This is a genomic window from Saccharothrix sp. NBAS 001, assembly GCF_056640475.1.
This window is the reverse complement of the sequence record NZ_CM153251.1, coordinates 1,540,704-1,596,155: the sequence shown is the minus strand read 5'-3', so window position 1 is coordinate 1,596,155 and position 55,452 is coordinate 1,540,704. Positions and strand designations below refer to the sequence as shown.

The 55,452-nt window shown below is 71.7% G+C and carries 68 protein-coding genes and 1 tRNA gene (2 of these 69 running past the window's edge); 46 read left to right on the top strand and 23 right to left on the bottom strand.

The features are described from left to right. Both AC0HI0_RS07005 and AC0HI0_RS07000 read left to right on the top strand, forming a co-directional pair. On the top strand, positions 1-124 hold the 3' portion of the coding sequence (locus AC0HI0_RS07005; RefSeq protein ID WP_480931438.1) for a glycine-rich domain-containing protein. 371 nt of this gene lie to the left of the window's left edge; 124 of the gene's 495 nt are visible here — the last part of the coding sequence; the start codon falls outside the window, past its left edge; the stop codon is at positions 122-124. 19 nt (positions 125-143) lie between these two features. After that, positions 144-1,037: a phosphotransferase family protein gene (locus tag AC0HI0_RS07000; RefSeq protein WP_480931437.1), complete on the top strand. Its 894-nt coding sequence runs from the start codon at positions 144-146 to the stop codon at positions 1,035-1,037. Between the two features lie 390 nt (positions 1,038-1,427). Here AC0HI0_RS07000 and AC0HI0_RS06995 read toward each other — a convergent pair whose 3' ends face one another. After that, positions 1,428-2,234: a hypothetical protein gene (locus AC0HI0_RS06995; protein WP_480931436.1), complete on the bottom strand. Its 807-nt coding sequence runs from the start codon at positions 2,232-2,234 to the stop codon at positions 1,428-1,430. Beyond that, entirely contained in the window at positions 2,231-2,485 is a 255-nt protein-coding gene (locus tag AC0HI0_RS06990) for a hypothetical protein (protein WP_480931435.1), read from the bottom strand. Before AC0HI0_RS06990 ends, AC0HI0_RS06995 begins: the two co-directional genes overlap by 4 nt. A 208-nt stretch (positions 2,486-2,693) precedes the next feature. On the opposite strand from AC0HI0_RS06990, the gene AC0HI0_RS06985 reads away from it, so the two are divergent. After that, entirely contained in the window at positions 2,694-3,041 is a 348-nt protein-coding gene (locus AC0HI0_RS06985) for a hypothetical protein (RefSeq protein ID WP_480931434.1), read from the top strand. 8 nt (positions 3,042-3,049) lie between these two features. On the opposite strand, the gene AC0HI0_RS06980 is transcribed toward AC0HI0_RS06985, so the two are convergent. The 3 genes from AC0HI0_RS06980 to AC0HI0_RS06970 all read right to left on the bottom strand — a co-directional run bounded on the left by AC0HI0_RS06980 (position 3,050) and on the right by AC0HI0_RS06970 (position 4,514). After that, positions 3,050-3,565, bottom strand: a complete 516-nt coding sequence (locus AC0HI0_RS06980; protein ID WP_480931433.1) for a hypothetical protein — start codon at positions 3,563-3,565, stop codon at positions 3,050-3,052. A gap of 104 nt (positions 3,566-3,669) precedes the next feature. Further along, the gene (locus AC0HI0_RS06975; RefSeq protein ID WP_480931432.1) at positions 3,670-3,948 is read right to left on the bottom strand and encodes a hypothetical protein; all 279 of its coding nucleotides are present in this window, start codon (positions 3,946-3,948) and stop codon (positions 3,670-3,672) included. A gap of 98 nt (positions 3,949-4,046) precedes the next feature. Then, positions 4,047-4,514 carry a RapZ C-terminal domain-containing protein gene (locus tag AC0HI0_RS06970; RefSeq protein ID WP_480931431.1) on the bottom strand — a complete coding sequence of 156 codons (468 nt, stop codon included), beginning with the start codon at positions 4,512-4,514 and terminating at the stop codon, positions 4,047-4,049. A 104-nt stretch (positions 4,515-4,618) separates the two neighbouring features. Here AC0HI0_RS06970 and AC0HI0_RS06965 point away from each other — a divergent pair, with 104 nt between their 5' ends. The 10 genes from AC0HI0_RS06965 (at position 4,619) to AC0HI0_RS06920 (ending at position 13,644) form a co-directional block, all read left to right on the top strand. Beyond that, positions 4,619-4,975, top strand: coding sequence for a hypothetical protein (locus tag AC0HI0_RS06965; protein ID WP_480931430.1), 357 nt, complete (start codon positions 4,619-4,621; stop codon positions 4,973-4,975). A 103-nt stretch (positions 4,976-5,078) separates the two neighbouring features. Further along, a complete protein-coding gene (locus AC0HI0_RS06960) occupies positions 5,079-5,309 on the top strand; it encodes a hypothetical protein (protein WP_480931429.1) in 231 nt (76 codons plus the stop codon). 193 nt (positions 5,310-5,502) lie between these two features. Continuing rightward, the gene (locus AC0HI0_RS06955) at positions 5,503-6,246 is read left to right on the top strand and encodes a DNA-methyltransferase (protein ID WP_480931428.1); all 744 of its coding nucleotides are present in this window, start codon (positions 5,503-5,505) and stop codon (positions 6,244-6,246) included. 129 nt (positions 6,247-6,375) lie between these two features. After that, the gene (locus tag AC0HI0_RS06950) at positions 6,376-6,912 is read left to right on the top strand and encodes a helix-turn-helix domain-containing protein (RefSeq protein WP_480931427.1); all 537 of its coding nucleotides are present in this window, start codon (positions 6,376-6,378) and stop codon (positions 6,910-6,912) included. Continuing rightward, the gene (locus AC0HI0_RS06945; protein WP_480931426.1) at positions 6,893-8,152 is read left to right on the top strand and encodes a PBSX family phage terminase large subunit; all 1,260 of its coding nucleotides are present in this window, start codon (positions 6,893-6,895) and stop codon (positions 8,150-8,152) included. Before AC0HI0_RS06950 ends, AC0HI0_RS06945 begins: the two co-directional genes overlap by 20 nt. 25 nt (positions 8,153-8,177) lie before the next feature. Further along, complete coding sequence (locus AC0HI0_RS06940; protein WP_480931425.1) at positions 8,178-8,480, top strand: hypothetical protein; 303 nt, start codon at positions 8,178-8,180, stop codon at positions 8,478-8,480. Next, positions 8,480-9,022: a 3'-5' exoribonuclease domain-containing protein gene (locus AC0HI0_RS06935; RefSeq protein ID WP_480931424.1), complete on the top strand. Its 543-nt coding sequence runs from the start codon at positions 8,480-8,482 to the stop codon at positions 9,020-9,022. The genes AC0HI0_RS06940 and AC0HI0_RS06935 overlap by 1 nt, the downstream gene beginning before the upstream one ends. Continuing rightward, positions 9,012-9,278: a hypothetical protein gene (locus AC0HI0_RS06930; protein ID WP_480931423.1), complete on the top strand. Its 267-nt coding sequence runs from the start codon at positions 9,012-9,014 to the stop codon at positions 9,276-9,278. Before AC0HI0_RS06935 ends, AC0HI0_RS06930 begins: the two co-directional genes overlap by 11 nt. A gap of 14 nt (positions 9,279-9,292) precedes the next feature. Further along, positions 9,293-10,906, top strand: coding sequence for a phage portal protein (locus AC0HI0_RS06925; protein WP_480931422.1), 1,614 nt, complete (start codon positions 9,293-9,295; stop codon positions 10,904-10,906). A gap of 23 nt (positions 10,907-10,929) precedes the next feature. After that, positions 10,930-13,644 (top strand): phage minor capsid protein, encoded by a 2,715-nt coding sequence (locus AC0HI0_RS06920; RefSeq protein ID WP_480931421.1) that lies wholly within the window; start codon positions 10,930-10,932, stop codon positions 13,642-13,644. 170 nt (positions 13,645-13,814) lie between these two features. On the opposite strand, the gene AC0HI0_RS06915 is transcribed toward AC0HI0_RS06920, so the two are convergent. Next, positions 13,815-14,219: a hypothetical protein gene (locus tag AC0HI0_RS06915; protein ID WP_480931420.1), complete on the bottom strand. Its 405-nt coding sequence runs from the start codon at positions 14,217-14,219 to the stop codon at positions 13,815-13,817. Positions 14,220-14,375: 156 nt separating this feature from the next. Here AC0HI0_RS06915 and AC0HI0_RS06910 point away from each other — a divergent pair, with 156 nt between their 5' ends. The 19 genes from AC0HI0_RS06910 to AC0HI0_RS06820 all read left to right on the top strand — a co-directional run bounded on the left by AC0HI0_RS06910 (position 14,376) and on the right by AC0HI0_RS06820 (position 29,206). After that, positions 14,376-15,023, top strand: a complete 648-nt coding sequence (locus AC0HI0_RS06910; protein ID WP_480931419.1) for a hypothetical protein — start codon at positions 14,376-14,378, stop codon at positions 15,021-15,023. Between the two features lie 21 nt (positions 15,024-15,044). Continuing rightward, the gene (locus tag AC0HI0_RS06905; protein WP_480931418.1) at positions 15,045-16,103 is read left to right on the top strand and encodes a major capsid protein; all 1,059 of its coding nucleotides are present in this window, start codon (positions 15,045-15,047) and stop codon (positions 16,101-16,103) included. Positions 16,104-16,115: 12 nt separating this feature from the next. Next, positions 16,116-16,532, top strand: coding sequence for a hypothetical protein (locus AC0HI0_RS06900; protein WP_480931417.1), 417 nt, complete (start codon positions 16,116-16,118; stop codon positions 16,530-16,532). Beyond that, a complete protein-coding gene (locus tag AC0HI0_RS06895; protein ID WP_480931416.1) occupies positions 16,529-17,119 on the top strand; it encodes a hypothetical protein in 591 nt (196 codons plus the stop codon). The genes AC0HI0_RS06900 and AC0HI0_RS06895 overlap by 4 nt, the downstream gene beginning before the upstream one ends. A gap of 64 nt (positions 17,120-17,183) precedes the next feature. Then, a complete protein-coding gene (locus AC0HI0_RS06890; RefSeq protein ID WP_480931415.1) occupies positions 17,184-17,474 on the top strand; it encodes a hypothetical protein in 291 nt (96 codons plus the stop codon). Positions 17,475-17,477: 3 nt separating this feature from the next. Further along, complete coding sequence (locus AC0HI0_RS06885; RefSeq protein WP_480931414.1) at positions 17,478-17,981, top strand: hypothetical protein; 504 nt, start codon at positions 17,478-17,480, stop codon at positions 17,979-17,981. Between the two features lie 12 nt (positions 17,982-17,993). Further along, positions 17,994-18,455: a hypothetical protein gene (locus AC0HI0_RS06880; protein WP_480931413.1), complete on the top strand. Its 462-nt coding sequence runs from the start codon at positions 17,994-17,996 to the stop codon at positions 18,453-18,455. A gap of 13 nt (positions 18,456-18,468) precedes the next feature. Next, complete coding sequence (locus AC0HI0_RS06875; protein ID WP_480931412.1) at positions 18,469-19,338, top strand: DUF4082 domain-containing protein; 870 nt, start codon at positions 18,469-18,471, stop codon at positions 19,336-19,338. Continuing rightward, on the top strand, positions 19,335-20,024 hold the full coding sequence (locus AC0HI0_RS06870; RefSeq protein ID WP_480931411.1) for a hypothetical protein: 690 nt from the start codon (positions 19,335-19,337) through the stop codon (positions 20,022-20,024). Before AC0HI0_RS06875 ends, AC0HI0_RS06870 begins: the two co-directional genes overlap by 4 nt. Continuing rightward, the gene (locus tag AC0HI0_RS06865; RefSeq protein ID WP_480931410.1) at positions 20,015-20,329 is read left to right on the top strand and encodes a hypothetical protein; all 315 of its coding nucleotides are present in this window, start codon (positions 20,015-20,017) and stop codon (positions 20,327-20,329) included. The genes AC0HI0_RS06870 and AC0HI0_RS06865 overlap by 10 nt, the downstream gene beginning before the upstream one ends. 15 nt (positions 20,330-20,344) lie before the next feature. Further along, positions 20,345-20,695, top strand: a complete 351-nt coding sequence (locus AC0HI0_RS06860) for a hypothetical protein (RefSeq protein ID WP_480931409.1) — start codon at positions 20,345-20,347, stop codon at positions 20,693-20,695. Beyond that, positions 20,692-21,129 carry a minor capsid protein gene (locus AC0HI0_RS06855; protein ID WP_480931408.1) on the top strand — a complete coding sequence of 146 codons (438 nt, stop codon included), beginning with the start codon at positions 20,692-20,694 and terminating at the stop codon, positions 21,127-21,129. Before AC0HI0_RS06860 ends, AC0HI0_RS06855 begins: the two co-directional genes overlap by 4 nt. A 13-nt stretch (positions 21,130-21,142) precedes the next feature. Further along, positions 21,143-21,595 (top strand): phage tail tube protein, encoded by a 453-nt coding sequence (locus AC0HI0_RS06850; RefSeq protein ID WP_480931407.1) that lies wholly within the window; start codon positions 21,143-21,145, stop codon positions 21,593-21,595. Further along, complete coding sequence (locus AC0HI0_RS06845) at positions 21,595-22,077, top strand: hypothetical protein (RefSeq protein WP_480931406.1); 483 nt, start codon at positions 21,595-21,597, stop codon at positions 22,075-22,077. The genes AC0HI0_RS06850 and AC0HI0_RS06845 overlap by 1 nt, the downstream gene beginning before the upstream one ends. Before the next feature lie 130 nt (positions 22,078-22,207). After that, entirely contained in the window at positions 22,208-25,114 is a 2,907-nt protein-coding gene (locus tag AC0HI0_RS06840) for a phage tail tape measure protein (RefSeq protein ID WP_480931405.1), read from the top strand. 4 nt (positions 25,115-25,118) lie between these two features. Further along, on the top strand, positions 25,119-26,006 hold the full coding sequence (locus AC0HI0_RS06835) for a phage tail family protein (RefSeq protein ID WP_480931404.1): 888 nt from the start codon (positions 25,119-25,121) through the stop codon (positions 26,004-26,006). A gap of 21 nt (positions 26,007-26,027) precedes the next feature. Beyond that, positions 26,028-27,260, top strand: a complete 1,233-nt coding sequence (locus AC0HI0_RS06830; RefSeq protein WP_480931403.1) for a hypothetical protein — start codon at positions 26,028-26,030, stop codon at positions 27,258-27,260. A gap of 10 nt (positions 27,261-27,270) precedes the next feature. Further along, a complete protein-coding gene (locus AC0HI0_RS06825) occupies positions 27,271-28,419 on the top strand; it encodes a hypothetical protein (protein WP_480931402.1) in 1,149 nt (382 codons plus the stop codon). Between the two features lie 13 nt (positions 28,420-28,432). Continuing rightward, positions 28,433-29,206: a hypothetical protein gene (locus tag AC0HI0_RS06820; RefSeq protein ID WP_480931401.1), complete on the top strand. Its 774-nt coding sequence runs from the start codon at positions 28,433-28,435 to the stop codon at positions 29,204-29,206. Here AC0HI0_RS06820 and AC0HI0_RS06815 read toward each other — a convergent pair whose 3' ends face one another. Beyond that, complete coding sequence (locus AC0HI0_RS06815; RefSeq protein WP_480931400.1) at positions 29,207-29,698, bottom strand: hypothetical protein; 492 nt, start codon at positions 29,696-29,698, stop codon at positions 29,207-29,209. It abuts the gene before it with no gap. A 165-nt stretch (positions 29,699-29,863) separates the two neighbouring features. Here AC0HI0_RS06815 and AC0HI0_RS06810 point away from each other — a divergent pair, with 165 nt between their 5' ends. The 6 genes from AC0HI0_RS06810 to AC0HI0_RS06785 all read left to right on the top strand — a co-directional run bounded on the left by AC0HI0_RS06810 (position 29,864) and on the right by AC0HI0_RS06785 (position 34,091). After that, a complete protein-coding gene (locus AC0HI0_RS06810; RefSeq protein WP_480931399.1) occupies positions 29,864-30,091 on the top strand; it encodes a hypothetical protein in 228 nt (75 codons plus the stop codon). Beyond that, entirely contained in the window at positions 30,088-30,723 is a 636-nt protein-coding gene (locus tag AC0HI0_RS06805; RefSeq protein ID WP_480931398.1) for a hypothetical protein, read from the top strand. Before AC0HI0_RS06810 ends, AC0HI0_RS06805 begins: the two co-directional genes overlap by 4 nt. Position 30,724: 1 nt before the next feature. Then, entirely contained in the window at positions 30,725-31,681 is a 957-nt protein-coding gene (locus AC0HI0_RS06800; RefSeq protein WP_480931397.1) for a hypothetical protein, read from the top strand. Beyond that, positions 31,681-31,998 (top strand): hypothetical protein, encoded by a 318-nt coding sequence (locus tag AC0HI0_RS06795; protein ID WP_480931396.1) that lies wholly within the window; start codon positions 31,681-31,683, stop codon positions 31,996-31,998. Before AC0HI0_RS06800 ends, AC0HI0_RS06795 begins: the two co-directional genes overlap by 1 nt. Before the next feature lie 227 nt (positions 31,999-32,225). Next, a tRNA-OTHER gene (locus AC0HI0_RS06790) sits at positions 32,226-32,374 on the top strand. A 106-nt stretch (positions 32,375-32,480) separates the two neighbouring features. After that, positions 32,481-34,091, top strand: a complete 1,611-nt coding sequence (locus AC0HI0_RS06785; RefSeq protein ID WP_480931395.1) for a vWA domain-containing protein — start codon at positions 32,481-32,483, stop codon at positions 34,089-34,091. Positions 34,092-34,159: 68 nt separating this feature from the next. Here AC0HI0_RS06785 and AC0HI0_RS06780 read toward each other — a convergent pair whose 3' ends face one another. From AC0HI0_RS06780 to AC0HI0_RS06765, 4 genes are all read right to left on the bottom strand, one after another. After that, a complete protein-coding gene (locus AC0HI0_RS06780; protein ID WP_480931394.1) occupies positions 34,160-34,303 on the bottom strand; it encodes a hypothetical protein in 144 nt (47 codons plus the stop codon). A 32-nt stretch (positions 34,304-34,335) separates the two neighbouring features. Next, on the bottom strand, positions 34,336-34,716 hold the full coding sequence (locus tag AC0HI0_RS06775; protein WP_480931393.1) for a RapZ C-terminal domain-containing protein: 381 nt from the start codon (positions 34,714-34,716) through the stop codon (positions 34,336-34,338). Next, positions 34,716-35,186: a hypothetical protein gene (locus AC0HI0_RS06770; RefSeq protein ID WP_480931392.1), complete on the bottom strand. Its 471-nt coding sequence runs from the start codon at positions 35,184-35,186 to the stop codon at positions 34,716-34,718. Before AC0HI0_RS06770 ends, AC0HI0_RS06775 begins: the two co-directional genes overlap by 1 nt. A gap of 382 nt (positions 35,187-35,568) precedes the next feature. Further along, positions 35,569-35,826, bottom strand: a complete 258-nt coding sequence (locus AC0HI0_RS06765) for a hypothetical protein (protein ID WP_480931391.1) — start codon at positions 35,824-35,826, stop codon at positions 35,569-35,571. Between the two features lie 83 nt (positions 35,827-35,909). On the opposite strand from AC0HI0_RS06765, the gene AC0HI0_RS06760 reads away from it, so the two are divergent. Together AC0HI0_RS06760 and AC0HI0_RS06755 are read left to right on the top strand one after the other, a co-directional pair. Next, positions 35,910-36,788 (top strand): helix-turn-helix domain-containing protein, encoded by an 879-nt coding sequence (locus AC0HI0_RS06760; protein WP_480931390.1) that lies wholly within the window; start codon positions 35,910-35,912, stop codon positions 36,786-36,788. Next, the gene (locus AC0HI0_RS06755) at positions 36,733-36,915 is read left to right on the top strand and encodes a DUF397 domain-containing protein (protein ID WP_480931389.1); all 183 of its coding nucleotides are present in this window, start codon (positions 36,733-36,735) and stop codon (positions 36,913-36,915) included. Before AC0HI0_RS06760 ends, AC0HI0_RS06755 begins: the two co-directional genes overlap by 56 nt. 214 nt (positions 36,916-37,129) lie before the next feature. Here the strand turns inward: AC0HI0_RS06755 and AC0HI0_RS06750 are convergent, their stop codons facing one another. Beyond that, on the bottom strand, positions 37,130-38,101 hold the full coding sequence (locus AC0HI0_RS06750; protein ID WP_480931388.1) for a helix-turn-helix domain-containing protein: 972 nt from the start codon (positions 38,099-38,101) through the stop codon (positions 37,130-37,132). A gap of 633 nt (positions 38,102-38,734) precedes the next feature. Here AC0HI0_RS06750 and AC0HI0_RS06745 point away from each other — a divergent pair. Together AC0HI0_RS06745 and AC0HI0_RS06740 are read left to right on the top strand one after the other, a co-directional pair. After that, positions 38,735-40,459, top strand: a complete 1,725-nt coding sequence (locus AC0HI0_RS06745) for a serine/threonine-protein kinase (protein ID WP_480931387.1) — start codon at positions 38,735-38,737, stop codon at positions 40,457-40,459. Positions 40,460-40,529: 70 nt separating this feature from the next. Further along, positions 40,530-41,345, top strand: a complete 816-nt coding sequence (locus tag AC0HI0_RS06740) for an SAM-dependent methyltransferase (RefSeq protein WP_480931386.1) — start codon at positions 40,530-40,532, stop codon at positions 41,343-41,345. A gap of 129 nt (positions 41,346-41,474) precedes the next feature. Here AC0HI0_RS06740 and AC0HI0_RS06735 read toward each other — a convergent pair whose 3' ends face one another. Next, the gene (locus tag AC0HI0_RS06735) at positions 41,475-42,224 is read right to left on the bottom strand and encodes a lytic polysaccharide monooxygenase (RefSeq protein ID WP_480931385.1); all 750 of its coding nucleotides are present in this window, start codon (positions 42,222-42,224) and stop codon (positions 41,475-41,477) included. 497 nt (positions 42,225-42,721) lie between these two features. Here AC0HI0_RS06735 and AC0HI0_RS06730 point away from each other — a divergent pair, with 497 nt between their 5' ends. Further along, positions 42,722-43,642: a hypothetical protein gene (locus tag AC0HI0_RS06730; protein WP_480931384.1), complete on the top strand. Its 921-nt coding sequence runs from the start codon at positions 42,722-42,724 to the stop codon at positions 43,640-43,642. Between the two features lie 18 nt (positions 43,643-43,660). Here AC0HI0_RS06730 and AC0HI0_RS06725 read toward each other — a convergent pair whose 3' ends face one another. Continuing rightward, entirely contained in the window at positions 43,661-44,119 is a 459-nt protein-coding gene (locus AC0HI0_RS06725; protein ID WP_480931383.1) for a hypothetical protein, read from the bottom strand. Between the two features lie 132 nt (positions 44,120-44,251). Between AC0HI0_RS06725 and cobF the strand changes: the two genes are divergently transcribed. After that, positions 44,252-45,016 carry a precorrin-6A synthase (deacetylating) gene (gene cobF, locus AC0HI0_RS06720; protein ID WP_480931382.1) on the top strand — a complete coding sequence of 255 codons (765 nt, stop codon included), beginning with the start codon at positions 44,252-44,254 and terminating at the stop codon, positions 45,014-45,016. A 145-nt stretch (positions 45,017-45,161) separates the two neighbouring features. Beyond that, a complete protein-coding gene (locus AC0HI0_RS06715) occupies positions 45,162-46,337 on the top strand; it encodes a serine hydrolase domain-containing protein (protein WP_480931381.1) in 1,176 nt (391 codons plus the stop codon). Between the two features lie 37 nt (positions 46,338-46,374). On the opposite strand, the gene AC0HI0_RS06710 is transcribed toward AC0HI0_RS06715, so the two are convergent. From AC0HI0_RS06710 to AC0HI0_RS06685, 6 genes are all read right to left on the bottom strand, one after another. Continuing rightward, complete coding sequence (locus AC0HI0_RS06710) at positions 46,375-46,695, bottom strand: transcriptional regulator (RefSeq protein ID WP_480931380.1); 321 nt, start codon at positions 46,693-46,695, stop codon at positions 46,375-46,377. After that, entirely contained in the window at positions 46,692-47,669 is a 978-nt protein-coding gene (locus AC0HI0_RS06705) for a hypothetical protein (RefSeq protein WP_480931379.1), read from the bottom strand. Before AC0HI0_RS06705 ends, AC0HI0_RS06710 begins: the two co-directional genes overlap by 4 nt. An 82-nt stretch (positions 47,670-47,751) precedes the next feature. Next, positions 47,752-48,969 carry an acyl-CoA dehydrogenase family protein gene (locus AC0HI0_RS06700; protein WP_480931378.1) on the bottom strand — a complete coding sequence of 406 codons (1,218 nt, stop codon included), beginning with the start codon at positions 48,967-48,969 and terminating at the stop codon, positions 47,752-47,754. After that, positions 48,966-50,096, bottom strand: coding sequence for a dimethylsulfone monooxygenase SfnG (gene sfnG / locus AC0HI0_RS06695; protein WP_480931377.1), 1,131 nt, complete (start codon positions 50,094-50,096; stop codon positions 48,966-48,968). Before sfnG ends, AC0HI0_RS06700 begins: the two co-directional genes overlap by 4 nt. A 261-nt stretch (positions 50,097-50,357) precedes the next feature. Beyond that, positions 50,358-50,690: a nitroreductase/quinone reductase family protein gene (locus AC0HI0_RS06690; protein ID WP_480931376.1), complete on the bottom strand. Its 333-nt coding sequence runs from the start codon at positions 50,688-50,690 to the stop codon at positions 50,358-50,360. Between the two features lie 131 nt (positions 50,691-50,821). Continuing rightward, positions 50,822-51,958 (bottom strand): low temperature requirement protein A, encoded by a 1,137-nt coding sequence (locus tag AC0HI0_RS06685; RefSeq protein ID WP_480931375.1) that lies wholly within the window; start codon positions 51,956-51,958, stop codon positions 50,822-50,824. A gap of 126 nt (positions 51,959-52,084) precedes the next feature. On the opposite strand from AC0HI0_RS06685, the gene AC0HI0_RS06680 reads away from it, so the two are divergent. Beyond that, positions 52,085-52,615: a pyridoxamine 5'-phosphate oxidase family protein gene (locus AC0HI0_RS06680; protein WP_480931374.1), complete on the top strand. Its 531-nt coding sequence runs from the start codon at positions 52,085-52,087 to the stop codon at positions 52,613-52,615. A gap of 301 nt (positions 52,616-52,916) precedes the next feature. Here AC0HI0_RS06680 and AC0HI0_RS06675 read toward each other — a convergent pair whose 3' ends face one another. The 3 genes in view from AC0HI0_RS06675 to AC0HI0_RS06665 are tightly spaced (at most 8 nt apart) and all read right to left on the bottom strand, a layout consistent with a single transcriptional unit that may run on beyond the window. Then, positions 52,917-54,110 carry a macrolide family glycosyltransferase gene (locus tag AC0HI0_RS06675; RefSeq protein ID WP_480931373.1) on the bottom strand — a complete coding sequence of 398 codons (1,194 nt, stop codon included), beginning with the start codon at positions 54,108-54,110 and terminating at the stop codon, positions 52,917-52,919. Positions 54,111-54,118: 8 nt separating this feature from the next. Beyond that, a complete protein-coding gene (locus AC0HI0_RS06670) occupies positions 54,119-55,339 on the bottom strand; it encodes a DegT/DnrJ/EryC1/StrS family aminotransferase (protein WP_480931372.1) in 1,221 nt (406 codons plus the stop codon). Further along, on the bottom strand, positions 55,336-55,452 hold the 3' portion of the coding sequence (locus AC0HI0_RS06665) for a cytochrome P450 (RefSeq protein ID WP_480931371.1). 1,068 nt of this gene lie beyond the right edge of the window; only the last 117 of its 1,185 coding nucleotides appear in the window; its start codon lies off the right edge, out of view; the stop codon is at positions 55,336-55,338. Before AC0HI0_RS06665 ends, AC0HI0_RS06670 begins: the two co-directional genes overlap by 4 nt.

The following is a 55,452-nucleotide window of genomic DNA, read 5'->3' as shown; positions in this document are numbered from 1 at the left end:
CTACGCGGTGGACGACGAGCTGTGGCCGGTCGGGCTGGGCGCGGACTGCGTCGAGGAGGGCAACTGCGGCGCGTCGGGCGCGGACGGGAACGAAAACCAGGACACCCGACTCCCGCCCCCCTGACATCGAGGAGGAGTTGTTCGTGAGGACGTGCTGGGCGGACCTGCCGGAGACGGTGCGGGCCGAGGTCGAACGCCACGTCGGCGAGGTGCGCGACGCCCGTGACGTGCACGAGGGGCAGAACAGCGACGCCTGCGCCGTGCTGACCACCGCGACCGGGACCGTGTTCGTCAAGGGAGCCAAGGGCGTGAACATCAGGCGCCGGTGGCTGCGCAACGAGCTGTCCGCCGCCACCCACACCGGCGGCATCGCGCCACGGGTGCTCGCGCACGTCGACGTCGACGACTGGCTGGTCGTCGCGTTCGAGCACCTGCACGGCCGGGCCGCGTCCCTGGCACCCGGCTCGCCGGACCTGCGGGTGGTCGCGGACCTCGCGATGATGATCGGCCTGCAGCCCGCAGTGGGGCTGCGCCCGCTGACCGACCGGTGGGCCACCACCGACTGGTGGCCCCGGCTCGCGGCCGAGGACCCGGACGCGGTGCGCGGCCTGGACGTCGCGCGGCTGGACCGGCTGACCGGCCTGCTGCCCGGCCTGGTCGAGGGCGACCGGCTGGTGCACACCGACCTGCACGGCGGGCAGATCCGGATCGACGACGCCGGCGGCACGGTGCACGCGGTCGACTGGGCGATGCCCGGCGCGGGCCCGGCGTGGGTGGACCCGGCGTTCCTGGTCCTCCGGATGGTCGAGGCCGGGCACACACCCGACGCCGCCGAGGACTGGGCGCGCCGCACCGTCCCCGCCTACAACGACGCCGCCGACGAGCAGTTGGACGCGATCGCCGCCTACCTGGCCGGGATGTGGAGCAGTTGGGCCGCCGCCCCGGACCCGGCACCAGGCGCGGCGCACCGGGCACGGCTGGCCCGCGGCTACGCCGCCCACCGACTCGCGCTGGTCGGCACGACGCGCGGAGCCTGACCCTCCCGTCGGTGACAGTGCGTTGTCGGTGCCGCACGGGAAGCGTCCGGTCGCCACGGATTGAGCGGCTGAATGGGTGAAAACCCGTGCCTTGCCCGTAAGCGGAGTGTTACACAGGTGTCAGGTCATCTCCCCTCACGGGGCGGGTCCACTGTGGAGGGTTTGCGGAGGCCCACCACAGGAACCCTCCCTACGTCGGCCTGGCGGCACCCGGCCGTCTGCGCGACCCGGCGGGCGCATCCTCCCCCCTGTGCGCCCGCAGCCCCTCGGGGCCGGACGGGTCGTCGCGGCGGTGCCGCCGGGCCGGCGAACCCCCAACGCCGTCGAACAGACTCCAGCGGGTCAGCGGCTGGCCACCGACCGGGTGGTCTCCGTGGTCGTGGTGCCGCGCTACCGGGCCTCGGCGGACGTGTCGGGCTCGGGCGGTCGGGTGCTGTGGTGCTCGCGGGCGTGGTGGTAGCCGATCCACATGTTGCTCCGGTCGACCGGCGGGAAGTGTTGGGGCAGCGGCTTGTCGAGGCTGGCGATGCGGGCGGCTGCGCGGTCGATCGCGGCCAGCAGGGTCGGGTACCTGACGCGCAGGTCGTTGCGTCCCTGGCCCGTCCGCAGCCACTCCGCGACCAGTGCCGAGGTCTTCATCGGGACCAGGTCCGGACGCAGGTGCGCGTCGCGGATCACGCGCGCCGCACGGGGGCCGTACTGCTGGCGGCCCCGGTGGTGGTCCAGCGTGTCGCCGAGGACGGACACCACGCCGACCAGATTGCCCACCAGGTAGGCCGGATCGGCGTCGCTGGAGAACTCGGCGCGGGCCAGGGCGCGCGGGCCGGGCAGGTCGTTGCCCGCGAGGAGCCGGCTGCCCCGCTGCCGGCTGATCCCGAGCGCGGTGCTGGCCTCCTCGGTGGACCTGCCGTCCACGACGAGCTGCCCGACGCACAGCGCCCGCACGTACTCCAGCGCGCCCGGAAGCTCGTCGGCGAGCCGGGTGACCGCGTTCCACCGGGCGACCGGGTCGGCGATCCGGCTGAGCAGGGTGCCCTGGACGTAGGCCAGCGCAACCTGCACCGGGTCCTCGTCCATCTCGCGGCGCAGGCGCTCCAACGCCCACTCCGCCTCTTCCGCGGTGAGGTCGTCGTCCGGGGTCAGCGCGTCGATCATCTCCTGCCGCTCGTCCGGAACGCCCTCGGGCAGGCCGGTCACGCGGCCCACTCCTTCGCCTTGACGATCGCGGCGTCGACCTGCTCCGGCGTCGCGGTGAGGTGCTCGTACACGCTGAAGCTGTTGTCCGGGCAGTCGCACGGGTCGTCGTGGCAGTCGGTCTCCATCGAGAAGTCGTCCGCGAGACGCGCCAACTCCTCCCGCGTGGCCTCCCACCCGAAGCTCGGCGCGAGGTTGTACGCGCGGAAGGCCAGCTGCCCCACGATCATCCGGTTCATCTTGTCGTCGTCCACGTCGCTCTCCACTCTTGGTGTAACCCTGTCGGTTTACAGACTAGCAGAGTCGTAAACCGACAGGGTTACAAAGAACCGCCTTCGGGGGCGACATCACCCGATCGGACCTACACTCCGCACCCATGCGGACCCACCTCGCCGACCGGCAGTGCGCCGACGTCCGCGCCCCGCTCGACACCACCACCGCGACCTCCGTCGAGGCCGGCCGGTGATGGAGCGGGCGCGGGTCGCCGGCGTCGCCCGCACCGACGTGCTCGTCGCCGCCCCGCTCGACGGCCGGCGCACGATCCACCAGGCCGCGCACCTCCGGCCCCGCTGCCCGCACTGCGGTGCCCGACTCGACCCGGGCCGGGTCCTCTCCGGCTGGTCGCCCGGCCCGCGACGACGCCACCACTGGTGCCTGGAGTGCGACACGCCGTGGAGCGTGGTCGACAACCCCGGGGCGCTGGTCGACGCGCTCGCCGACCACTGGCTGGCCCGCAACGGGCTGGGCGACGTGACGCCGGCGGACGCCCGGGAGCGGCTGGCCGGGCTGCACGTCCCGGTCCCCGGCTGACCCCGCCGCTACTTCGGGACGGGACCGGGCTTGCGCTTGCGGGTGGCCGCGTACCGCTCGGCGACCGTCCGCAGCCACCAGCCCGGAACCACGGGCTTCGGGAACGGGTGCCCCAGCCCCTCGGACTCCGACTTCCGGCGTTCGCCCTCCAGCTCGCTGATCCGGTTCGGGCCGACGCCGCACAACTCGGCGAACCCGGCGGTGTTGACCATCTCCGGGATTCCGTGCGCCTGCACCGCGACCCGGCGGTCGACCTCCGCGTCGGAGAGCATCTCCAGCGCGACCCACCCGGTGACCGCGATACCCCGGTCCGCGAGCGCCGCGACCAGGCGGTCGCACTGCCGGGCCAGCGCGGCGGCCGGGTGCCCGTCCGCCTCGACCGCGGCGACGATCCCCACCTGGTCGTCGCGCAGGACGACCGACGCCAGGCCGTCACCGGCGACGACCTGGCCGACCGTCGACGCGTGCAGGATCTCCAGCGGCCGATCGACCTCCGCCACCGTGCTCAAATTCCATGTGTTCACTTGGCTATCATCCCCTAGTTCGGCGTACCCGGTCAACGAACCCCGCGGAGTACCCTGGGGGCGGGGCGAGGGTGATACCAGCACCCTCGCCCCGCCCCGGTGGATCACTCGTCGGAGTCGCCCTCGTCCTCCATCAGGGCCTGCCACTCCTCATCCAGCTCCGGCGGCCACGGCCACTCCAGACCGCTGACCACGATGAGCGACATCAGGATGATGCCCAACCGGCCGTCGTCCTCCTCTTCCAGCAGCACGAGGGGGATGATGTGCGTGTCGCCGTTCGGGGACCGGAGTCCGACCGTGCCGACCGACTCGCCGACCAGGACAACCCAACCCTGCTCGGCGGCAGCGGTCAGGATGTCCTCTCCCAGGGGGCTCAGCTCCACGGGATTTCCTCTCTGTAGTTGTTGTGGCGTAAGCATATCAGAGATAGCCAAGTGATCCCAAGGAATTAGGGGGGATCAGTTCGCCGACCGGCCGATCCTCACGACCGTCCATCCGGGACGCGCCCCCGGTCTGCCGCGCCGGACGCCCGCCGACCTGCGAGAACCGGCCGATCGACATCCCGGTGCACGATCTCCGTACCCCAACCCCGCGCCCGACCACGCCACCCCAACTGGTCCGCGATCACCACCGACCGGTGCCGGCCACCGACGCACCCGACCGCCGCGACGACCGTGCCCAGGTCCAGCTCCACCAGCACCGCCAGCGCCCGGGAAAGGTGATCCACCAAGGACGGCACGCCGCGTGTGCCCAGCACGTTCGCCACCACCTCGTAGTCCCGGCCGGTCATCGCCCGCAGTCGGGGCGACACGTGCGGGTCACGGAACCACTCCCGCACGTCGAGCACGAGATCGGCGGCAGGGGCAACCCCGTGCCCGTACCCGAACGACACCAGTCTCAGACGCGGCGCGACGGCCGAACCTTGTTGCGGCTCAACGGAATTCAGCATGAATCCACCGTCGCGGCCGGACCGGTCCGGCCGCGACGGTTGCCTGTCGCCCTACTCCGCTGGCGAGCCTGGAAACCCAGTCCGCTCGACGGCACAATGGCTCCATGACCGACCTCGCCGACTGGTTGCGCTCCACACTGGACGACCTCGCCGCCGGCCATCGCCGCGCCGTCGAGCGCGACGCCACACAGCTCGGCGTCGACCCGGCCGAGCACGCCGAGCAGGAACGCGCCGACGACCCGGACGGGTTCTGGGCGCTCTGGGACGCCCACGACGCCGTGTTCACCGCCGTGCTGACGTACGAGGCTCAGATCGACGGCGAGCAGGGATGCCTGCACGACAACGACCAGATCGCCGCCGGCCTCTGCCCCAAGACACCCACCAACGAGATCGCGGGACTCCGCGCGCTCGCGCTGGCCTACCAGCACGCCGACGGCTACCGCGAGGAGTGGCGACCATGACCGCGTCCGACGTGCTGGTCACCATGCTCGCGGCGTGCAGCCTCGCGCTCGCGCCCTCGGACTGGTGGTCCGCACTCGGCGCTCTCTTGTATGGACGCTGGCCGTGACCGCCGCCCTGCCGCCGGGCCGGCTGTCCCTCCGCGACGTCCAGACCGCACTGATCGCCGAAGCGCGGCGCACCGGCGACCCGTACTGGATCAGCATCACGCCCGGCCGGCTGCGTGTGATCAAGCACAGGCACCTCACGAAGGGCCCGGGATACGACCCGGTCGAGCTGGTCCGGTGGCTCGACGCTCACCGACCGACCACGACCGGCGACTTGACCATGGCCTGACCTGCATGTAACGCTTCCACCGGGCAGAGCTGTGCCCACATCGGACTACCACCGCCAGGTGTGCCGGGATCGGCTCCGGCAGGGAGCCCCGACGGCCCGTTACAGGCCGTCGGGGCTTCGTCATTCCTCGACACCTCTCCCCAGATCACGAGGAATGTTCACAAAACACACCACATGACCTGGGGAGAAATCAATGCCCTCGACCTACGTCGTGCACCACGGCGACGCACTGGCTATCCTGCCGACCCTGCCATCGAACTCCGTCGACGCCGTCATCACCGACCCGCCCTACAACAGCGGAGGACGCACCAACTCCGAGCGGCGCAGCGCCACGGCCGCAGGCAAGTACGTCTCGGGCGACGCCCACGCCACCCTCGCCTCGCTGCCCGACTTCACCGGCGACAACCGCGACCAGCGGGCCTACATCATGTGGCTGTCGCTGGTCTTGTCCGAGTGCCTGCGCACCACCCGCGATGGCGGACACCTCCTGGTGTTCACCGACTGGAGACAGCTACCGGCCACATCGGACGCACTGCAAGTCGCCGGCTGGACCTGGCAGGGAACGATCGTGTGGCACAAGCCGATCAGCCGCCCCAAACGTGGAGGTTTCCGCTCGGCAGCGGAGTTCGTGCTGTGGGCGTCGAACGGCAAGTACGACTCGGAACGCGAGCTGTACCTGCCCGGCGTGTTCAGTGCGAGCCAGCCACGAGGACGCCAACGCAGACACATCACACAGAAGCCCGTAGAGGGCCTGATGCGCGAACTCGTCGACATCTGCCCCGACGGCGGAACCGTGCTCGACCCCTTCACCGGATCCGGATCGACGGGGGTTGCGGCCCTGGAGACCGGCAGGTCATTCGTGGGCGTCGAACTATCCGATCGCTATCACCGCGTGGCACAGGAACGCCTGGCCGCAGCGGAGCAAAACTCCCCGTAGCGGGTGCGCGGGGAACCGGTCGTAGCCGCTGCACTGCGGCGGAGCGCGGCTACGACCACCCCCTCCGTCCGCGCGGGCGCGCGGCCACCAGCCGGACCCCGTCCGCGATCCGCGGGGAGGTGGTCCCTCATGGTCAGCACCCCCCTCACGCCCGAGGAGCAGGCCCGGATCCGCGAACTGCACGCCGAGGGCGCGACCCGCAACGACATCGCCCGCGCGCTGGAGCGCAGCCCGTCGACCATCACGAAGTTCTGCGGCAAGGTCGGCCTGAGCTTCGACCGCGCCGCCACCAAGGCCGCGACCGCGGCGAAGGTGGCCGACGCCAAGGCGCGCCGCGCCGACCTGATGAACAGGCTCCTGGAGGAGTCCAACCGGCTGCTCGACCAGCTCTGGTCGCCCACGACCCTGCACTCCTTCGGCGGCAAGGACAACTCGTACAACAGCCGGCAGGTCGAGCAGCCGCTGTTCCGGGACCAGCGCGACATCATGGGCTCGGTCAGCCTCGCCCTGAACGCTTCGATGCGCCTGGACCACCACGACACCGATGGTGGTGCCGAGGGCGCACGCAGCATGGTGACCGCGTTGTTCGCCGGCCTCCAGGCCGCCGCCGACCAGCTCGGTGACGACGACCCCGAGGCACAGCCCGATGACGCCAGCAGCGATTGACCTCGACCGCGTCACGAAGATCCTGAGCCGCAAGCAGATCCGCAGCATCGTCGGAGCGCAGTCCACCCCGCAGATCGCGCTGTGGTCCGGCGCGGTGTCCTCGGGCAAGACGATCGCGAGCCTGGTCGCGTTCCTCATCGCAGTCTCGGTCGCCCCGAGCCACGGGCTGATCGTGATGATGGGCAAGACCAAGGACACCATCGAGCGGAACCTCATCGAGGCGTTGCAGTCGCCGCTGCTGTTCGGGCCGCTCGCCGGGCACGTGCACCACACCAGGGGCTCGAACACCGCCTCGATCCTCGGGCGCACCGTCCACCTGATCGGCGCGAACGACGTGCGCGCCGAGGACCGTATCCGGGGCATGACCATCGCGCTCGCCTACGTGGACGAGGCGACACTGCTGCCGCGCGGCTTCTGGATGATGCTGCTGTCCCGACTGCGGGTTCCCGGCGCGAAGCTGTTCGCCACGACCAATCCGGACGGTCCCGGTCACTGGCTGCGCAAGGACTTCATCCTGCGCGCCGCCGAGGTCGGCATGCGGCACTGGCACTTCGAGCTGGCCGACAACCCCAGCCTGGAGCAGTCCTACGTCGACCGGCTGCGGACCCAGTACGTCGGGCTGTGGTTCCGCCGCTTCATCCTCGGCGAGTGGTGCCTGGCCGAGGGCGCGGTCTACGACATGTGGTCCGACCGGATGATCGTGGACATCCTGCCGACGATGACCCGCTGGATCGCGCTCGGCATCGACCACGGCACGACCAACCCGTTCTCGGCGATGCTGCTCGGCCTGGGTGAGGACGGCCGGCTCTACCTGGCCGACGAGTGGCGTTACGACTCCAAGACCGCGCACCGCTCGCTCACAGACCACGAGTACAGCGAGCGGGTCCGGCACTGGCTCGGTGAGCTGAAGGTGTGGCCGGAGTGGACCGTGGTCGACCCCAGCGCGGCCGGCTTCGTCCAGCAGCTCTACCGCGACGGCCTCACCCCGCGACCGGCGAACAACTCGGTTATGGACGGCATCCGCACCGTGTCCAGCCTCATGGCGACCGACCGGCTGCGCGTGCACCGCTCGTGCAAGGGCTGGATCGACGAGATCGGCGGCTACAGCTGGGACCCGAAGAAGGCCGAGAAGGGCGAGGACGCCCCGATCAAGGTGGACGACCACTCGCTGGACGCCGGCCGGTACGCGATCAACACGACCGAGGTCACGTGGCACGACCAGCTTCGCCAGGCCGCGTGAACCGCCGCACCCAGAAAGGCAACCTGTGACCGAGCAGAAGCCCAGCGTGGGCCGGATCGTGCACTACGTCAGCGAGGGATCGCCCGTTCGAACGGACGGCACCCAGAAGTACACGTCGGCCTGCCGTGCTGCGGTCGTCACCGCTGTGGAACCGGAGGCCACCGAGGACGGCCAGTGCCTCAGCCTCGCCGTCCTCAACCCGACCGGAATGTTCTTCCACCAGCACATCTGCCAGCACGACGGCGACACCGGGCACGACGCGTCCGGTGTGGAGATCCCGGCGCTGTCGTACCGGGGCGGCACGTGGCATTGGCCGGAGCGGGTCTGATGCGGTTCTGGTTCGACACGGAGTTCGTCGAGGACGGGCGCACGATCGACCTGGTGTCGATCGGGATCGTCGCCGAGGACGGCCGCGAGTTCTACGGCGTCAGCAGCGAGTTCGACCGTGGCAAGCTGCTGTCCAACCCGTGGCTGGCGGCCAACGTCTGGCCGCACCTGCCCCGCGTCGGGCACTACGACGGAGTGCGCTGCGCGTGCGTGCACGGCCACCTCGACACCGGTCACCCGGCCGTGCGCACGCGCGCCCTGCTCGGCCGCGCCGTGCGGGACTTCCTCCTCGCCGACGGCGAGCGGGTCGAGCTGTGGGCGGACTACGCCGCGTACGACCACGTCGCCTTGGCGCAGCTGTTCGGCACGATGCTGGACCTGCCGCCGGGCATCCCGATGTTCACTCGCGACATCCAGCAGTACGCCGCCGACCTCGGCGTCACCGACCTGCCCGAGCAGACCGACGGGCAGCACGACGCGCTGGCCGACGCCCGCCACTGCCGGGCCCGCTGGGAGTTCCTGGAGGCCCGGCGTGCCGGATGACCTGATCCCGCGCCTGTTCGTGCTGCGTTCCGGCTCGCTCGACGGGCCGGTCGTCGCGGACGGGGTGCAGTGGCCGGACGGCACGATCACCGTCCGCCGCCACGACCCGGCCGCCACCGCCTCGTGGTCCGGCTGGGACGACCCGGCCGCCATCGAGGTGCAGGACGGTACGTCCGTCGTGGTGTGGCGCAGGCGCGACACCTACATCGACCCGCCCGCCGCCGAGCCCGCCACGAACGCGGGCACCGAGACCTAGTCAGGGGGTGAGCTGTGTCGCTCCCCGACGGAGGCAAGACCCCTTGGCCGCCGAAGAAGTTGGACCCGGTGTTCGCACGCCTCGACGCGTGGGACGCCTGGTACACCGGTGACCCCGACCACCTCGCCTACGTCTACGGCGGGCCAGGGAGCGGCCGGGGCTACGACTCCGTGTCCCGCGCCCGCGTCCGCAACCGCCCGAGCCAGTACCGGGGCGGCGTCGTCGGCACCGTCAGCCGCTGGTTCTGGGGCGCCCCAACGTCGGTCGGCGAGGTGCCGTCCCGGCTGCACATGCCGCTGGCGGCCGACATCGCGCAGAAGTCCACCAGGGTGCTGTTCGCCGAACCGCCCAAGGTCAAGCTCGCCCACGCGCCGACGCAGGAACGCCTCGACAGGCAGTTCGACCGGCTCCACGCGTCGCTCCTGGAGGCGGGCGAGTCCTGCGCGGGCCTAGGCGGCACGTACCTGCGGGTGGTGTGGGACAAGGACGTCGCCGACGCGCCGTGGCTGCACACCGCGCACGCAGACCAGGCCGTGCCCGAGTGGTCCTGGGGCAGGCTCAAGGCCGCGACGTTCTGGCGCATCGTGGAGGAGAAGGACCAGAAGGTAGTCCGGCACCTGGAGCGTCACGAGTCCGGCGTGATCCTGCACGGCGTGTACGAGGGCACCCCCGACACGCTCGGCAAGTCCGTCGACCTCCACAACTACGAGGCCACCGCCGAGCTGGCCGATCGGGTCGAGACCGGCACGACGCGGCTGACCGTCGTCTACGTGCCGAACATGCGGCCCAACAAACTGTGGCGCACGATCCCGGACGCCGAGCCGTTGGGGCGCGCGGATATCTCCGGCGCGGAAGGGCCGCTGGACCGGCTCGACGAGACGTGGACCTCGCTCATGCGGGACCTGCGCCTGGGCAAGGGCCGAGTGTTCGTCCCGGACACCTACCTGACCTCCAACGGCCCCGGCCAGGGCGCATCGTGGGACGCCGACCAGGAGATCTACGAGACCCTCCGGATGCTCCCCGGCCCCGGCGAGAACCTGATCACGCTGAACCAATTCGACATCCGGGTCGACGAGCACCTGGGGATGGCGCGGCAGCTCACGATCGAGATCCTTCGGTCGGCCGGCTACAGCCTCCAGTCGTTCGGGTTGGACGGTGACGTGGCGGCGACGGCGACCGAGGTCACCGCGCGCGAACGCGACACCTACCTCACCCGCGCGCACAAGATCCTCTACTGGCTGCCCGCGCTCGCCGACATCATCTGGACCCTCCAGGAGGTCGACAAGGCCCAGTTCGGCGCGGACATCTCTCCGCAACAGCCCGACATCGAGTGGCCCGACGGCGTCTCCGAGGACCCCGAGAAGACCGCGCGCACGCTCCAGCTGCTGCACGCGGCCGAGGCCGTGTCGATCCGGACCAAGGTCGAGCGCCTGAACCCGGACTGGGACAAGCCGCGCGTGGACCGGGAAGTGCTGGAGATCCGCCGGGACCTCGGCATGGTCAACACCGACGCCGGCCAGGACCTGGACGACCTCGCAGCCAACGGCACCACCGGCGACGAGCCGGAGCCCCCCGACGACGAGGCCGGGGACGGCGAACCGGTCGAGGAGGCGGAACCCGCCGCCTGACCGTGCCGGGGAGGTGATCCCCGGTGCCGGTCGACCCCGAACACCTCGACGCCATCGCCGCGACCGTCGCGGACGTCTACCGCGAGGCCGAGCTGGCGCTGGTGCGGCTGCTGGCCCAGCACCTCAAGGGCGACCTCGACAGCGACATGCCCGCGCCGGAGTGGGTGACGCGCAAGCTCGCGGCGGTGCAGGCACTGCGGCGGGGTGCGCAGGCCGTCATCGCGGGCCTGACGACGTCGAGCGACGCCGCGTTCCGCGACGCCGCGGCGAAGGCCTTCCGGTCCGGCGCGAACTCAGCGGCGGCGGAGCTGCCCAAGTCCTGGTTCCCCAAGAGCGGGCTCGGCCAGGCGGCGGCGAAGGCGCAGTGGGACGACCTGCCCGGCGCGGGCGCGGTCGAGGCGCTGGCCGCCGCCGTCCACAAGGACGTCGGCATCAAGTCGAGCAACATCCTGCGCGACGTCGTCGACGTGTACCGGTCGGTCGTGGCCGCCGCCGTGGCGACCACGGTGACCGGCACGCAGACCCGGCGGCAGGCATCGCAGGCCGCGTGGAGGGCGTTCACCGACAAGGGCATCACGTCCTTCGTGGACCGTGGCGGCCGGCGCTGGCAGCTCTCGTCCTACGTGGAGATGGCCGCGCGCACGGTCACCCAGCGCGCGGCGGTGCAGGGCCAGACCGACCGGCTCGCCCAGCTCGACATCGACCTGGTGCAGGTGTCCGACCACGGCCAGGAGTGCGAGCGGTGCCGCCCGTTCGAGGGCAAGGTGCTGCGCACGACCGCCGGCCCGGTCGGCAGGATCAAGGTCCCGCACGCCACCGACGACGACCAGACCGTCACGGTCACCGTGCTGGCCACGCTGGACGACGCCCGCAGGGACGGTCTCCAGCACCCCAACTGCCGCCACTCGGTGTCCGCGTACCTGCCTGGCGTGTCGAAGCTGCCGACCAGGGAGACCGCCGACCCCGAGGGCGACAAGGCGAGGCAGAAGCAACGGGCGCTGGAGCGGGAGATCCGGGCGGCGAAGGTCGCCGAGGTCGGCGCGCTGGACCCGGCGGCGAAGAAGGCCGCAGGGCGCGACGTCCGCGCGGCTCAGGAGAAGCTGCGCGAACACCTCAAGGCCAACCCCAAGCTCAAGCGGCTGCCGTACCGGGAGCAGATCGGCGCGGGCAACATCCCGCCCAAGGGCAAGGGCGGCGCGGCGGGCGACATCGGCCCGACCACCCAGCCCACGCTCGACGGCGGGCCCGGCAGCAAGGCCAAGCCGACATCGTCCACACCGGACGAGCCGGTCGTGCACGTCGACCGGGACCAGCTCGACCTCGGCGACGTCACGCCCGGCCCCGAGCCGGAGAACCCGCTCGGCGGCATGGTCCTCAAGCTTAAGCCCAGCGGGGTCGTGGACGGAGACTTCTCCGGCCTGCGCAGGGTGGGTCCGCAGGGCGGGTCGAACCCGGGCGGGCTGTACGAGGACGACAAGGGTGTCCGCTGGTACGTCAAGTCGCAGCGCTCCGAGCTGCACGCCCGCAACGAGGTCGCCGCGGCGAAGCTGTACGAGGCGGCCGGTGTCGACGTGCCCGAGGTGCACCTGGGACGCGGCACCCCGGACCTGTCCGGCGACTGGCACACCGCGTCCCGCGTGCTCGACGGCGACCGCGTGTCCGACCCCGCGTCCGTGCGCAAGGAGCTGCGCGAGGGCTACGGCGTCGACGCCTGGCTGGCCAACTGGGACACGGTCGGCGCGAGCTTCGACAACATCATCAAGCGGCCGGACGGCAAGGTCGCCCGGATCGACCTCGGCGGGTCGCTCCTGCACCGTGCGCAGGGCGGCGCGAAGGGCAGCGCTTTCGGCGACAAGGTGGACGAGTGGCTGTCCCTGCGGGACGCCTCGCGGGCACCGCAGGCCAGCCGCGTGTTCGGCGGCATGACGCCGGCCGAGCAGTTGGCGGCGGTGACCCGGGTCAACAAGGTCAAGGTCGGCACGATCCGCCAGATCATCGAGGCTGCCGGGCTGCCCAGGTCGCTCGCGGACACGCTGGTCGCCCGGCGCAAGGATCTGGTAGCCAGGCTGCCCGCGCTGCGGGAGCAGGCCAAGCGGCACCGGGCGTGGGAAAAGGCGCACAAGGCGGCGGCCAAGGGCCGCAAGGGACTCGACACGCCGCCGATCCAGCTCACCTACACCGACCGGCGACTGGTGCCCAAGCCGGTCGGGTGGGACGCCGACAGGCTGCGGCAGGTGGCGCAGGCGGTCGCCGACTACCGGGGCTCGGGCTACCAGTCGATCAACGCGTACCTGCGCCACGGGACAGGCGACCGAGCCGACACCGTGGCCAGGATCGACCAGGTCATGGCGCTGTCCGACCTGCCCAAACCGGTCGGCGTGCACCGGGGCATCATGGATCCCCGCAGGGTCTTCGGTGCGGCGTGGAACGACATCGACGTGGTCGGGCTGGAGTGGACCGAGAAGGGCTATTCCTCGACCACTGTCGACGACCGGGTGGCGCGGAGTTTCAGCAAGGCGGGTGCCACGGGAAGGGTGATGATGCGGATCGTGCTGCCGGCCGGTTCCCGCGCCCTGCGCCTGTCCGACATGGCGGGGCCGGGCCAGTCCCTGGGCGGCATCCGGACCGAGGCGGAGGTGCTCACCGAGCGCCGGCACCGGTACCGCGTCGTCGCCGACCACGGCGTCGACCAGGATGGGACGAGGCACGTCGACGTGGAGGTGGTGACCGACCCATGAGCAGTCCTACCGATCCCGCGCGGTCGATCATCGACCGGTGGGAGGACACCGAGGTCGAGGTGACCGACGCGCCCGAGCAGCCGAAGCCCGGCCCGCCGATGGAGCCCCCGAACTGATCCCGACTACGACGAAGGCCCCGCCTCCCCGGCGGGGCCTTCGTCGTGAACGGGTCAGCAGTCGTCGATCCGCCACTGGCCGGCCTCGCGGGTCCACGGCTCCCCACGCTGGTCCAGCTCGGCGCGCGCGTAGGTGTAGGTGACCCGCGCGAGGTCGCCCGACGCCTGGTCCACGCTCAACGTCTTGATCTCCTGCGGCCCGTACAGCTGGGACGCCGCGTCCACCAGGCCGACGAACGCCGTCCGGGTCTGCCGTTCCCGGCAGCGCGTCGACAGCAGGTCGTACGCCTCCGACCCTCTACCTCCCAGGTACGCCTCCGAGTAGGCCCGGACCGCGCTCTCCAGCACGCTGGTGTCCGGGGCCGCGCTCGTCGACGGCGTGGTGCCCGGCGCGCTGGCCGCGCCTGTCTCCCCCGATTTCGCGTTGCCGCCGCTGCACGCGGTGCACAGCGCGATCACGACTGCCCCTGCTGCGAGTGCTCGATTCATCACACAGAGCTGATCGCCGCAGGTGCGGATTCCGCTACGCCGCCAGGCCCGCACGGGCCCGTTCGGCGTGCGCGCTCACGGCCGCACGGCCACCCCGCTCCACCACACCCGCACGGGAGAACCCACATGTCCGAAGAGGCCACCACCACGTCCGCCGACTCCTCCGGCGAGCCGACCACCGAGCCGACCGCGCCTGCACAGGAGCCGTCGAGCACGGAACCGGCCAAGGCAGAGGAGCCCAAGGGCGACGGCACCGACTGGAAGGCCAAGGCCCGCCAGTGGGAGGACCGGGCCAAGGAGAACAAGAGGGCGTTCGACCAGGCCGCCCAAGGCCAGTCGGCGACCCAGAAGACCCTCGACGCGATCGCGGTCGCCCTCGGCCTGAAGAAGGGCGAGGAGGTCGACCCGCAGAAGCTGGCCGACCAGCTCACCGCCGAGCGCGACAAGGCCGCCCAGGAAGCGCAGGACGCGCGGACCGACCTGGCCGTCTACCGCATGGCGGACACGCACAAGGCCGACGCCGGCGCGCTGCTCGACAGCCGCGAGTTCAAGGCCGACGTGGACGCACTCGACCCGGCGTCGAAGACGTTCCGCGAAGACCTCGCCGAGCTGATCAAGCAGCGGGTCAAGGACAACCCCAAGCGGTACGGCCGCGAGCACGCCCCGACCACGCCGAAGAAGTCCGGTTCGGACGGCATGAACGGCGGCCAGGGACCGGCTCCGCGCTCGGGCTCCCTGCACGCAGCGGTCGCGGCGGCCACCAAGCAGACCTAACCCAACCCCGAGGAGAGGCACATGCCTGTCACTCTCGCGCAGGCTGAGATCAACGCCCGCGCCGACATCGACCACGCGGTCATCCGCAACCTGCGCCAGTACTCGTGGCTGTGGGATCAGATCGTGTGGGACGACACCGCGACGCCGGGCACCGGCGGTGCCTCGCTCGTCTACGGCTACACCCTGCTCACGCAGGCGCGCAGCGGCCAGTTCCGCCGGCTCAACACGGAGTACAGCACCGACAGCGCGAAGCGCGAGCAGAAGTCCGTGGGGCTCAAAGCTTTCGGCGGCGCGTTTGCGCTCGACCGGGTACTGCGCAACCTCGGTCCCGCGCAGACCAACGAGCTGACGTTCCAAATGCAGGAGTTGCTGACCGGCGCGACGATCCGGCTCCAGGAGGAGATCATCAACGGCGACGTCGCCGTGGACGACTCCGGGTTCGACGGCCTCGACAAGCTGCTCACCGGCAGCACCACCGAGTACGTGCCCAACTCCGGCACCACGATGTACGCGGACTGGTCGCCGGGCACGATCGACACCCAGGCCAAGGCCAACATCCAGCTCGACATCATCGACGACTGGCTGTCCACCATCGTCCCGTCCAAGGTCGGCGGCGGCGACCTCGGCGCGCCCGGCGCGCTCCCGGCCGGTGTGCGCGCGATCCTGGGCAACACCAAGAGCATCACGCGTATGCGCGCGCTCGCCCGGTGGGCGGGCAGCTACACCAACACCAAGGACGACCTCGGCCGCCAGGTCGAGATGTACGGCCCCTGGCCGCTCGTGGACATCGGCGAGAAGAGCCTGGGCAGCGGGCCGATCATCCCGATCGAGACCCGCGACGCGGACGGCGTCGGCGGTGGCGGCAACATCACCAACCTCACCGACCTCTACGCCGTGTCGTTCGGGCTGGACTCGTTCCACGGCGCGGCGATGGCCGGCAAGCCGCTGGTCGAGACCTACCTGCCGCAGTGGAACACGCCCGGCGCGGTCAAGAGCGGCGAGATCGAGATCGGTCCCGGCGCGATGGTCCTGCGCAACACCAAGTCCTGCGGCGTGCTCCGCAACATCAAGGTCGCCTGAGAGGGGATGGTCATGTCTGTCCAGCACTTCCGCATCACCGCCCCCGAGGCCTTGTTCAGCGGCTCGGTCGTGGGCGTCCGGTTCGAGCGCGGGGTGGCCGCGCTGTCGGTCGACCTCGACGCGCCGCGCCCGGACGGCGCGACCCGGCCGCCGACCGCCGTCACCGCGCTGACCTACTTCCGGCGCAAGGGCTACGTGGTCGAGGAGATCGACTCCCCGGCCGACGTGCAGCCCGAGACCGGCCCGGTCGGCACGCCCAACTCCCGCGCGGTCGGCGAAGCCGAAATCCTCGGCATCCCACCGGTGGACGGCCAGGACGACGGCAAGCAGAGCGGGCCGCCCGCGCCTGCGTCCACCGAGGACAAGGGCGCTGCCCCGAAGTCCCCCGCGAAGCCGGCCGCGAAGACTCCCGCCAAGGAGGAGAAGTGACGACCGTCCACGGCCGCTACCCCCGCGTCCTCGCCGACAGTCCGGCGCTGGACGGTCCCTACAACGACCTGCCCGGCGTCGACCAGGACGCTTTCGTGCGCAGCAACATTCCCGCGTGGGCGTGCACGAGCGACCTGGCCGCCACCGGCACCGGTGTCGCGATCGGCACGTTCGTGTTCCTGCGCAAGGGTGACGTCGTCACCAACCTGTCGTTCGTGGCCGGCGCGACCGCGTTGGCCTCGGGCACTGCCGGGTGGCACGCGCTCTACGACGCGGCGGGCAACCTGCTGCGGCAGTCCGCGGCACAGGGCGCGGCGGCGTGGTCGGCCAACACCGCCCGCAAGCTGGCACTGACGTCGCCCTACACGATCCCGGCGGACGGCTGGTACATCGTGGCCACGTCGACCACGGCGTCGACCGTGCAGACGCTGATCGGCTGCGCGCCGATCGTCACCGCGTCCGGCGCGGTCCACACCGGCAGCAAGGCGTTCGGGTTCACGTTCGGGTCCGCGACCGGCGACGTCGCGCCGGCGACGACCGGGGCGCGCACCGCCGTCGCGAAGTGCCCAATCGCCATCGTCAGCTGACCAGTCCTCCGCCGGGCCGCGTTGGGACCGCGCGGCCCGGCGGACCCACCAGGAGGTGATGCGCGTGACCGTGTACGAGCGCGTCGAGGGCGGCCAGGTGGTCGAGCGCGTCGCCCCGATCGACGGCAGCCACGAGGACACCAGGCTCGGCGTGATGGTGCTGGAGGGCGGAACCGGCGGCTGGCGGCTCGCCGGCGCACCCGAACCCGCGCAGGCCGAGCAGTCGGACACCGGCGCGGGCGAACGCCCGCAGGAGCCCGGAACCGGCGAATCGACACCGGAGACCCAACCGCCGCACGCCGACGAGGCGATCAAGCCCACCGCGCGCAAGCGCGGCCCGAAGGAGGTTGAGTAGGCAGTGGCCCTCACCACCCGCTTCAAGCTCGAACTCGTCGCCGGCCTGACCGGTCTGGCGGACCTGTCCACCCCGCAGGACGACCTGCGGTATCTCAAAGAACTCGTGCTCACCAGCGGCGTCGGCGCGGGCCAAGCGGACAAGCTGTGGCGCAACAAGGCCCGCAACATCGCGGCGTCGAGCACCGACACCCTCGACCTCGCCGGCGGGCTCACCGATTCCCTCGGCCAGGCGTTGACGATCGTCAAGCTCAAGGCGCTCATCGTCGTGGCCGCGACCACCAACACGAACAACGTGATCATCACCCGTCCGGCCACCAACGGCGTCCCGCTGTTCGGCGCGGCGGGCGACGCCGTGCCCGTGTTCCCGGGCGGGTTCAACGCCTGGGGAGCACCCGGTGCTGGCGTGACGGTGACGCCGAGCACCGGCGACCTGATCGACCTGGTCAACTCCGGTTCGGGCAGCGCGGTCGTGTGTGACGTGATCCTCATCGGCACCAGCGCGTAGTAGGAGGACCACGTGGCCGCCGGGGTGTTCAACGTCAGCAAGGGGTCGTGGCGGGGCTTGCTGTCCCTGCCTGCGGCGAACGACGCGCTCGTCATCCTGCTGCTCAAGGCGAGCGGGCTGGTCGCCGACGACGTGCTGGCCGACTACCTGGACCTGGCCACCCTCCTCGGCGGCGCGTCGGACGAGGCCGATTTCACCAACTACGGCCGCAAGATCCTCACCTCGGGAATCACGATCAACCAGGACAACGCGGCCAACCGGGTCGACCTCGACATCCCCGACCAGACGTGGACCTCGGCCGGCGGCGCGACGAACAACGCGCTGGGCAAGCTGCTCGTGGCCTACGACCCGGACACGACCGGCGGCACCGACTCGTCGCTGGTGCCGGTGTCCTACCACGACTTCGTGGCCACCACGGACGGCACCAACCTGGTCGCCGAGATCAACGCAGCGGGCCTGCTCCGCGCAGCCTGAGCAGAGGTGGACGGTGACGGACTACCGCGTCTTCCCAGCCACCGACGGCCCGTCGACCAGCGTCACAGACGGCCAGCCGCTCAACCTCGGCATGGAGATCCGGACCAGCGGGCCAACATGGCTGCTGGGCCTGGCGTTCTGGCGCGGCAACCTCGACGTCGACGGCGCGGTCGAGGGGCAGGCGTTCACGGTCGACGACACCAGCTCGGGCACCCCGGTACCCGGCAGTCACGTGGCGTTCGCGCTGTCCGGCCTCGGCTGGCAGGTCGGGCTCCTCGGCACTCCGCTGGCCCTGAGCGAGGCCGTGCGGCACAAGGCGTGCGTGCACTTCCCGGACCGCTTCCACCTCACCCCGGGCTACTGGGACAGCGGCGGGCCGGGGGAGCTGGGCATCGTGCACGGCCCTCTGACCGCCTACAGCCACGCGGCCTCGGTCGCGGGGCAGGGCTCGTTCTCCACCGGGCCGCTGTCCAACTACCCGGCGATCTCCGGTGGCGGCGCGAACTACTGGATCGACGTGCTCATCACCGACGTCGAGCCGACGACCGAGGTCCGCGTGCAGCTGGCGCAGGCGGTCGAGGCGCACACCGCGCACGCGATCGCAGTGACCAAGCGGGCGCTGCTCGCACAGGCCGCCGAGACCGGCACGGCGCACGCCGTCGCGCCGGCGCACCGCGTGCCGCTGGACCTGGCGGCCGAAGTCGACACCGCGCACCAGCCCGGTCTGCACCGCGCGGTGCCGCTCGGCCTGGCGGTCGAGACCGACACCGCGCTGCCCGTGTCCGTGGCCGGCGCGCTGCTCGTGCCCGGCGTGCACACCACCGGCGTGACCGTCGCCGGCCTCACCACGAGCGGCCGCGTGTCCGGATTGGAGGCCAGGTGACCACCACCGACGTCGGCGACATCGCCACCCTCGCCCTCACCGTTGCACCGTCCGCTCCGGACACCAGCGCGACGCTGACCGTGGTCTCCCCCACCGGCACCACCACCTCGCCGACCACCACGCCGAACGGCGACCGGTCGGTGTGGACGGCGCTGCTCCCGCTCACCGCGCCGGGCGTCTGGCTGGCCCGGTGGACGGTGACCGGGACCGGCGCGGGCGTCGAGCAGCAGACCGTCACCGCCCGCCCTGTGCTCCCGGTGGTGGTCGCGGGCCAGCGGGTGTACGCGACCACCGCAGACCTCGCCGACTACCTGGAGGCCGCGCCGCCGGCAGACGCCCGCCGGATGCTCCGGCGTGCGTCGGCGCGGGTGGACGACATGCTCACCACGGCCGTCTACGCCGCCGACGCCATCACCGGCCACCCGACCGACGCCGCGGCGATCGCCGCGCTGCGCGACGCCACCTGCGCCCAGGTCGAGTGGTGGATCGAGACCGGCGACGAGTCCGGCGCGGCATCGCAGATGCAGCAGGTCAGCATCGGCTCGGTCAGCCTCGGCCGGGGCTACACCGGCAAGGGCTCGGCGACCGGCTACGGCCAGACCTACTCCGAGGAGGCGGTGGGGCACCTGCGCCGCGCCGGCCTGCTCGGTCACGGGCCCTACAGCTGGAGCGGGCCGTGGGGGTGATCCCCGGCTGGCTGCTGCGGCACACCGTCGTGGTCGAGCCGTACCAGGGTGCCGGTGCGACCGGCCCGATCTACGGCCCACCCGTCGAGGTCCGGTGTTTCGTCGAGGACAGGCGGCGGCTGGTGCGCGGTCCGGACGACAGCGAGGTGGTCTCCGAGGCCACCGTCTACTGCACGCCGGACACCGTCGCCCCTCCCGAGTCCCGGGTCCGGGTCCACGGCCGCACCGCGACCGTGATCCAGGCGCTGCGGCGCGACGGCGGCGGCCTGCCCACCCCGGACCACCTGGAGCTGGTGCTCACCTGACCACGAGGGGGTGCCGTGCCCAAGCGCGTCCGCTCGACCGTCAACCTCAAACCGGCTCAACGCGCAGCCCGCGCGGCTGCGGTGGTCGGGCTGAGGCTCGCGATGGAGCACCTGCTGGCCGAGTCCCGCAAGCAGGTGCCGCACGAGGAGGGGACTCTGGAGCGCTCCGGAGTCGCCCAGGTCGACGAGGCGACGCTGACCGGAGCGGTCTCCTACGACACCCCGTACGCGGTCCGGCAGCACGAAGAGCTGACCTGGCGGCACGACGACGGCCGCAAGCCGAAGTACCTGGAGGACCCGCACCGCGACGAGGCCGACGTGATGAACGCCCTCGTCGCAGCGCAGATCCGGCGGGCGCTCAAGTGAGCGACCTGGTGCTGGAGGAAGAGTTCGCGCTCCTGCTGGAGGAGCTGGGCCTGGGCAGCTACCGGCCGGCGGCGACGGACGGCACGCTCTACTGGCCGTCCGTGCCGTCCACACCGGACGTGTGCACGACGCTCGCCCTCTACGGCGGCGGCGAGTCGTCCTCCCTTGACCCGTACGACGAGCAGCGTCTCCAGGTCCGATGCCGCGGGGACGCCGCCGACCCGCGCGTGCCGCGCCGCCAGGCGCAGGCCGTCTACGACGCCCTGCACGGCCTCGGCCACCGCCGCATGCCCGGCGGCACCGAACTCCAGCTCGCCATCGGCCTGAACGGCGGTCCGGTCTACATGGGACGTGACGCCGACGGCCGCCACGAGTACGTCACCAATTTCCGCGTAGAGGTCTACCGGCCGTGGCTCGCCAGGCCGTCACGCTGAGAGGAAGAACCCGATGGCCCCAGTCAAGGTCAACGCCAGGGACTACATCGTCCAGGTGCTCGCCGCCGACGCGACCACCTGGCTGGAGATCGCCAACCTCAACACCATCACCCCGAACTACGCCGAGGGTGAGGAGACCGTCGACACCGGGGTCATAACCTCGGGAGGCAATGCCGAGTCGGAGATCATGCAGCGCGGCCGGGCCCTGACGCTGGAGGGATTCGAGACCAAGGACAGGATCACCGGCGCGCCGGACCCCGGCCAGGCGCGATGCCTGGCGTTGGCCAACGCCACGTCCTACGACTCGCTCGGCGTGATCCGGCTCCGCGCGGTGATGGACACCGAGTGGGAACGGTGGAACGCGACCTTCTCCGTGGGCGAGAAGGGCGGCGACAAGAACGCCAAGAGCGGGTTCTCCTGCACCATCACCCGGTCCGGGGCGTCGTCCACGATGGCGGTCTCGTAGTGGCCGAGGACGACGTGGACCTGGACCTCGACGACGTCGCGCACGACTTCGACGAGGACTGGGCCGAGGAGGACCTGAAGGTCAAGCCGCTCGCGGTCCGGCTGCTGGGCGAGCGCGTCGAGTTGCCGCCGGCGCTGCCCGCGTTGGTGGTGCTGTGGTTCGCCCGCGCGCGGGCCGAAGACGGCAGGCGCGCCGCACAGCCGGCCGAGATCGAACGGCTGGTCGGTGTGCTGATCGGCCGTGAGCGCGTGAAGAAGGCGCTGGAGTCCGGCATCTCGTTCGACCGGCTGGCCCGCATCCTCTACAAGGTCGTGAACCTGTACCGGGATCGCGCCGCAGCGGGGGAAGGCGTGGCCCCGGCGGCGGCCGGGACGGAGAGCACTGGCTCCGACTCGTCGTCAAGTACTGGGGCCTCCTCGTCGCCGACTGGCGTCGCGAGTACCACGGAGCCGACCTCCGCGCCGAGCTGGCCGCAGGGTTGAGCTGGACCCAGTTCCAGTTCGGGCTCCACGGCCTGTCCGACCAGTCGCGCTGGCGGACGGTCGCGAGCCGTGAACCCGTTGTGCTGTCGGGTGATTCCGGCCGCGATGTCCTCCGGAACTTCATGAGGGGGTGACCCCTGTGGATGTCGGCACGCTCGTCGGCTACATGGAGATCGACGACGGCGCATTCGCCGCCGGTCTGGCGGACGCGGGGGGTGACCTCGACCAGTTCATCGCCAATCTCGACGCCGACATGGAGCGCATGGAGCGCGAGTTCGACCGGGCGGCGCAGCAGTCGGTCCAGGAGATGGAGGACTGGTTCGAGGAGCTGGACCAGGTCGTCGAGGAGGCGTTCGCCGACGCGGAGAAGGCGGCGAACGCCGGAGGCGAGGAGGTCGCCGAGCAGTTCGTGCGGGGCGCGGACGGCAGGCTGCGCAACGCCAAGGGGCACTTCGTCAAGGCGGGAGAGGCCGCCGGTGACGGCTTCGGCGGCGGCCTCGACGCAACCGGCGGGCAGGGCGTCGACCGCGCGGGTGCGGGGATGCTCGGCGCGTTGAAGGGCATGGGGTGGGCCGCGATCGGCTCGGCGGTGGGCGCACTGTTCATGGACGCGTTCACGAAAGCGTTGGACGCGGAGAAGGCCAACGACAAGTTGGCCGCGCAACTCGGGGCGGGCGCGGAACTGTCCGGGGAGCTGGGCCGCGCGGCGGGCGAGCTGTACGCGGACGCCTACGGCGAGTCCGTGACCGACGTGAACGAGGCGCTGCGGTCGGTGTGGCAGTCCGGGATCGTCCCGGAGGACGAGGCGATCGAGGGCATCAAGGCCATCACCGCGACGGCGCTGGACTTCGCGTCCGCGATGGACGAGGACGTCACGGAGGCGACCCGGGCCGCCGCGAAGATGATCAAAACCGGTCTGGTCAAGGACGGCCAGGAGGCGTTCGACGTCCTCACCCGGGGTTTCCAGCAGGGTGCGGACGAGGCGGACGACCTGCTGGAGACGATGTCCGAGTACAGCACCATGTTCAGGGACGTTGGCTTGCGCGGCGACCAGGCGATGGGGCTGATCACGCAGGGCCTGCGCGCGGGTGCGCGCGACGCGGACACCGTCGCGGACGCGATCAAAGAGTTCGCCATCAGGGCACAGGACGGCAGTAAGGCGAGCGCCGAGGGGTTCGAGGCGCTGGGACTGTCCGCGAAGGACATGACCGCGATCATTGCCGCAGGCGGCCCCGAAGCCGCGCAGGCGCTCGACACCGTGCTGGATCGCTTGCGGGGTATGGAAGACCCGGTCGCTCGCAACGCGGCGGCGGTGGCCTTGTTCGGCACCAAGGCGGAAGACCTCGGGGACGCGCTTTTCGCGCTGGACCCGTCCGAGGCGGTGTCCGCGCTCGGCGACGTCGCGGGCGCGGCCGATCGGATGGGCGACACCCTCAACGACAATGCCGCTACGAAGATCGAATCCTTCCAGCGCACGATGGAGCAGAAGCTCGTCGGCTGGATCGGCGGCACACTGCTCCCCCAGCTGGAGGAGCTGGCCGGCGAACTGACCGGGCCGCTCGACGAGCTGAAGGAGAGCTTCGGCGACCTCGACCTGTCGACGGTCTGGGAGGCCACGAAGACCTCGATCGAGGGCGTCGTCAACATCATCAAGGGCCTGGTCGACGTGGTCGGCGGCGTCGTCAAGATCATCTCTGGCGTGATGACCGGCGACTGGTCGAAAGCCTGGGACGGCGTCCAGAGCATCACGTCCGGCGGTACGTCCATTGTGGAGGGAATGCTCGACTCCATGGTCGGGTCCGTCGTGGACCTGTTCGGCGGCAACTGGTCCGACATCAAGGCCAGCGCCAAGAAGGGCTGGGACGACCTCGTCTCGGCGGGCCGGGCCGGCGTCGAGATGGTCGTGGACGGGATCGAGTGGCTCGGCCGGATCCCGGAGCGCATCGGCGAAATCTGGGACCAGGCCAAGGCATGGACGGTCCAGAAGGTCGGCGAGCTGGCGGCGTGGGTGGACACCCTGCCGCAGCGCATCCTCGACGGCCTGGCCTCCCTGGGCGGCCTGCTCCTGGAGTGGGGGGCGGCGGCCTGGGAGGGCGCGAAGTGGGCCATGACCGAGGGGATCCAGTGGCTGATCGCGGCGGCGATCGCGCTGCCGCTGCGGATCATCGAAGGCGTCGGGTCGCTGACCGCGATGCTGATCGAGTGGATGGGCGACGCCTGGACCTGGGCGAAAACGACCGCGAGCGAGAAGTTCGACGAGCTGATCACCTGGGCGACCGGGCTGCCGGGCCGGATCGTGGAGGCGGTCGGCGAGCTGAACACCCTCGTCGGGCAGTGGGCGTCGGACGCCTGGCAGAACGCCAAGGACACCGCGGGCCGCAAGTGGGACGAGCTGATCACCTGGGCGACCGGGCTGCCCGGCCGGATCGTCGAAGCGGTCGGCGACCTCAACCAGCGCCTCGGCCAGTGGGCGCGCGATGCGTGGCAGAAGGCCAAGGACGGTGCGGCCGAGAAGGGCAACGAGCTGCTCGACTGGGTGACCGGGCTGCCGGGCCGGATCGTCGAGAAGATCGGCGACCTCGGCGGCAAGCTTTTCCAGGCGGGCAAGGAGATCATCAACGGCCTGCTGCGCGGCATCAAGCAGGCCGCGCAGGACGTGTGGGACTACGTGTCCGGCATCGGCGACAAGATCGCCAGCCTCAAGGGTCCGCTCCCTTACGACCGCAAGCTGCTGATCCCGGCGGGCAAGGCCATCATGGGAGGCCTGCTCGGCGGGTTGAAGTCCGAAGAGGACGCGGTGTTCGGCTACGTCTCGGGCCTGGGTGACCGGCTCGGCGTCGCGGGCCAGATGAGCGCCACGCTCGCGCCGCCATCCACAGTGACCGGCCCGGACCAGCCCGCGCAGTGGCAAGGCGGTACGGGTGGTCCGGGCCATGACCGGGCGCTGGTCCAGATCGAGAACTACCACCCGCCCAAGGACGACGACCCGCACGCGACCGCGGTCGAGTTGGACTGGCTGAGCAAGAACGGGGGTTGACCCCATGGCCGGAGAGCTGATCACCGCCGACTACCAGGTGGAGTGGCGCGGCGTGGTGCTCGGCAGCGCATCGGTGTGGGGCACCAGCAGGATCGAGGGGCTGTGGGACCTGCCGGCGCAGCGTGGCACGAACGCCGCGCTGCCCGGCTACCACGGCTCCGCCCCCGGCCCGAAGACCAGTGGCGAGCGGTACATCACGTGGTCGTTCAAACGCAAAGGCGTGCCACCGCGCGGATTCGCGGCGGCGGTCGACGAGCTGCGCCGGATCACCGCTCCCCAGGAACGGCCACAGGAGGAGGATCTGGTCCTCAGCCTGGACGGCCAGTCGTGGCTCGTGCGGGTGCGCGTGCTCCGGCGGAACGTCCCGGTCGACCGGCACTACGCGATCGGCTACACCGAGGGCTCGGTCCAGTGGGAGGCGACCGACCCCCGGATCTACTCCCCCGTCGAGCGGGTCGCCGCGATCGGGCTGGCGTCCGGCTCGCCGTCCGGGCTCGACTTCGGCTCGGGCGGCCTGGACTTCGGCGGCGGCGGCCTGGACTTCGGCGGACCGCCCACCGGCGGGCTGGTCGTGGTCCGGAACTCCGGTCACGTGCCGACGTGGCCGGTGCTGGAGGTGATCGGTCCGTGCACCGGGCCGGTCATCACCTACGGCGGCCGGACGTTGCGGTTCCGGCCGGACTTCGTGGTCGCCGCCGGCCAGACCGTGGTGTTGGACACCCGGCCGACGTGGCACACCGTCGAGATCTCCCGGGTGAGCGTCCGGCAGCGGCTCCTCGTCGCGCAGTGGACGCCGCTGCTGCCCGGTGTGGACACCCAGATTTCGTTCACCGCCGCTTCGTACGACGCCTCCTCCCTGCTGCGCGTGAAGTGGCGGGACGCATGGCACTGAACAAGAACCCGGAGGTGCCCTGTGGCAACGCGTGATCCGTGGGCGGTGATGGACGGGTCGACCCGCAAGGTCGACGCCGAGGACGCGCGGGTCGCGGTCGGCGCGCTGTGGACGCCCGGCACGACCGCGATCACCGCCCGCCAGGGCCTGCGGCCCGGCCCCGGGAACCCGGGGCTGGTGCAGGCGACCGGCACGCCGGGCGCGAACGTGACGGTCAACGCGTGGCAGCACGTGATGACCGCGAGCCGAGGCGCGGGCCCGTACATCGGCACCGAGACCTCCACCGCGACGATCCCGATCCTGGACGTCCCGGCCGACCCGACCAACCAGCGCAACGACCTCATCATCGTGCGCCAGGCCGACACGTACTACGGCGACGGCGCGACGGTCGGCGGCCCGATCCGCGTGCAGGGCAACCCGTCCGGCAGCCCGGCCGACCCGTCGCTGGCGGCCTACCCGGACTACATCCAGCTGGCACGGGTGCGGGTCACGGCCGGGGCGACCACGATCACCAACGCGATGATCGACGACTTGAGGCCAGGGTGGACGGTCGCGCTCGGCGGCATCCTCCCGGTCGAGTCGGTTGCACAGCGCGACGCCCTCACGCCGTGGTCCGGGCTCACGGTCTACCGGCGCGACAAGGGCTGGTCGGAGACCCACGACGGCACGGCGTTCCGGGTGCCGGACGGCCAGCACGTCGGCGCGCTGGCCGACATCACCCATCCGGCGACCAACCAGTCCGCGGTGCTCACCACCGACTTGGTGCTGTACCGGTGGTCCGGCTCCTCCTGGCTCGCGGCCGTCGCCCTGCGCAGCGGCACCACGACCGCCACCCGGCACGAAGCGTCCTACCGGCAAACGAACTCGCACTTGATGTCGAACGGTGTGCTGACCGCGTGCAAGTTCGATGCCACGCCCGACTACACGTCCAACGACGTCACGGCCTCCGGCACCGGCAACACCACGTTCACCTTGAACCGCTCCGGCCTGTGGACCATCTCGTGGGCGCTGCGGTTCGTCAGCGGCGGCAGCACGGGCGAGCGAAGCGCCGAACTGCGCAGGGTCTCGGCGTCGACCTACCTCGGCGGCGGCAACCAGAACGGCACCAGCTCGGCCTGCCAGTTCAGCGGTTCGGTCACACAGCGGTTCACCTCGGGCGAGCAGTTCAACGTCAACGGCTACCAGAACTCGGGCGGCAACCTCGGCACCGAGGCGACCAACACGTTCCTCACCCTTGCCTGGCACGGGGCCTGAAAGGACGGCCGTGGTTGCAGAGTGGACGTACCAGGTGCACGACCTGCTGACCAACGTGCCGGTCTGCGAGTTGCCGCTGACCGGGGTGTCGTTCAGCAAGGTGCTCAACGGCAGCGGCCAACTCCGCGGCTCGTTCCAGGTCGAGGACCGCGCCGCTCCGCGCCGGCGCGTCGCGAACGCGTACGACGCCACGATGCCGTGCAGGCGCGTGGTGTACGCGCTGAGGGACGGCGTGCCGCAGTGGGGCGGGATCATCTGGACGAGCGCCTACGACTCCCGCACCGGCAAGGTCTCGATCGGGTGCGGCGACTGGTGGTCCTACTTCGACCACCGCAAGGTGCTGCCGCTGCTGGCCTTCCCGGTGGACGTGAAGTTCGAGGTCGCCGAGCTGGCCTACACCCAGCTCGGCGTCGACCAGAACGCCATCGCGCGCAACCTGGTCGCGCTGGCCCAGTCGCACACCGGCGGCAACATCGGGATCGTGCACGACAACCCGGCCAGCACGAGCGGCATCCCCCACGACCGGACGTGGCACGGCTACGAGCTGGCGGACGTCGGCGAGGAGCTGCGCCGGCTCACGCAGGTGCTCGACGGCTCGGACATCACGTTCGACGTGTCCCCCGCCCTGGACGCGAACGGACGCCCGGTGCGGTTGATGCGGCAGGGCGACCCGTGGCTGGGCCAGCAGGGCTCGGCGTGGGTGTGGGAGACCGGCGGCAACATCGAGGCGTTCACGTGGCCGCGCGACGGCACCCGCTACGCCAAGCGGGCCTTCGGCGTGGGCAAGGGGATCGAGGACGGCACGCCGATCGCGGTCGCCGAGGACACCTCGCGCCCGGGTTGGCCGCTGATGGAGCTGGAGGCCGGCTACTCCAGCGTCGAGTCCGCCGACGTGCTCCAGGCGCACGCGGACTACGACCAGCAGGTGGCTCGCCTTCCGGTCGCCTTGCCGACGCTCACCGTGCGCGGGGACCGGTCGCCGGCGATCGGCGAGTGGGGTGTGGGCGACGACGGCCGGGTGCTCATCGAGGACGACTGGGTGCCGGACGGCATCGACACCACTATGCGGATCGTCCGCGCGGACATCACGCCCGGCGACGGCTCCGCCGACGAGCAGGTGGTGCTGACCATGGGTCCGCTGCTGGACGACGTCGCATGATCGGGGGTGCCGCGTGGGCGAGGTGAACCTCCCGACCGACCTGCTCGACCAGATCAAGGACCTGCGCCGCCAGATCTCCGAGATCCGCAAGAACGTCGGCCTCTCCAGCGCCATCCTGCGCGGCGGCGGGCTGTCCCTGCTCGACGGCGCGTTCATCAAGATGATCGACGCCAGCGGCGTCCAGCGCCTGTTCGCCGGCGGTGCCGAAAACGTGCCGCTCCCTGACGGCAGCCCTCAGCCCGTGTTCACCGTCGCGGACGCCGCAGGCGTGCAGCGGTTCGCGATCTACGACCCGTTCCCCCTGGTGGACGGCTACGTCCCGGTGGTCTGGATCTGGGACCACACCGGCCGGGTCGTGCTCACGAGCGACCGCAACGGCGGCATGGCCGAACCGTGGATCTCAGTCCCGATGTACGCCAAGGCGTTCCCTACCGCGTTCCTGGACACCTCGGGTACCGACCTGACCCTGCCGGTGTCGGCGTGCACGGGCGACGTGGTGTGGGAGGGCCGGCTCGGCAAGATCTCGCATCCGCGGATCCAGTACGACTTCGTCGGCGGCCGAGCCACGGGGGTCAGCGGATCGCCGACCTACACGTTCGTCGTGAACGGGTCCACCCTCGACACCTTCGCGACGACGACCTACGCCCCATACCTGCGTGGCCCGTTCAACATCGCCGGACTGCTGGGTCAGTCGAACATCCCGGTGCAGCTCAAGGTGAGCGCGACCGGAACGGGAAATGACCGGATCGCGTGCAACATGAACGCCGTCTGGATGCGGCAGACCTAGCTAGCGGTACTCCACGAAGTACGGGCTGTCCGGGTAGCAGCCCTGGCCGGGGCCGGAGTACCAGTTCTGGCCGTCCGGGTTGAAGCACCAGGCGGTGTCCGGGGTCCGCGACGTGGTCTGCGGCCGGGTGGTCGTCAGGGTGTTGCCGGGTTCGCCGGTCGGCTCCACCGGGTCGGCCTGCTGCTGGACCTGCTGCTGTCCCTGCTGCTGTCCCTGCTGCTGCACGGGCTGGTCGCCCTGCGTCTGGCGCTGCTGATCCTGCTGGACCGCCACCGCGGTGTCGCTCGTCGTGGTCGCGGAGGTCGAGCTGGCGGACGCCGAGCCGGTCGACGACACCGTGGCGACGACCTGGTTGACCACCGCGCCCTCGCCGGCCGGGTCGGCGGCCGGGCTGGTCGCCTTGGCCACGATGACCCAGCCGAGGCCGAGCAGGCCGATCGCCAGCACCGCGATCAGCGGGATCAGGACCTCACGACGCGCGTACCTCTGCACCTGGACCACCCCTGGGACCGGCCCGCGACTGCGGGCGCCTGCTGGTGTATCGGCAGGACAGACGCCTACCGCAACAACTCGTTGCGTGGTCTCACCCGGGCGGAGCAACGACATCACGGGCTGTCTATCGCCCATCACCCAAAGCACAACGATCAGGAGGGGTGAGTGGGTGACCTCGCAATTCTGCTCACGGCCATCGCGGCCGTCGTCGGCGCAACCGGGACCGCCGCCACCGCGATCATCACCGCCCTGCGCGCATCCCCCCGCGAACGCAAGCGAGCGGCACGCGGGGCGATCGCACGCCTCGCCGAAGCCGCCGCCGACGGGCAGATCACGAAGGAAGAACTCGACGCGGTGCTGGAGATCGACCGGGAGGAGGGTGACGAGCGGTGACCTCTGACCACGTTGACCAGACTGTCGTCCAGCCCGCCGCCGACCAGGCCGCATCCCCGCACGCCCACCGCCGGATCGTGTTGCTCGGCGCGGCCACCGGGGTGTTCCTCACCGCCGCTCTACTGCTCTTCCTGCTGCTGGACGGGCGGGCGCGGGCACGCGAGGAAACGCTGAGCCAGTCGGTGACGGCGCTCGCCCAGCAGGTGACCGCGATGGGCGGCACGCCGGTGGTGCAGCCGCCTGGCATCCCCGGACCGCAAGGAGTTCAGGGTCCGCAAGGCGTCCAGGGCGAACCGGGCTCGCCCGGCGTCACCGGTCCCCCCGGTCCGCCCGGCACTGCCGGCGAGAAGGGCGTGGACGGCACGTCGCCGCCATGCCTGGCCGAGCCCGCGCAGTGCAAGGGCGTCGACGGCCGGGCCGGGCCTCCCGGTGTGGAGGGTCAGCCCGGCAAGGACGGGCCGCCGGGTCCGGCCTGTCCTGCGGGCTATGAGGTCCGTGACGCCGTGATCACCGCACCGGACGGATCGACCTACAGGGGCACGGCGTGCGTGGACCCCGCGACCAGTTCGACGCCGAGCCCGCCCAGCTCGTCGCGCGTCGCGTCGTCGCGTGTCGCGAGAACAGGAGGTTGACGTGGTCGACTGGCTACCGGGCTTCGAGCGATGGGACCTGGGACTCCCGGGCGTCGCGTTCGACGAGCCCGACGACCCGAAGGCGCTGCTGCACTCCACGGAGGGCAGCTCGGTCGAGGGTGCCGTGGACGCGTACCGGCCGTACCCGCCGCACCTCATCGTGGACCCGTTCCGGCGCAGGAAGTTCCAGCACATCCCGCTGACGCGCGGCGCGTACGCGTTGTGGAACGAGGACGCGGACGACTCGCGCTGCTACCAGGTGGAGATCGTCGGGTTCGCGGCGCAGTCGCATACCTGGCCGGACGAGGTGTTGCGGTGGCTCGGCGAGGAGCTGGCCCGGCCGCTGCACGAGTACGCGGGCGTCCCGTACGTGGTGGTGCCGCAGGGTTTCCGGCGCGACGGCGAGATGCCGTACGAGCTGGCCTCCGTGAACAGCCCGCTGCGGCTGTCGCAGTCCGGACTGGACTCGTTCTCGGGGTTCCTCGGCCACCAGCACGTGCCGGGCGACGACCACTGGGACCCGGGCGGCCTCCGGGTGGACAAGATCCTCGACTACGCGCGCGGCGGTAGCGCCGCGCGAGGAAGGCAGGGCGGCGACATGGCGACCCTGATCAGGGACAGGGACAACGGCCGCTGGTACGAGCAGCACGGGCCGTACGTCACCGGGATCGACGCGAAGATCGCGACGGACACGATCGCGGACCCGCGCAACTCGGTGTGCGTGATGTGGCTGCCGCACACCGAGGTCATGGACCGCATCACCAAGTCCGAGGCCGCGCTGGACGCCGGGCGCGAGGCGAAGAAGGCGACCGTGCTGCTCGGCGAGTTGGTGGGCGCGGTCAAGGGGCTGCGGCTCGGCGGGGTGGACACGGCGGCGCTGGCCGCCGACCTCGGCGGCCGGCTCGCCACCAGTCTCCCGGCCGCCGTGGTCGACGAGTTCAAGAAGGCAGGCAACTGATGCTCGACACCGTCAACCTGCTCGGCGTCATCGCCGCAGTGCTCATCCCCGTGCTCAACGGCTTGCTGACCAAGCAACGGGAGAGCAAGCTGCGCGCCGTGCTCCAGTTGGTGCTGAACGCGGCGGCCGGGTTCGTCGCGGAGTGGATCGACGCGGCGACCTCCGGGACCGCCTACGACGTGAAGGCCGCCGCCGTGACCGCCGGGCTCGCCCTGGTGGTGGCGATCGCGACCGAGGCCGGCATCTACGCGCCGCTGGGCGTGAGCGCCTGGGCGAAGCGCACGGGCCGCAAGGACGACTACGGTCTGGCGGCCTGACCAACACCGTGCAGTGATCGAGATGCCCCCGTGCCCGCTCCCTCGTGGAGCTGGGTGCGGGGGCTTCCGTCGTGCGCCGATGTGGTGAGCGGGCTCAGCCGTTGGTGATAATCCGTTGCGGCACAGCGCATCACGACTACTGTGGGCGTCGCACTCCCGGTGCGCAGACGAGGGTTACTTCCACTTCTAATGGGCGGGTTGCGGGTTCGAGTCCCGCCAGCGGCTCCGGTCGCTGTAGCTCAACTGGCAGAGCAGCTACGTCACCCTCGCCGTCTTGATCTCGGGAGCCACAACTTCACACGATGCCCGGTGCGCAGGCCAGGGTTACTTCTTGCTGAAAACAAGGAAACGCGGGTTCGAATCCCGCCGCCGACCGACGGTCGGTGTCGTCCAGCGGCCCAGGACAACCGTTTCCCTTGCCGTCTTGATCTCGGGCATCGTGTGGGGCTGTAGCGCTCCCTCCACATTGGAGGTTGAGCCAGATGGCCAAGTTCAACGCCGCCGCGACCACGCGGCCGTCCGCGCGCAGCCCGGTCGCCACCGAGCGCACACCGTCCGGCCGCACCTTCGAGGGCGGTCCCGGTTACGCGCGGGACACCAAGTCCGAGCTGTTCCTCCTGGCCGTCGCGAACATGGGCGGCCAGGAGGAGACGTTCTACGAGTCCGGCGAGCGGCGCGACAGCCGTTTCGCCGAGCTGGTGCGCGCCGCCGCGCTCGCCGATCCGGAGTGGACCGCGCGGCTGCTGGGCTGGCTGCGGGACGGCGCGAACATGCGCACCGCCTCGCTGGTCGGCGCGGCCGAGTACGTGCGCGCCCGCCTGGACGCCGAGCGCGCCGACGTGGTCTCGCACGCGCCGATCTCCAGCCGCGCGGTCGTGGCCAGCGTGCTGCGGCGCGCCGACGAGCCGGGCGAGCTGCTGGCCTACTGGACGTCCCGGTACGGGCGGGCGATCCCGAAGCCGGTCAAGCGCGGTGTCGCGGACGCGGTGCGCCGGCTGTACGACGAGCGGTCGCTGCTGAAGTGGGACTCGGATTCCCGGGGGTTCCGGTTCGGCGACGTGCTGGACCTGACCCACCCGACGCCGCGCGAGCCGTGGCAGGGCGAGCTGTTCCGCCACGCGATCGACCGACGCCACAACCGCGACGCGGAGATCCCGGGCGGACTGAGGGTGCTCTCGTCGCGGGCGGGTCTCACGTCGTGGCCGTCCGCCCAGCGGCGTGACCTGTTCAGGGGCGGTCGCGGTGCAGGCGACGTGCTGTGGTCGGCGGGCATGACGTGGGAGGCGGTCGCGGGCTGGTTGCAGGGCCCGATGACCGCGCGGGTGTGGGAGGCGCTGATCCCGTCCATGGGCTACATGGCGCTGCTCCGCAACCTGCGGAACTTCGACGAGGCGGGCATCTCGGACGAGGTGGCCGAGCAGGTCGCCGAGCGCCTGTCCGACCCGGGCCAGGTGGCGCGCTCGCGGCAGTTCCCGTTCCGGTTCCTGTCCGCCTACGAGGCCGCGCCGAGCCTGCGGTGGGGTCACGCCCTGGACAAGGCGCTCCAGGCGTCGCTGTCCAACCTGCCCGCCCTGCCGGGCCGGTCGCTGGTCCTGATCGACACCTCGGCGTCGATGACCCACAGCACGATCTCGGCGCGCTCCACCGTCACCCCGGCCAAGGCGGCGGCGGTGTTCGGCGTGGCGCTCGGCGCGAAGGGCGAGCAGGTCGACGTGCACGGGTTCGCCGACCGCGAGTTCCGGCACCCGATCGCGCGCGGCGGCTCGGTGATCCGCGAGGTCGACCGGTTCCTGCGCCGGATCGGCGAGGTGGGGCACGGCACGGACATCGTCGGCGCGGTGCGTCGCTGCTACGACGGGCACGACCGGGTGTTCATCGTCTCGGACATGCAGACCATGTCCGGGCGGGGGGCGGGCGTCGACCGGCTGGTGCCCGCGCACGTGCCGGTCTACGGGTTCAACCTCGGCGGGTACGAGCACGCCGCGTTCGCCACCGGGTCGGGCAACCGGCACGAGTTCGGCGGGCTGACCGACGCGACGTTCCGGGCGGTGCCGCTGCTGGAGGCCGGCCACGACGCCGCCTGGCCGTTCTGACCACCACGCACAAGAGCCCGCCGCCCCGGAAAGGGGGTGGCGGGCTCTTGTGCGTTCGCCGGGCGGGGTCAGCGCGGGTTGCAGGTGTAGCAGTCGGTGTAGAGGAGGTCGTGGTCGCGGCACAGGACATCGCCGTTGCTCTCCAGGTAGCCGTCTGCCGGCACCGGCGGGCCGGGGTCGACCGCGTGCGCGGGCGTCGTCTCGTCGGTCATCTCGTGATCCTCCTGGGTGGTCGGCCTCGTCGTCACGACGTGGGGTCGATGTGGATGTGCCGGTGCTCCACGGTCACCAGGACCCGCATCCGGCGCAGCTCCTCGGCCAGCCGGAGTGCCAGCACCGGGCCGCGGTGCCGGCCCCGGCTGCTGCCGAACGCGATGACGCAGGACTCGCCCGGCGGGACGGTGCGGAACCAGGTCCCAGCGACGCGGAGGGTGTCGATCGCGCCCCGCGCGCCGAGCACCGCGGCCTGGACGCCGGAAGCGTGGCCGTCGTCGCCGAGCAGGCCGGTCGCGAACGCCACGTCGGCGAGCCGGCGGACGTCGAACGTCAGGTCCGCGCGCGGCGGCTGGCCGCCCTCCAGGAGGTCGTAGCCGAACGAAGTCACCGTGTGCACGGGCCAGGGCATCAGTCTGCGTCTCCTGTGCTGCTCGTGGTGGTCGGGGGTGCCTCTCCGGGGGAGATGGAGATCGGAGAGGCACCCGCCCTGCCTGGCCCGACATCGCGCACGGACGGGCCAGGAGTCTGATCGACGTCGACGACGAACACGTCGACGTCGGGCGGTCGCAGATCGAGGAGTTCGGCGACGATGTCGACGAGCGGGCCGGCGCGCTGCCACTCCGGGACGGTGGTGGTCACGGTGTCCGAGTCGTCCTCGACCACCAGCTCCCGCCGGGCCAGCGCCATCCGGGTGCCGATAAGGTGCAGGTGGTCGACGTAGGGCGTGCCGGCCCAGATCCGCTGGGCGATCAGGCCCACCACGTCCTCGCCGATCCCGTCGTACACCACGTGCCACACCACCCACGTGCCCTGCGCCCGCAGCTCGCGCAACCGGTACGGGTCGCCGCCGGGCAGGGTCGGATCGAGTTCGCCGGTCATCACGCCCGCCACCGGGCGGGGTGCGGCGGGACCACCTCGGGGGGAGGCGGTGGCCCCGCCGCGTGCCGCGCCCTCGGGGGGTGAGGCGCGGCGTCTGGTGCCCGGCCGCCACCGCGACGGAGTCGTGCGGCGGTGGCGGCCGGGGATCGTGGCCCGGCGGGGCGGGTGTGGGCCCACCCCGCCGGGTACAGCGCGGCCGGCGGGAGCGCCGACCTGTCCTCGGCTGCACCGCCGCCCGCCGCGCATGTCCGGCCGCGATCGAGCACGGCCGGGTGCCTGAGGTGTCGGTAGCCCGCCGGGCGCGAGGACGGCTGACGCAGCCCGCGCACCACCCACGGGGCACCGACCAGGAGCGCCGCCAGCACGCCCACCACGACGTCCATCACCGGCGGCCGGTCATGAGGCCGCGGCCGAACTCCAGGGCCGCGATCAGTCGTTGGAGTTCGTCCAGGTTGTAGCGCCCGGCCGGCGGCGGGGTGATCAGGCAGAGGTCTCCGGTGGTGATGTCGAGGGTCACCGTGGTGATCGCGTCGCGTCCGATGCCGTTTCGGCACTGGATGTCCTCGCTGTAGGGCTGGGGCATGTGGATCTCCAGGCAGGGCGGATAGGCTGAGCTGTGCTGCAAGGTGCTGCGCAGCACTAGCATGTGCTGCGCAGCACTCTGGTGCAATGCCCCGATCGGGCGTTCCGTGCCCGTCTGATCACCCGCTTATGCTGTGCCGCATGGTCCGCAGCACCGGCAAGGCCACCGCTCTCGGCGCGCGTCTCCGCGCCACCCGCGAGGCGCAGGACGTCAGCCAGCGCGCGCTCGACAAGCTGCTGCGCTGGGGAACCGGCACGACGAGTCGGATCGAGACCGGCGAGCGCCCACCCGACACGGAGACCGTCGCGACGATCCTCGACGCGCTGGGCATCGCGGATCCGGAGCGCGCCGAGATCCTGGAGCTGGCGCAGGACTCCGGGTCGGGCTCGACCTGGTACGCGACGACCCTGCCCGAGCAGGCCGCCCAGATGGCCGCGCTGCTCGAACTCGAACAGCGCGCCGATCGCGCCTACGAAATCTCACCGCTGATCGTGCCCGGCGTTTTCCAGACTCGCGCCTACACCCGCGCGATCATGCACGCAACGAAGGTGCCCAGTCACGAGGTCGAACCCAAGGTCTCGATGCGGATGGGACGCCGCGACATCCTCACCCGCAAGAATCCCGTCACCATGACGGCGATCATCGGCGAGCGGGTCCTGCGCGACCGAATCGGCGGCGCGGCGGTGATGGCGGAACAGCTCGATCATCTTGCCGCCGTGTCGAGGCTGGACAATGTCGATCTCCGAGTTCTGCCCGATGGCATCGGCTGGACGCCAGCGCACATCGGGGCTTTCTATCTGCTTGAGTTGTCGGGCACCTCTCTCGTCCACATCGAGCTGAAGGGTTCGGCGATTTTCCTGGAGGACAAGGAGGATGTCGCGGCCTACCGGATGGCCGTGGATGAAGTGCTGAGTGTCGCGATGAGCGCGGTCCTGTCCACCGAACTCATCGCGCACGCAGCCGATGAAATCAGAGGATCAGATGAGCGTGACAGCATGGCGGAAGAGCAGTCGCAGTAACGAAACAAACTGTGTCCAGGTCCGACGCGACCTGGGCGCGGTCCGCGACTCCAAGCACCCCGGGCCGGAACTGACGTTCCGACCCGCGGTGTTGAAGATGTTCGTGCGGGCCGTGCAGGCCGGCTGAGCCGGAGCACCAGGAGGCCGCGCCCAGAGCTGCTGGGCGCGGCCTCCGTGCGTCAGTGTGCCGGCGGCCGTACCGCCGTGGAGGCGGTACGGCCGGTACAGATCCGGTACAGGACAGCCGTCAAAACGCAGGACACAGAGGACACCGAGGACAGGCGTCTGCGCAGCTAGACGGCAACAGTGAGTCATCGGCCCAGGGTGGGATCGCGCAGCCGCTATTCCCAGAGGAAGTCGACGCCGGCGAGCGAGGAGTCCAGCCCTTCGAAGTAGGCGCACGCGAAGCCGTTCGGCGCGCACAGCAAGGTCTCGCTGACCGTGGGCGCCAGGCCCTCGTGCGCCCGCTCCACCCTGGTGCAGCGCACCGGCAGCATCGACGGGTCGAAGTAGAGCCGGATCAGGTAGTTCTGCATCCGGCCGCGGATCACCCGGTAGAACGTCGGCGCGCGCACCGGGGTGCTGAACGCCAGGAAGAAGCTGAAGATGTGCACGTCGCCCTCGGTGAGCTTGCGGTCGAACAGGACCTCGAACACCATCCCCGCCGAGGTCGACTGCTTGCGCACCCGGCCGATCCGGCACCCGTCGCCCGCCATCACCCGGGCCGACTCGATGTCGGCGTCCGGCTCGCTCTGGTGGGTGACCACGAAGCCGTCCGGCCCGGACCGCCGGGCGCGCACCGCCATCGTCGAGGAGATCTCGGCGATCTCGCCGGCCGCGGTCAGCCGGACGTCGTCGAACACGGTGGCGACGTCGAGGTCGGCGTTGCACGGGCTGCCGGAGACGCCGTCGAACTCGGCGAGCAGCGCGCCGGTGCCCGCCCAGCTCTCGGTGAGGTCCGGGATCGTCGGCACCCGGTGGTCGAGGTCGGGCCCGCGCTGGTGCGGCCCGATCAGCACGACGAGGCTGTCCTCGGGCAGCTGGAGCACGCGTTCGAGCGCCCGCACGACGTCCAGCGCGCGCGGCACGGTGGGGTGCCGCAGGCCGCGCTGCCAGTAGCTCAGCGTCGACTGGGCGATGGTGATGTCCTGGGATCTGAGGTGGGCCCGCAGCCGGGACAGGGACAGTCCGCGCCGGCGGATCGCCGTCGCCAGTGCACGGTCGAACGGCCCGTAGCGCAACGCCTGGGCGAGATCGCCCGGCGGGACGGGAGCCGATTGGGCGCCTGCGAGCACTTGAACCTCGTGACTCATGTGCGTTACCTCGCGCTGCCGCGTCGTCGCAGCCTGGATACCAGGCCCTACGCACTGTAAGCACGTGCGGGGTGCGCGACCACCTACCAAAGTCGGGTGCGACCCAGTGGGATGTTGACCGTGGGATCTCGACCGCGAAAACTGTGTGCGCGGCCGAATCCGAGTCCACCTCGCGGATAGTTGCGGTGCCGTGCAACAGTTTGTCCGTTATGACTGATACGCACCCGATCTGCTGTCCACTGTGGACAGATGACGCCGCTCCGGTTCCCGGACGGCCGACAGCCCTTGTGCTTCTTCAGTTTTAACAGGTTGGCGCCGGACTGGACGGCCTTCGACGTCGCCGCCAACCACGCGGACACTCCACAGCGGACGGCCGACGACAATCGGCCGCCCGCACCCTTGACCGTCCACTTCGGACGGTGCTGCGCGCTCTTCGGGCGGGGTCACGGAGGGTCGCGGCACCTCGCCCGACCCGGGTCCACGGCGGGCCGCTCGGGACCGGCCGCAGCCGCGACAGCCCGTTGACGTCCGAAACGCCCGTTATGCACTTGGTGAGGCGCTGATCCCGGGGGAACCGGAGGCGGGGTCCGCACGTCGACTCGGAACGGGACCACCGGCGTGCGCGAGGGAGTCATGGAAGAGTCGTTCGGCCACTACGTGATCGGCGAGCTGCTCGGACGCGGCGGCATGGGCGAGGTGCACCGCGCCCACGACACCGCGCACGACCGGGTCGTGGCGTTGAAACGGCTGTCCCCCGCGCTGGACGACGAGGAGTACCGGGCCCGGTTCCGCCGCGAGGCCCGGATCGTGGCGCGGCTGCGCGAACCGCACGTCATCCCGATCCACGCGTACGGCGAGATCGACGGCCGGCTCTACCTCGACATGCGGCTGGTCGAGGGCCAGGACCTCGGCGAACTCACCTCGGCCGGGCCGCTGCCGGTGGACCGCGCGGTGCGGATCGTCGCCCAGGTGGCGGGCGCGCTCGACGCCGCGCACGCGGACGGGGTCGTGCACCGCGACGTGAAGCCGTCGAACGTCCTGGTCACGCCGGAGGACTTCGCGTACCTGGTCGACTTCGGCATCGCCCGCGACCTGCTGCCCGGCGGAGCGGACGCGACGGCGTCCGGCGTGCTGGTGGGCACCCTGGACTACATGGCCCCCGAGCGGTTCGGGAACGGCGGCGTGGACGGGCGGGCCGACGTGTACGCGCTGGCGTGCGTGCTGTACGCCTGCGTCACCGGGCAGCGGCCGTTCGCGGCGGACGGCGTGGCCGCCCAGATCTGGGCCCACCTGCACAACGCGCCGCCCTCCGCCACGCGGCTCAACCCGGCGGTGCCGTCCGCTGTGGACGAGGTGATCCGCCGGGGCATGGCGAAGGACCCGGCGGACCGCCACCAGACGGCGGGCGCGTTCGCCTCGGCCGCCGCAGCCGCCCTGACCTCCGCCCACCTGCCCGGACGGCCCGTCCGACCGTCCACACCGGCCACCTCGACGTCCGGACCCACCGGCACGCGCGGCGTGCCGTCGCACCCCGGCCCTCCCCGCCACTCCGGACCGTCGCCCGTTCCCCCGGGGCCTCGGCGACCGGGACCGCAGTCCGGGCCGCACGTGTCACCCGTCCGGTCCGGACCGGACGTCGGGGCTTGCGCGCCGCCGTCCGCCGGACGCCGCGCGCGGGTGCCGTTGATCGCCGGTGCGGTGGCGTTGGTGCTGGTCGTGGGCTTGATCGTGTGGTCGGCGAGGTACTGGTCGACCGACGACCAGGCCACCTCGACGTCCACCACCCCCACGTCGACCACCGCCAAGACCACCACCCGGCCGACGACCACCGCGCAGCAGACCACGACCACGACGACCACGCCGCAGGTCAGCGCGGACGAGGTGGCGCTGCGCCGGCGGCTGCCCGAGGTCTACCGGGACAACCCGTCCTGTGTGGCCAGTCCCGAACGGGGCGCGGGGGCGACCGCGAGCGTCGTGTGCACGGCGGCGAACTCGGCGCACCGCCTGTTCCCCCCGCCACAACGCGCGGTGTTCCACCTGTTCACCGACCGCGCCGCGCAGGACGCGTTCTTCCAGGGGGTCGTCCAGGCGAACGGCATCCCGCGCGACGACGACTGGGGCGGCTGCCGTCCCAAGACCCAGCCGGCGCACTACGCGCTGTACTACCGGGACACCAGCGGCCCGCTGGACGGCGAGTTCACCACGTGCTTCGTGAAGGACGGTGTGGGCCAGGTGTGGTGGGTGGACACCCGGACGTCCACTGTGGGTGGTCTGCTGTCCACCGCCGCGACAGGTCCGGACGAACTGGACAAACTCGGTTACTGGTGGAACAGCATGATCTTGGTCGCCATGGGCTGACCGGAACGGCGTCCGGGAGCTTAGGCTCGGGGTCCGCAGGCACTCACCCCCAGCCCAGGAAGGCCGGCACATGACCTCCTTCGAGCCGCGCAGCGATGTGGACCTGAACGTGCCGTCCGCCGCCCGCGCGTACGACTACTTCCTCGGCGGCGCGCACAACTTCGCGGTCGACCGGGCGTTCGCCGACCAGGTGCTCCAGATCGCGCCGTCGGTGCCCGCCGTCACGCTGCTCAACCGGGCGTTCCTGCGCCGGGTCGTGCGGTACTGCCTCGACCAGGGCATCCGCCAGTTCCTCGACCTCGGGTCGGGCATCCCGACGGTCGGCAACGTGCACGAGATCGCCCAGCAGGTCGACCCGGCGGCGCGGGTGGTCTACGTGGACTACGAGCCGGTCGCCTACGCGCACGCCAAGCAGCTGCTGTCCGGCAACCCGTTCGCCGCGATCATCCAGGCCGACATCCGCGAGCCCCAGCAGATCCTGGACCACCCGGAGACCCGGCGGCTGATCGACTTCTCCGAGCCGGTCGCGGTGCTGATGGTCGGGGTGCTGCTGTTCATCTCCGACGACGACCGGCCCGGCGACCTGGTCGCGACCTACCGGGAGCGGCTCGCGCCGGGCAGCCTGGTGGCCATCTCGCACATCGCGAGCGAACTCGCGCCGACGGAGTTGCAGGCGGAGGTCGCGCGGCTGGTCGAGGCGTACGCGGCGGCCGACGAGTACGTGCACGTCCGCACCCACGAGCAGATCCTGGCCTGGTTCGACGGCCTGACCCTGGTCGAACCGGGTCTGGTGTGCCTGCCCGACTGGACCACCGACGGCCGGGTCGAGGACGGCGACAACCCCGCCCGCCCGCTGGGCTACGGGGGCGTCGGCCTGGTCGGCTGAACCCCGCGCCGCGTCGACCGACGAACGGCGCGGACGCCCCCGGCCCGCGCCGGGGACGTCCGCGCCGCTTCGAGGCCCGGACCGGTGCCGCACTCCCGCACCGGCCTGGTCAGAGCCCGCGGCCGCGGCCTACAGCCGCTGCCAGAGGGACGCCACGTTCGGCGGCTCCCACCCGGCCAGCGAGGTGTGGGCCTGGATGCAGCGGTACGACGACCCGCCGTAGGTCACCTGCGAGCCGGCCGGGTACGTGACGCCGGCCGCCCACGGACCCGTTACGGGCGGGGTGGTGGTGGTCGTCGTGGTCGGCTCCGTGGTGGTGGTCGTGGTCGTCGTCGGGGTGGTCGTCGGGCCGGGGCCACCGGGGCCGACCTGGAGGTCGACGCAGTTGTAGAACGCCATCGCCGTGTCGGCGATGTTCCAGATGGCCAGCAGCTTGATCCGGCCGGTGCGACCGCCCAGGCTCACCGCGTGCTGGACCGTGCGGCCCGGCTGGCGGCCGTGGTCGTTGAACTCGGCGATCTTGCTGCCGCCGACCCAGTACTGCCACGTGGTGGTGGCGTGGTTGGCCGTGATCAGCCAGTTGAACGTGACGTTGTCGCTGACCTGGGCGGCGGGCCACGCCTTGCGGTCGTCGTTGAGCGGCGCCCAGCGGGCGTCGCCGCCGTGGCAGTTCTGCTGCCCCTTCGGGCCTTCCACGCTCGGCGGCTCGTAGATGATGTCGCCGCAGTTGGAGACCTTGCCCGCGGCGCAGTTCGCCTGCCGGCTGGGCGGCGAGGTGATGTAGCCGTGCGCGTTGGCCTGTCCCGCCGACACCACGACGATGAACGGGGCGATGCCCACGCCGGCGAGTACCGCCGCGAGCTTCCGTTTCAGACTCATTGTCCAGCTCCTTCGGAGGAACCCCGAGGGGGGGTTTCCCTGGGCAGGGTCCAAATCCGCGGCGACCGGATCAGCCGGCCGCGCCCGCCCGCGAGAGGGCGGCCACCACCGGCAAGTGGTCTAGACCATAGACGTGAAAGTCGTCCGGGTCAAGATTGCGACCCCACTGGTCCGACCGGCTCACAACCCCCTGTTCCACGCGGCTGAGCAGGGATTACGTGGTTCGGGGTCGGTCTCGGGGGCAGGTGGACCTGTGCACCGCGACCACGGTCCAGGGTGCCGGCTCGGCGGGGCCGGCGGCAGCACCGGTCGCGCGTTAACAGGCGTGTCTTCTTAACCGCGACGGCCGCTCGGCCCACGCCGGCGCGCCCGGTGCGGCCGTTCGGCCCCGCTGCGCGACCACGAAGCCGGCGACCGGATGTCGTGTAACGCACCCCCGGTGGGAGTAGATCACCCGGATGACCGACTCCGCCGACGCGTCAGGAACAGGAAAAGCCTTGCCTCCGTTGGAAGTCAGCACCGGAACCTTCTACCCCGCGCGATTCGACCGCTACGCCGAGGACGGCCAGGTGGGCGCGAAGGTCTCGCTGGAGTACCAGCCCTCGACCTTCAAGATCAAGGACAAGTTCCCCGACTACCAGCCCGGCACGCGCGCCGAGTTCCACCTGCTCCAGATCGCGCGCGAGATCCGGCAGCAGGGCCAGAACGCCGGGGTGCAGCCGGTGCAGGGCAACATCGGCTACGCCGAGCGGTGCGTCCCGGCGAACCTGCCGCAGGCCGGGTGGGCGCTCGACGTCGACCTGATCACCAAGAAGCCGGTGTCGACCTCGTTCAGGAAGATCGCCGCCGCGCGCAAGGCCGAACTCGCCAACCCGGTGCACCACGTGGCCGACTACCAGGCGCAGCAGGCCGTCGACAACACGCTGGTCGACGGCCCGGTGCCGAACACCGGGGTGCTGGCGAGCCTGGACTACCGGTACTCGCAGCAGCGGCTGACCGAGACCATCCCGCTGTTCACCGTGCAGGAGGAGCAGACCGGCGGCAACGCCCTGTACTTCACCGACTGGAAGGGCGGTGGCTCCAAGCAGACCCGGGCCACGCTGCGGGACAACCCGAACGTCCCGATCAACTCCGACCTGCTCGGCATGGACTTCCAGACCGCCGTGCTGCTCCAGTACCAGGCGACCACCGGCCAGGTGAAGAACAAGTACGTCCTGGTGGTCGGCTGGGGGTGGTCGCGGGAGTCCGGCAAGAGCCTCGTCACGCTGCGCGAGCCCGCCACGCTGACCGACCGGACCGGGCTCACCCCGGAGTTCCTGGCGGCCCGCACCCAGTGGAACGGCCTCACCGTCAACGACCCGGCCAACCCGAACGCCGGTGCACGGCCGGTGATCCAGATGCCGGACCACGACGCCTGACCGACACCGGTGGGCGGGCTACAGCGAGCACCAGCAGTAGAGCCGCCCACCTCCGTCGCGGGCCTCGCGCGCCACCGCGACCAACCCCGCCACGACCTCCCTCAGGTCCTCGGCGGACGTGCCCTCCCACTCCTCGGTGGCCGCCCACCGCGCGGCCACCTCCGCCACCGCCGAGTCCGGCACGCCCGCCACCGCGTCCCGGGCCCGCGCACCCAGCTCGTACACCCACGACTCCCCGTCGGCGTCCAGGCCCTCGGCCGGCCACACCACCGCCTCCCCGGCGAGGTCCGGGTCCCATTCCACGCCCAGGGCGACGGCGACGAGCCCGCCGAACCCGACGACCGGCTCGACCCCCTTGAGCTCGAACCCGTCGAAGACCGCGCCCTCCCCCACCACCGGGCCGCCGCCGCCCTGTTCCATGGCGCGCACCACGGTCTCGGCGTCGGGCGCGTGGAAGTAGTCGGTCAGCAAGCCCATCGTGTCCTCCGGCGTGGTCGGGTCCGACCGCAGTAGATCAGACCGCGCCGACGAACCGGACGGCGCGGCGTGATCCCCGTCGCCCCCTCCACTGTGGACGGCGGCGCGGCGGCGCGTGGGAGACTTGCCGCCATGCGCACCATCCACCTCATCGGCATCGGCGCCGGAGACCCCGGGCACATCACCGTCCAGGCCGTCGAGCGGCTCAACGAGGTCGACGTGTTCTTCCTGCTGGACAAGGGAGAGGCGAAGCAGGACCTGGTCGACGCCCGGCTGGCCGTCCTGGAGCGCCACGTCGCGGAGCCCGGCTACCGGGTGGTCCGCGCGGTGGACGTGGACCGCGACCGGACCCCGGCGGACTACCGGGGGACGGTGGCCGAGTGGCACGGGCGGCGGGCCGACCTGTACGAGGGGCTGTTCCGCGACGAGCTGGCGGACGGGCAGGTCGGCGCGATCCTGTGCTGGGGCGACCCGACGCTGTACGACAACACCATCGCGGTGGTCGAGCAGGTGCGCGGGCGCGGCCGGGTGGAGTTCGACTACACCGTCGTGCCGGGCGTCAGCAGCGTGTCCGCGCTGGTCGCCGCGCACCGGACGAGCCTGAACCGGATCGGCCGGCCGGTGCTGATCACGACCGGGCGCAGGCTGGCGGCCGACGGGTTCCCGGACGACGTGGACGACGTCGTGGTCATGCTCGACGCGCACTGCGCGTTCACCGGCCTGGACGACCCCGACCTGGACATCTACTGGGGCGCGTACCTGGGCACCCCGGACCAGCTCACCGTCGCCGGTCCGCTGGCCGAGGTCGCCGAGCGCATCCCGCCGCTGCGCGACGAGGCCCGCGAGCGCAAGGGCTGGATCATGGACACCTACCTCCTGCGCCGCCGCGAGCGCTGACCCGCGCGCGACCGGCGGCGCGCGGTCGACCGGTAGCGCCTGCGCTACCCGCGGCCGGTCGTCTGCGGGATTCTGGCCGCCCGGCGGCGTCCATAACGTTCTCGGCAAGACCTGACCAAGGTCTTCAACCGAGGAGGAACGTCCCGTGGTTTCGAACAACGGCAGGGTCGGAGCGGCTGTGGTCACCGCCGCGCTGCTCACCGGACTCGTCGGCACCAGCGCGGTAGGGGCCGCACATGCCGCGCCCGCGCGCCCTTCGCTGCGCCAGGCCGTCGACGAACTCGTCACGACCGGCATCGCCGGGGTGCAGTTGCGCGTGCACGACCGCAGAGGGGGCTGGACCGGCAACGCGGGCGTGCGCGAGCTGGGCGGGTCCGACGAGCCGTCGACCACCGGCCGGTTCCGCGCCGGCAGCACCACCAAGGCGTTCGTGGCCACCGTCGTCCTGCAACTGGTCGGCGAGGGCAGGGTGAAGCTGGACGAGCCGGTGGCCGGCCGCCTGCCCCAGTTCGGCCTGGACCGGCGGATCACCGTCCGGATGCTGTTGCAGCACACCAGCGGCTTGTTCAGCTACACCGGCGCGGCGCGTCCGGACGGCACCATCGAGACCGGCATCCCCGCGTTCGGCAAGGAGTGGGCCGAGGACCGCTTCCGCACCTACCGGGCCGACGAGCTGGTCCGGTTCGCGCTGACCAAGCCCGTCCTGTTCGCGCCGGGCGAGAAGTTCTCCTACTCCAACACCAACTACCTGCTGGCCGGGCTGCTCATCGAGAAGGTGACCGGCACGCCGTACGCGAGCCAGGTCGACCGGCGGATCCTCAAGCCGCTCGGGCTGCGCGACACCAGCCTGCCCGGCACCCGGGCCGTGATCCCCGGCCGCAACGCCCACGGCTACCACAGCTACCGGGACGGCGGCCGGCTCAAGACGGTCGACGTGACCCGGCAGAACCCGTCGTGGGCCGGGGCCGCCGGCGAGATCGTCTCCACCACGGCCGACCTCGACCGCTTCCTGGGCGCGCTGCTGGGCGGGCAGCTGCTCCCGCCGCACCTGCTGGCCGAGATGCGCACCACGCGGCCGACGGCCGGCAAGGACGGCTACGGCCTCGGCCTGGAGGTGCACGAGTTCGCGCCGGGCTGCTTCGGCGTCGGCCACACCGGCGGCGTCCAGGGCTTCACCACCTACATGTACAGCTCGCTGGACGGCGCGAAGCGCATCGCGATGTCGGAGAACCACGGCGTGTACGAGTTCGTCGACCCGGCGGCCAACCAGAAGATCAAGGACGCCGAGTACAAGGTCGTCGCGGCGGCCCTGTGCGGCTGAGGTGACGCGGTGGGGCCGGGCGCCCGGCCCCACCCGGTCACTGCGCCGGGCTCTCCTCGTGGCGGGTGAGCAGGGCGCGCAGGGCGGCCATCTCGTTGGTCAGGGCGGTCCGCCCCGGGCCGGTGATGCTCACCCAGGTCTTGGGCCGGCGGCCGTCGTAGCCCTTGTCCACCCGCACCAGACCCGCCTCTTCCAGGACGGTGATGTGCCGCGACAGGTTCCCCGCCGTCAGGTCCAGGGTGGACCGCAGGTAGCCGAACTCGACCCGCTTGGCCTCGGCCGCGATGGTCAGGATGCCGAGCCGGTGGCGCTGGTGGACGACGTCGTCCAGCCCGGTGGTCGGGTGCGGTCCGCTCACCCCGCCCGCCCGGTCCCGGTCGTCCGCCACTGGCCGATCAGCGCCACCACTCCCCCGATGACCAGCACCGCCCCGGGCAGCACCAGGTCCTTGCCGTTGAACAGGAGGTTGGTCTCCTTCGGGCCGATCTCCCAGCCCAGCCGGTAGAAGATCGTACCCATGTAGGAGATGTTCGCCAGCAGCGTGACCCCGGTGAAGGCGACCGCCACCGCCGTGCACCACCAGCTGCGCTCCAGCAGCGCGAGGGTCAGCAGCCCGATGGCGATCAGCATCAGGCCGCCGGTCTTGTCGATCGTGGCCGCCGCCAGCGTGGCGACCGCCGGCACGGTCAGCGCCACGCCGAGGCCGACCAGCACGCGCCGGCGGCGCGACGGCGGGCCCTCGGCCTTCGCCAGGCGCATCGCCACGACCACCGCGCCGAGCGAGACCAGCACCAGCGCGAGGCTCCCGAACCGCTGGTACCAGTGGCCCAGCCGGATCGACGGACCGGTCACCGCGCTGATCAGCGGCACCAGCAGCAGCACGGCCAGCCCGCCCAGCGTGACCTGGGCGTAGGTCCGGGTCGAGGTCTCCACCCCGACCCGGGAGGCCCGCCACCGATACCACCACACGGTGGCCAGGAAGCCGAGGACCAGGACGCACAGCCAGTACAGCCCGAGCACCAGCGGGTGGGCGACCCCGCCGATGAACCCGCCGTTGAACACCCGGAGCGGGTCGACCCGGCCGAGGCCGGGCACGTCGAACGCCGTGTTCGGCGTCTGGTACCCGCAGCCGCGCAGCCGCCCGTCCGGGTAGTACTCGCACCGGGTGGCCGGCGAGTTCTGCCAGTCGAACGGCCGCAGCAGCGGGATCGCGCCGAGCGTGAGCAGCCCGAACAGGACCAACGGGAACCAGTAGCCCCGTCGCGCCCGCCTGGTCCGCTTGCGCAGGCTGCTCATCTCGTCGATCAGACCGGCGGTCGCCGCGTCGGACATCGTGCACTCCCCCATGACCTCTGTTGTGCAGACAGGTTTGCATTACAAACCTGATGAGGTCAAGGGGCCCGGACCGGTCGGGTCACGTGTACCAGGTGGGCTCCGGGATCTCGCCCAGCAACGCGTACCGGCCCACCTCGGCCCGCTTGTGCGCCGCCGGGTCGTGCAGGCTGTGCGTGCGGATGTTGCGCCAGAAGATGTCCAGCCCCACGTGGTTCGCGGTGGCCCGCGCCCCGGTCACCTCGAAGATCCGGTTGCCGACCTCCAGCCCGGTGGCGATCGCCCGCTCCTTGGCCGCCGCGACGACCACCGCCGCCTCGCCGCGCTCGCGCCCGGTGACCTCGTCCGGGTGGGCGTTGATCGCCTCGATCAGCCCGGCGGCGCGCTCGGCCAGCGCCTCGGCCGCCCACAGCTTGGCCTGGAGGTCGCCGTAGGTCTCCAGGACGTGGAACTCCTCGACCGACGCGCCCTTCACGTCGACCGCGTACGGCCACGGCCGGGTGGTGTCGCGGGTGTAGGTGGCGGCCACGGCGAGCGCGCCGTTGGCGATGCCGAGGTAGAGGTTGGCGAACACCAGCTGGATCAGCGGCACGTTGAGCGTGTTGTAGACCCTGGGCGTGAACTCCTTGTCCACGTACCCGGCGGCCGAGGCCCACGGCACCCGCACGCCCTCCACCCGCACCCCGCCGCTCTCGGTGAGCCGCTGGCCGAGGTTGTCCCAGTCGTCCTCGAACACGATCGCGTCCTGCTGCGACGGTACGATCGCGAAGACGTGCTTGTCGGTGCCCTCCAGCACGCCCTCCAGCACGGTCACGTCGGAGACCTTGCTGCCCGTGGAGAACGACTTGCGCCCGGTGTAGACGAGGTCGTCGCCGTCCTCGACGATCACCAGGTCGTTGTCGCGCGGGTTCACCGCGCCGCCGAACAACCACCGGTCGCGGGTCGCCTGCTCCTCCACCGCGGCCACCTGCTCCGGGGTGGCGACCAGCCGGGCGGCCCAGAACCACAGGTAGTGGTAGCCGATGAGCTGGCCGATCGAGCCGTCCCCGGCGGCGACCTCGCGGGTCACCCGGTAGGCGGTCGTCCAGTCCTGCCCGCCGCCGCCGTGCTCGACCGGGCCGAGCAGGGTGACCAGGCCGGATTCCTTGAGCAGCGCCACTTCCGCGTACGGGGTGGCCCCGGCGCGGTCGCGCGCCACGGCGTCGGTGGCGAGCAGCGCGGCCACCTCGCGGGCGCGGGCGAGCCACTCGTCGGCGGTGGCGGGGGTGGTGGTCCAGGTGTGCTGGGCGGACGTCGTCACGGGCGGACTCCGATCGGCTCGGGGGTGGCTGCGGTGGGGTCGGCGGAGGCTTCGAGGTCGCGGACGATCGGCAGCACGTGCCGGCCGAAGTAGGCGACTTCCTCGTGGTAGTGCAGGAAACCCAGCAGCAGCAGGTCGACGCCGCGGCGCTTGTACTCCACGATCCGGTGCGCGATCTGCTCGGGCGTGCCGATCAGGCGGGAGCGGAAGCCGTCGTTGTACTGGACCAGGTCGTCGAACGACGAGTCGGCCCACATGCCCTTGCGGTCGCCCGTGGAGCTGCCGGCCTGCTGCACGGCGTCGCGGAAACCCTTCACCGCTTGGACATCGGCCTTGGCGACGATCTCGCGCAGCGTCTCGCGCGCCTCGGCCTCGGTGTCGCGGGCGATGAGGAAACCGTTGAGCCCGAAGCGGACCCGGCGTCCGCGCGCGGACGCCGCGACCTCCTCGACCTGCTCGGTGACGCCGTCGAAGTCCTTGCCGTTGCTGAAGTACCAGTCCGACACGCGGCCGGCCATGGCGCGCGCGGCGGTGGAGTTGCCGCCCTGGAAGATCTCCGGGTGGGCACGGCCGGGCACGGCCAGGGGCTTGGGTTTGAGGTCGAAGCCGTGCAGCCGGTAGAAGTCGCCCGCGAACTCGGCGGGCTCGTCGGTCCAACTGGCCCGCAGCACCCGGATGAACTCCTCGGAGCGACGGTAGCGCTCGTCGTGCTCCAGCCAGGGTTCGCCCAGGGCGGTGAACTCGCCCTTGAACCACCCGCTGACCACGTTGACCGCGGCGCGCCCGCCGGAGATGTGGTCGGCGGTGGCGATGAACTTCGCCAGCACGGCCGGGTGCCACAGGCCCGGGTGCACCGCGGCGATCACCTTCAGCCGCTGCGTGGCGAGCAGCAGCGCGAGGCTGAAGCTGGTGGATTCGTGCTGGTAGGCGGCTCCGTAGCTGGCCAGGTAGCGGACCTGGCTCAGGGCGTAGTCGAAGCCGTTGTCCTCGGCGAGCACGGCCAGCTCGCGGTTGTACTCGTAGGACCAGTCGGTCCGCTGCTCGATGTCGCTGACGACGAGACCACCGCTGACGTTGGGCACCCAGTAGGCGAACTTCAGCGGCTCCCGTTCCCGGGTTTCGGGCACGGCGGGACTCCAGGGGAATCGGATGGCGCGGGACTGCCCGGCGCGGGCAGGACGTGGGTGGTTTCGCGGCCTATCGGGGACAACAGCGCTGAGCGGCCACGCGGACGAAGTCCACGTGCCGGCGCCTGGTCAACACGGTCGTTCGCGGCACGTTGTCACTCCAACAGGACCACAACACCGGGGTCAACACGGAGTAGCCGGGTTCTCACAGAGTGAACACGACTCGACACGATGCGTCACACTGGGCAGTTTCGGGCGTGCTCAGCGGCGTTCGAAGACCACGATCGGGATCACCCGGTCCAGCGCCCGCTCGAACGCGGCGAACCGGGACGGCGCGGCGCGGAAGTGCCGGACCAGCTCCTCGCGCTCCGCGCCCTCGGCCACCCGCGCCCGCACCCGGTGGGTCTCGGTGCCGACCTCCACCGACACCTCCGGATCGGCCAGCAGGTTGTGGTACCAGGCGGGGTTGGCCGGCAGCCCGCCGTTGCCCGCCGCGACCACCCACCGGTCGCCGACGGTCAGGAAGGTCAGCGGGGTGACCCGCTCGACGCCGGACCGCGCGCCGGTGTGGTGCAGCAGGAGCAGGGTGCGCACGGCGTGCCGCCCGCCGACGACCCCCCCGGTTGGTCCGGAACTCCTCGATCACCCGCAGGTCCCGCTCCCGTGGGTCGTCGGTCATGCTCGCCTCCCTCGGAGTGCCGGCCGGGAATCGTGGCACGCCAGTCTCACGGGGCGTGCACCCGAGGTTGGACCCGCACCAGCCTGGCCACCAGACCGATCAGCACCGCGTCCAGCACGACCAGCGACACCAGCGGCGGCAGCCACACCGCGCCGACGCCCACCGCCGCCACGGCGACCAGGGCGACGAGCCGCGGTGCCCACGCGTCGCCGATGACGGCGCGGAAGTACCAGACCTGGGCGGCCAGGTAGAGCGCGACACCGCCGAACAGCACCAGCGCGAACGTCGCGGAGCCGTGGCCCAGCGGGTGCGCGATCACCAGTTCGCTGCCCACCGCCACGGCGACCAGCCCCGCGACGCCGGCGTAGGTGACGTTCATGGCCAACCGCACCGACCGGATCGGGTCCGACGAACCGGCCACGTGCTCGGCGAACAGGCCCTCGCCACCGCCGAAGTAGGTCCCCCACAGGCACACCAGCGCCACGAGCACGCCCGCCGTCGCCGCCACCGTCGGCACGCCGGGCGGGGTGCCCGCGACCACCGGCCCGACGGTCAGCACGGTCTCGCCCAGCGCGATGATCACGAACAGCCGCAATCGCTCGCGCATGTGGTCGGCGTCGAACTCCAGGTGTTCGCTGCGCAGCACGCGGCCCGGCAGCGGGTGCGCGAGCCAGAAGCCGACGATCTCGACCGCCGCGGCGGCGGCCCACCACCACAGCCGTGGTGCCGGGTCGACCAGCGCGCCGACCAGCCACAGCGGGGTGGCCACGAGGGCCCAGACCAGCGCCCGCCGGAAGTGGCCGCGCAGCACGTCCGAGGGCGCGACGACCGACGACACGACCCCGTGGCCGAGCATGATCACCAGGAACGGCCCGACGAACGCCCACGGGCGGTCGCCGAACGCGTTGGCGAGGCCGGCGTTCATGAACAGGCCCAGGCCCATCACGGCCACGATGACGGCCTTGGTGCGCGGCAGCGCGATGTCGAGCAGCGTGGCCACGAAGCTCACCACCGCCCACACCCCGAACACCGCGATCACCAGGACCAGCGTCTGCGCCGCGCCACGCCACGAGAGGTCTTCGAGCAGGTGGTGCGCGAGCTGGGAGACCGCGAAGACGTAGACCACGTCGAAGAGCAGTTCCAGCGGCGAGACCGCGCGGCGGAGCGGCTCCGGCGTCGTCACCCTCGATCACCCCTCCGCACGCCGGGACGCGACATGCCGGACACGATAGGGCGCGCGGCCCCGGCCGGCTCGGCGATCCGGCCGGGGCCGGTGTCGATCCGGGGCCGGCCCGTTCGTCGCACCGGTATGAGCGAAAACCGGAACGACCCCACCTCGACCCGCAACCTCGACCAGTACGGGCACGCCGAGCTGCCGTGGAGCCGGGCGCGCGACGTCCTGGTCGCCGACACCCCGACCGCCGACCTGACGTTCTTCGTCGCGACGGTGCGGCCCGACGGGCGCCCGCACTCGGCGGGCGTGGGCGCGGTCTGGGTGGACGACGCCCTGTACTTCGTCGGCGGCCCCGGCACCCGGCGGTCGCGCAACCTGGCGGCGAACCCGTCGTGCAGCGTGTCGGTGCGCCTGCGCGGCCTCGACCTGGTGCTGGAGGGCGAGGCCCACCGGGTCACCGACCCCTCCGCGCTGGAACGGGTCGCGGCCGTCTACCGCACGGGCGGCTGGCCGGCGTCGGTGGACGGCGACGCGCTCACCGCCGCGTTCAGCGCACCGAGCGCCGGCCCCGCTCCGTGGCACCTGTACCGCCTCACCCCGCGCACGGCGTTCGGCGTCGCCTCCGCCGAACCCCACGGTGCCACCCGCTGGAACTTCACCGCCTGACCCGGCGGTTGGGACGTGCTTCAGATGTGGCGTAGCCAGGGGTGGCGGTCCGCCGTGGGGGCCTGTGGCCTTGCGGTGGGCGGCCTGGTCGCGTGGTCGGTCGGTGATGGTCTTGGTCCGACGGTGTCGCGGGCAGGCGCGGTTGGCCCGGGAGCTGTGGGCGTTGTCCGCCGGGACCCGGACCGGTCGGGCCCGAGCCGGGCCGGTGCGGGGCACCGGGATCGAACCACGACGCCACCAAGCCGGCCACCGACACGCCGCCGGTCACCTCACTTGTGAAACATGGCCTACGCCCTCCCCGTCACGCCCGGACCCGCGCCAGCCTGGCTTCGATGGCGTCGGCGGCGCGGGACGTGCCGCCCGCGTCGTGGACGTGGCCGCGCATCCGGGCGACGTTCGCGGCGATTTCCCGGTCGGCCGCGAGGTCCAACACGGCTCGGCGCAGGTCGTCCGGGGTGGTGCCGGCGAGGTCGACCAGGCGGCCCAGGCCGAGTTCGACCACGCGCCGGGCGTCCATGTCCTGCTCGGCGACCTCCGGGGCCAGCAGCAGCGGCGTGCCGTGGCGCAGGGCCGACATCACGCCGCCGAGGCCGCCGTTGGACAGGAACACCGAGGCGTGCTCCAGCACGGCCAGTTGCGGCACCCACGGGTGGACCTCGAAGTTCGGCGGCAGGTCGCCGATGTCGCCGTCGTGCCCGGGGACGCCGAGCGTGCACACGACGTGCCAGTCGAGGTCGCCGAACGCCCTGGCGAACAACCGGAAGAAGTCCGGGCGCTGGTTGTGCACGGTCCCCAGGGAGATGAACAGCACGGGCTTGCCGTCCGCCGGCGGCTCCCACGTGCCGCCGAACACCGTCCCGTCCACGCACGGCCCGACGAACGCGTAGTTGTCGCCGAAGGACTCCGCGCGCGGCTGGAACTCGCGCGGCACGAACACCAGCGCCAGGTCGGTCGGGTTGTTCAGCTCCCGCTCCTCGACGCCGTGCTCGGCGAACAGCTCGACCAGCCCGGCCTCGATCTCGGCCGCCGCCGCGTCCCGCTCCCCCACCAGCAGCTCGCGGCGGCGCAGCGCGGGCCAGTCGAACGTGTCGTTGAACGCCAGGTTGGGGTGCGTCAGCACGATCGGCACGCCCCACCTGCGCCCCAGCACGGCCGCCGCGCCGTACATCATCGGGTCGAACACGACCAGGTCCGGCGGGGCGTCCACCAGACGCTCCACATCGGACACCTGGCGCAGCCCTTCGCGGTAGAACGCCATGCACGCCAGCACGATCTCGGCGGTGTCGGCGTTCGGGCCGACCGCCGCCGGGATGGCGGCCAGGGCGTCGTTGTAGCGCAGCAGCTCCAGCCCGGACCGCTCGACGTCGGCCGCGAAGTGCTCCGTCACGGCGTAGCCGACCCGGTGGCCGCGCCGGGCCAGCGCCTCGGCGATGGTCAGCGTCGGGTAGACGTGGCCGTACGCGGGCGCGCCGAGGAACAGGATGTGTGCGGGCATGGCTCTCCTCAGGTGAGGGCGGCGTGCACCTTGCGCACGGCCGTGGCGATGTCGTCGACGTCCTCGTCGGTGTAGTTCTCGTTCCAGAACAGGACGAGCAGGGTTTCGCCGAGCAGGTGTTCGGCGACCGGGCACAGGCCCGGCGGGTAGCTCCAGTCGTGCCGGGCGGGCGGGCTGCACAGCGGGAACCGGGTGCCGCCGTAGATCCGGCCGGACGCCAGGGCTGCGGTGCGGTAGACGGGCCGTTCGAACAGCCTGCCCTCGGCCGGGATCCCCTCCGCCCGCAGCGCCCGCGCCCACCGGTCGTTGCCGCCCGCGACGACCAGCGGGAACGACCAGAAGCTGTGCCCGCGCTCGTCGGGCAGCCGCACGCCCGGCAGGTCGCCCAGCGCCGCCGCGAGCCGGCGCGCCGCCACCCGCCGCCGGGCCACGACCCCGGGCAGGCGGGTCAGCTGCACCCCGGCGACCGCGCCCTGCAACTCGGTCATCCGGTAGTTCATGCCGAACGACAGGTGCTCGCGGGTCGCGCGATCGCGCGGACGCCCCTTGTCGCCGAACAGCCGCAGCCGGCGGGCCAGCGCCGGGTCGGCGGTGACGGCCAGGCCGCCGTCGCCGCAGGTGATGTGCTTGTACTGCTGGAGGCTGAAGCACCCGATCGCGCCGACCGTGCCGGCCGGACGGCCGCCGGTCTCGGTCAGCATCGCCTGGGCGCAGTCCTCGACCACCGGCACGCCGAACGACGTCAGCTCGGCCACCGGGGCGGGCGCGCCGAGCAGGTGCACGGCCACGATCGCGCGGGTGCGCCCGGACAGGCAGCGGCGCACCGAGTCCGGGTCGAGGTTGCCGGTGCGCGGGTCGACGTCGGCGAACACCGGCACCGCGTTCTGCGCGAGGATCGCGACGACCGTGCCGAAGTCGGTGATCGGCGTGGTGATCACCTCGTCGCCGGGGTCGGGGTCCAGCGCCCCGATCGCCATGTGCAGGGCGGCGGTGCCCGAGCTGCACGCCACCGCGTGGTCGACGCCGAGCAGCCCGGCCATCGCCGCTTCCAGCCCGGCGACCCGCGTGCCGCCCACGGCGTTGAGCCGGCCGTCGGTCAGCACCGCGTCCACGGCCGCGCGCTCCTGCGCGCCGAACGTGCGGCCGGCCGCGTCCGTGGCGACCGGGAACGGGCGGGTGCGGACCGGCACGCCGCCGTGCAGGGCCAGCTCGCCCAGCGCCGTCGTCATGCCCAGGCCACCGGGAGTTCGTGCACGCCGTAGACGACCATGGTGGTGCGCAACGGGACGTCGGCCGCCGGGACCGCCAGCCGCAGCTCCGGGAAGCGGCGGAACAGGGCGGT

Coding starts and splice junctions, on each gene's coding strand:
- AC0HI0_RS06970 (WP_480931431.1), bottom strand. CDS start 4,514: ATGCTGAATTCCGTTGAGCCGCAACAAGGTTCGGCCGTCGCGCCGCGT.
- AC0HI0_RS06680 (WP_480931374.1), top strand. CDS start 52,085: ATGAGCGAAAACCGGAACGACCCCACCTCGACCCGCAACCTCGACCAG.
- AC0HI0_RS06835 (WP_480931404.1), top strand. CDS start 25,119: ATGGCCGGAGAGCTGATCACCGCCGACTACCAGGTGGAGTGGCGCGGC.
- AC0HI0_RS06945 (WP_480931426.1), top strand. CDS start 6,893: ATGACGCCAGCAGCGATTGACCTCGACCGCGTCACGAAGATCCTGAGC.
- cobF (WP_480931382.1), top strand. CDS start 44,252: ATGCGCACCATCCACCTCATCGGCATCGGCGCCGGAGACCCCGGGCAC.
- AC0HI0_RS06850 (WP_480931407.1), top strand. CDS start 21,143: ATGGCCCCAGTCAAGGTCAACGCCAGGGACTACATCGTCCAGGTGCTC.
- AC0HI0_RS06735 (WP_480931385.1), bottom strand. CDS start 42,224: ATGAGTCTGAAACGGAAGCTCGCGGCGGTACTCGCCGGCGTGGGCATC.
- AC0HI0_RS06910 (WP_480931419.1), top strand. CDS start 14,376: ATGTCCGAAGAGGCCACCACCACGTCCGCCGACTCCTCCGGCGAGCCG.
- AC0HI0_RS06905 (WP_480931418.1), top strand. CDS start 15,045: ATGCCTGTCACTCTCGCGCAGGCTGAGATCAACGCCCGCGCCGACATC.
- AC0HI0_RS06750 (WP_480931388.1), bottom strand. CDS start 38,101: ATGAGTCACGAGGTTCAAGTGCTCGCAGGCGCCCAATCGGCTCCCGTC.
- AC0HI0_RS06955 (WP_480931428.1), top strand. CDS start 5,503: ATGCCCTCGACCTACGTCGTGCACCACGGCGACGCACTGGCTATCCTG.
- AC0HI0_RS06770 (WP_480931392.1), bottom strand. CDS start 35,186: ATGACCGGCGAACTCGATCCGACCCTGCCCGGCGGCGACCCGTACCGG.
- AC0HI0_RS06785 (WP_480931395.1), top strand. CDS start 32,481: ATGGCCAAGTTCAACGCCGCCGCGACCACGCGGCCGTCCGCGCGCAGC.
- AC0HI0_RS06965 (WP_480931430.1), top strand. CDS start 4,619: ATGACCGACCTCGCCGACTGGTTGCGCTCCACACTGGACGACCTCGCC.
- AC0HI0_RS06745 (WP_480931387.1), top strand. CDS start 38,735: ATGGAAGAGTCGTTCGGCCACTACGTGATCGGCGAGCTGCTCGGACGC.
- AC0HI0_RS06950 (WP_480931427.1), top strand. CDS start 6,376: ATGGTCAGCACCCCCCTCACGCCCGAGGAGCAGGCCCGGATCCGCGAA.
- AC0HI0_RS06675 (WP_480931373.1), bottom strand. CDS start 54,110: ATGCCCGCACACATCCTGTTCCTCGGCGCGCCCGCGTACGGCCACGTC.
- AC0HI0_RS06725 (WP_480931383.1), bottom strand. CDS start 44,119: ATGGGCTTGCTGACCGACTACTTCCACGCGCCCGACGCCGAGACCGTG.
- AC0HI0_RS06760 (WP_480931390.1), top strand. CDS start 35,910: ATGGTCCGCAGCACCGGCAAGGCCACCGCTCTCGGCGCGCGTCTCCGC.
- AC0HI0_RS06775 (WP_480931393.1), bottom strand. CDS start 34,716: ATGCCCTGGCCCGTGCACACGGTGACTTCGTTCGGCTACGACCTCCTG.
- AC0HI0_RS06740 (WP_480931386.1), top strand. CDS start 40,530: ATGACCTCCTTCGAGCCGCGCAGCGATGTGGACCTGAACGTGCCGTCC.
- AC0HI0_RS06780 (WP_480931394.1), bottom strand. CDS start 34,303: ATGACCGACGAGACGACGCCCGCGCACGCGGTCGACCCCGGCCCGCCG.
- AC0HI0_RS06755 (WP_480931389.1), top strand. CDS start 36,733: ATGAAATCAGAGGATCAGATGAGCGTGACAGCATGGCGGAAGAGCAGT.
- AC0HI0_RS06670 (WP_480931372.1), bottom strand. CDS start 55,339: ATGACGACGGCGCTGGGCGAGCTGGCCCTGCACGGCGGCGTGCCGGTC.
- AC0HI0_RS06935 (WP_480931424.1), top strand. CDS start 8,480: ATGCGGTTCTGGTTCGACACGGAGTTCGTCGAGGACGGGCGCACGATC.
- AC0HI0_RS06900 (WP_480931417.1), top strand. CDS start 16,116: ATGTCTGTCCAGCACTTCCGCATCACCGCCCCCGAGGCCTTGTTCAGC.
- AC0HI0_RS06705 (WP_480931379.1), bottom strand. CDS start 47,669: ATGTCCGACGCGGCGACCGCCGGTCTGATCGACGAGATGAGCAGCCTG.
- AC0HI0_RS06795 (WP_480931396.1), top strand. CDS start 31,681: ATGCTCGACACCGTCAACCTGCTCGGCGTCATCGCCGCAGTGCTCATC.